Here is a 56,678-nt window from a genome sequence, read left to right on the forward strand (position 1 = left end):
TTTTCGCTGATTGTTCCCATGCTCTGCGTGGGAACACCCGCCCGTGACGCTCTGCGTCACCCTTCACACGCGGAACGCGGAGCGTCCCAAGATGCATTCCCACGCAGACGGTTCGACGCCTCGATGTGGGAACGATCCAAGCGCTCAGCTGCTTCTGTGCAGCTTGCGCATCAACTCCGCCTCAGCCTGGGTCAACCCGCAGGACTGAGTCAGCTCATCGACACTCGCGCCCATCCCCACCAGTTTCGCCGCCTGGGCGAATGACAGGCTCGACGGGTCGCGCTGTTCGAGCTGGGAAATCTTGTCCGGAATCGGACCGACGACCGCACGCAGCTCATGCAGGGCTTCGCCCATGCGCACGTTGCCGTTCTGGTAGTCGTCGACACGCTTGGCCAGGTCCTTGATGCGCTGATCACGCAGCGCATCGCCCTGGGCCTGCTGCGCAGCGATCACGCGCTGCGCCTTGATGTACGCCAGAAACATCGCCAGCGTGCCTGCCCAGAACAGGAACAGGACAATGACCGCTACCTCGAGAATCAATCAGATATTCTCCAGTTCCGACCATTCTTCTTCAGTCATCATCTTGTCCAGCTCGACCAGGATCAGCAACTCGTTGTTCTTGTTGCATACGCCCTGGATGAACTTGGCCGACTCTTCGTTACCGACGTTCGGTGCGGTCTCGATTTCCGACTGACGCAGGTAAACCACTTCAGCCACGCTGTCGACCATGATGCCGACCACTTGCTTGTCGGCTTCGATGATGACGATACGGGTGTTGTCGCTGATCTCGCCGCTCATCAGGCCGAAGCGCTGACGGGTGTCGATCACGGTCACCACATTGCCGCGCAGGTTGATGATGCCCAGCACATAGCTTGGCGCACCCGGAACCGGAGCGATCTCGGTGTAGCGCAGGACTTCCTGAACGCGCATCACGTTGATGCCGTAGGTTTCGTTGTCCAGCTTGAAAGTCACCCATTGCAGGATCGGATCTTCGGAACCCTTTGCCGCAGTAGCCTTGTCGTTCATACCCTAGCCCCTCGAAAAACCGCAATGGCGGTGTGTGTCTCGTGTGCCGGCATGGAATGCCGGACATGTCTGTTATGAAAGTGTCATGTCGTTTTGTGGGTCGGCTTACTGCCGGACATGTGCTTTGCCCCACCGCTGGCGATCAGCTCGGCCAGTGCGGAGACATCGAGCAAGGCGCACATGTGTTCGATCACCGTGCCCGCGAGCCATGGCCGCTGACCCCGGTGACTTCTCCATTTGATTTCATTCGGATCCAGACGCAGCGAGCGACTGACCTGATGCACCGCCAGGCCCCACTCGTAACCCTGTACCGAAATCACGTATTGCAGGCCTTGACGAAAGTCATCGCGATAGCGATCCGGCATGACCCAGCGCGCGGTGTCCAGCACCTTCAGGTTGCCGGCCTGGCTCGGCAGGATGCCGAGAAACCATTCGGGCTGGCCGAACAGCGGCGTCAGCTCATGACCGGTCAGCGAATAGATCGAGCCCAGGCACACCAGCGGCACCGCGAGGGTCAACCCGGCCACATCGAACAGCAGACATTCGAAGGCTTCCGAAGCCCAGGCCGGACGACCGTCGGTGTCCACCGGTGGCGGTGTATTGCTCGGTGGCAGATGCACTTCGACCAGCGGTGCAACCAATGCCTGTTCAACGACCGGTTCAACCGGCGCAACAACTGGCTGCACCGGCGGTTCGACCGGAGCCGGTTCGGGTTGTGCCTGAAGAAGCTGAGTTTGCAGCAGGGGCGCGAGGGTCGACACCACGCGAACCGGCTCGGGCTCCTTGATCAGAGGCGCCGCGGCTTTGGCCACCACAGCGGCGGGCGCTGCAACCGGCGCCGCAGGCCTTGCGGCTTGCTGCGCATCGCGGGCCTGCTCTTCAAGCACCGCCGCCTGGAACTCATCCAGCACCGCGGAGCTTTCAACCACCTCGACCGGCGCCTCGACTTCCTGCGGGAGCTCTTGCTCAACTTCCTGCAGCAAGCTGTCCAGATAGGACTGCACAGCCAGTTGCGGACGCGAAGTCAGTTTGATCGGCCGATTCATGCTCAGGCCACCTGCGCAACGAGCTGCTGCGCCAGCAGATGCTTGAGCAACGCGCGGTAAGCCAGCACGCCACGGCTCTTGCCGTCGAATTGCGAAGGCGTGACGCCGGCACGGCTGGCGTCGCGCAGACGGGTATCGACCGGGATGTAACCCTGCCAGATCTCGTCGGGGAATTTGTCACGCAGCACGCGCAAGGTACCCATCGATGCCTGGGTGCGGCGATCGAACAGGGTCGGCACGATGTTGAACGGCAACGCCTGTTTGCGCGAGCGGTTGATCATCGCCAGGGTGTTGACCATCCGTTCCAGGCCTTTGACGGCCAGGTGTTCGGTCTGCACCGGGATCACCAGTTGCTGACTGGCGGCCAGGGCATTGACCATCAGCACACCGAGCAATGGCGGGCTGTCGATGATCGCGTAATCGAAGTCCTGCCACAGTTGCGCCAGACTCTTGGCGATCACCAGGCCCAGACCACTTTGTCCCGGCGACTGGCGCTCGAGGGTGGCCAGCGCGGTGCTCGACGGCAGCAGGGAAATGCGTTCGTCACTGGTGGACAGCAGCAACTGGCCCGGCAGGCCTTGCGGCACACCGCCCTTGTGCAGGAACAGGTCATAGTTGCTGTGTTCCAGGCTGTCGGGGTCGTAACCGAAATAGCTGGTCATCGAGCCGTGCGGATCGAGATCGACCACGACCACGCGCTTGCCCGCCTCCGCCAGCAAACCGGCTAAAGCGATGGAAGTAGTGGTTTTACCAACACCACCCTTTTGATTGGCGACTGCCCAGACTCTCATTCGGATCGTTCCTCCCGGCCGAGATGCTCGGCCGAGACATGGCTCAGCGTATTAATGCGGGCGACGGAGAATTGACGGCACTCTCGCGTCCCGGCGTCTTGACCGGGGTCGGTGCAGTTTGTGTGCCAGCACGCTTCAACGCGGCGTCCGGTGTTGCATTGGCGGTCCCGGTGCCTGTCAGGCTGCGGCGTACATCGAGATTGCGCGACACCACCAGCACCACGCGACGATTCTTGGCCCGGCCCTCGGCCGTGGCGTTGTTGGCCACTGGCTGGAATTCGCCATAGCCCACCGAGGCCATGCGACCAGGGTTCACGCCCTGCATCGCCAGCATGCGCACGATGCTCGCCGAACGCGCCGAAGACAGCTCCCAGTTGGTCGGGTACTGAGCGGTGCGAATCGGCTGGTCGTCGGTGAAGCCTTCGACGTGGATCGGGTTATCGAACGGTTTGAGGATCGCCGCGACCTTGTCGATGATGTTGAACGCGATGTCGCTTGGCATGGCATCGCCGCTGCCGAACAACAGGCTGGAGTTGAGTTCGATCTCGACCCACAGCTCGTTGCCGCGCACGGTCATCTGGTTGCTCGCGATCAGGTCGCCGAACGCGGCGCTGATATCGTCGGCGATGCTTTTGAGCGGATCGCTGGCCCCGGCGATGCCGGCATCGACCTGCTCGCTGTCCTTGACCAGCGGCTTGGCCGGGGTCACGGTCTTGGGTCGCTCCTCACCGATCGGGATCGGCTTGAGCGCGCGGTCGGAGTCGGTGAAGACCCCGATCAGCGCTTCGGAAATGATCTTGTACTTGCCTTCGTTGATCGACGAGATGGAGTACATCACCACGAAGAAAGCGAACAACAGTGTGATGAAGTCTGCGTAAGACACGAGCCAGCGCTCGTGATTGACGTGTTCTTCATGCTGGCGACGACGGGCCATGAGGCTATTCCCTTAATCCATGAAGCCTTGCAGCTTCAACTCGATGGAGCGTGGGTTTTCACCTTCGGCGATCGACAGAATGCCTTCCAACAACATTTCGCGATAACGCGACTGCCGCAACGCGATTGACTTGAGCTTCGCAGCGATCGGCAGCAACACCAGGTTGGCACTGGCCACACCGTAGATGGTGGCGACGAATGCCACGGCGATGCCGTTGCCCAGTTGCGATGGATCGGCCAGGTTGCCCATCACATGGATCAGGCCCATGACCGCACCGATGATACCGATGGTCGGCGCGTAGCCGCCCATGCTTTCGAAGACCTTGGCCGCTTCGACGTCGCGGGCTTCCTGGGTGTAGAAATCCACTTCAAGGATGCTGCGGATGGCTTCCGGTTCGGCGCCGTCGACCAGCAGCTGCAGGCCTTTGCGCGAGTAGGCATCCGGCTCGGCATCCGCCACGCCTTCCAGGCCCAGCAGGCCTTCCTTGCGCGCGGTGAGGCTCCAGTTGACCACCCGATCGATACCGCCGGCCAGATCGACATGGGGCGGGAAAAAGATCCACGCCAGAATCTGCATGGCACGCTTGAACGCGCTCATCGGCGATTGCAGCAAGGCGGCACCGATGGTCCCGCCCAGCACGATCAGCGCCGCCGGACCGTTGGCCAGCGCGCCGAGGTGACCACCTTCAAGGAAGTTGCCGCCGATGATGGCGACGAACGCCATGATGATCCCGATAAGGCTCAGAACATCCATCAGATACACGCCTCGACGATGTGCCTGCCGATATCGTCCAGGCCGTACACCGCATCCGCGAGGTCAGCCTTGACGATGGCCATCGGCATGCCATAGATCACGCAGCTGGCTTCATCCTGGGCCCAGACGGTACTGCCACCCTGCTTGAGCAGGCGCGCGCCTTCACGGCCATCGGCGCCCATGCCGGTCAGCACAACCGCCAGAACTTTGTCACTGTAGGATTTGGCTGCGGAGCCGAACGTGATGTCCACGCAAGGCTTGTAGTTCAGACGCTCGTCACCCGGCAGGATCTTCACCGCGCCACGGCCATCGACCATCAGCTGTTTGCCACCCGGGGCCAGCAGTGCCAGGCCCGGACGCAGAATGTCGCCGTCCTCGGCTTCCTTGACGCTGATGCGGCAAAGCTTGTCCAGACGCTCGGCGAACGCCTTGGTGAAAGCCGCCGGCATGTGCTGGATCAGCACGATCGGCGCCGGGAAGTTGGCCGGCAACTGGGTCAGAACCCGTTGCAGGGCCACCGGGCCGCCAGTCGATGTGCCGATCGCGACGAGCTTGTAATTTTTGCGCTTCGGTGCGGGCGACGAAGCACTGGCGGCCGGAGCGCGAGCCGGTGCGGGCGCGGGTGCCGGACGGGTCGCAGCGCTGCTGTGACTGCCAAAGCCCGACGGCGCAGGAGCCGCCGGTGCCGGCGTCGGTGCGGCAGCAGGCGCCGGCGCACTGTAGGCACTGAAACGACGATTGCTGCGCGAAATGCTGTGAACCTTCTCGCACAGCAATTGCTTGACCTTCTCCGGGTTGCGGGAGATGTCTTCGAAATTCTTCGGCAGGAAATCCACCGCGCCGGCATCCAGCGCATCCAGGGTGACCCGGGCGCCTTCATGAGTCAGCGAGGAGAACATCAACACCGGAGTCGGGCAACGCTGCATGATATGTCGCACCGCCGTGATGCCATCCATCATCGGCATCTCGTAGTCCATGGTGATCACGTCCGGCTTGAGAGCCAGGGCCTGATCGATCGCCTCTTTGCCGTTGGTCGCCGTACCGACGACCTGGATGCTCGGATCCGCTGAAAGAATTTCCGAGACGCGGCGGCGGAAAAAACCCGAATCGTCCACCACCAGGACTTTGACTGCCATAAACACTCCATTAGGTGCAGCGGGACAGGCTCGCCCCGCTGCCCCGGATTCAAATACGCCGTGCGGCGTAACGCTTGAGCATGCTTGGAACATCGAGAATCAGCGCAATGCGGCCGTCACCGGTAATGGTGGCGCCGGACATGCCCGGAGTTCCCTGCAGCATCTTGCCCAATGGCTTGATGACCACTTCTTCCTGACCGACCAGTTGATCGACGACAAAGCCGATCCGCTGGGTGCCCACCGAAAGGATCACCACATGGCCTTCGCGCTGCTCTTCGTGAGCGGCCGAGCTGACCAGCCAGCGTTTGAGGTAGAACAATGGCAACGCCTTGTCCCGCACGATCACCACTTCCTGGCCGTCCACCACGTTGGTGGTCGACAGGTCGAGGTGGAAGATTTCGTTGACGTTCACCAGCGGGAACGCGAACGCCTGGTTGCCGAGCATGACCATCAGGGTCGGCATGATCGCCAGCGTCAGCGGCACCTTGATGACGATTTTCGAGCCCTGGCCCTTGGTCGAATAAATGTTGATCGAACCGTTGAGCTGGGAAATCTTGGTCTTCACCACGTCCATGCCGACACCGCGACCGGACACGTCGGAGATCTCGGTCTTGGTCGAGAAGCCCGGGGCGAAAATCAGGTTGTAGCACTCGGTATCGCTCAGACGGTCGGCTGCATCCTTGTCCATCACACCACGCTTCACGGCGATGGCGCGCAGGATGTTCGGATCCATGCCTTTACCGTCGTCGGAAATCGACAGCAGGATGTGGTCGCCTTCCTGTTCGGCCGCCAGAACGACCTTGCCGCCGCGAGGCTTGCCCGACGCTTCGCGTTCTTCCGGCGATTCGATGCCGTGGTCGACCGCGTTGCGCACCAGGTGGACCAGCGGGTCGGCCAGCGCCTCGACGAGGTTCTTGTCGAGGTCGGTCTCTTCGCCCACCAGCTCCAGGTTGATCTCTTTCTTGAGCTGACGGGCAAGGTCGCGAACCAGACGCGGGAAACGACCGAAGACTTTCTTGATCGGCTGCATCCGGGTCTTCATCACCGACGTCTGCAAGTCGGCGGTAACCACGTCGAGGTTCGACACGGCCTTCTGCATGGCCTCGTCGCCACTGTTCAGGCCCAGGCGCACCAGACGGTTACGCACCAGCACCAGCTCGCCGACCATGTTCATGATCTCGTCGAGACGCGCAGTGTCGACGCGAACGGTGGTTTCGGCTTCGCTCGCCGGTTTTTCCGGTGGCGGTGTCGCCGGGGCACGGGCCGGAGCCGGTGCGGCAGCGGCGGCCGGCTTCGGTGTTTCGGCTTTTGGTTCGGGCTTGCTTTGCGGCGCTTTCGCGGCAGGGTTCGCCGCAGCGGCCGGGGCCTTGGCAGCAGGCGCTGCCACCGCGGCGGCGTTGCCGGCAGTCACGGGCGCGCCGGTGGCAACGTCGGTGAACTTGCCTTTGCCGTGCAGCTCATCCAGCAGCGATTCGAATTCGTGATCGGTGATCAGATCGCTGCCCGCTGCAGCGGCTGCAGGCGCGGTCGATGCGGGAACCGATGCCATTGCCGACTCCAGCGCATCGACGGCAAAGTTGCCCTTGCCGTGCAGCTGATCGAGCAAGGCCTCGAATTCGTCGTCGGTAATGTCCGAGTCGTCGCCGGCTGCCGGAGCCGCCGGCGCGGCTGCAGCCGGTGCCACGGCGTCGGCTGCGAACTGGCCCTTGCCATGCAACTGGTCGAGCAGCGACTCGAATTCAGCGTCGGTGATTTCATCGCTGGCGGCTTCGTCGGAAGCCGGCGCAGCGGCAGCCGCCGGGGCCTCGGCTTCGGCCTTGACGGCGCTCAGCGAGTCCAGCAACTGTTCGAATTCGTTGTCGGTGATATCGCCCGAATCGCCAGAATCGCCTTCAACGACCAGCTCTTCGATCATCTCGGCTACCGGCGAGGCCGCAACCTCATCCGCCGATTGCGGTTCGGCCAGGCGCGCCAGCGCGGCCAGCAGTTCCGGGGTTGCAGCGGTGATCGGGCTGCGGTCGCGGACTTCGCCGAACATGCTGTTCACCGAGTCCAGCGCTTCGAGCACCACGTCCATCAGTTCTGCATCTACGCGACGCTCACCCTTGCGCAGGATGTCGAACACGTTTTCGGCGATGTGACAGCACTCCACCAGCTCGTTGAGCTGAAGGAAGCCGGCGCCCCCTTTTACAGTGTGGAAACCGCGAAAAATTGCGTTGAGCAGATCTGCGTCATCAGGGCGGCTTTCCAGCTCGACCAGTTGTTCGGACAGTTGCTCAAGAATCTCGCCGGCCTCAACCAGGAAATCCTGAAGGATCTCTTCATCGGCGCCGAAGCTCATTAATGGGGTGCTCCTACAGGTCTAAAACTCAAAATCCAAGGCTGGATAGCAAATCGTCCACATCGTCCTGACCGGACACAACGTCTTCTCGTTTATCGGCATGAATCTGCGGACCTTCACCCTGCGAGAGATGTTTTTGTGGATCTTTTTCAGCGAGCATCGCCGCACGGTCATGTTCGATGCCCGCAAAGCGATCCACCTGACTGGCCATGAGCACGAGTTTGAGCAGATTGCTTTCGACTTCGGTGACCAGTTGGGTCACACGCTTGATCACTTGACCTGTGAGATCCTGATAATCCTGGGCCAGCAGAATGTCGTTGAGGCTGCTCGACACCGCACGGTTGTCCGTGCTGCTGCGCGCCAGAAAACCGTCGACCCGACGTGCCAGTTCGCGGAACTCTTCAGCCCCGACTTCACGGCGCATGAAGCGTCCCCAGTCGGCACTCAACGCCTGGGCTTCGTCAGCCAGGCCATTGACCACCGGCGTTGCGCTTTCCACCAGATCCATGGTGCGGTTGGCTGCGGCTTCAGTCAGCTTGACCACATAGCCCAGGCGCTCGGTCGCATCAGTGATCTGCGACACCTCCTCGGCCTGCGGCATATGCGGGTCGATCTGGAAGTTGACGATTGCACTGTGCAGTTCGCGCGTGAGCTTGCCGACTTCCTGGTACAGGCCTCGGTCACGGGTCTGATTGAGCTCATGGATCAGTTGCACAGCGTCGCCGAACCGGCCTTTTTCAAGGCTTTCGACCAGTTCGACCGCATGTTTTTTCAGCGTCGACTCGAAGTCGCCCTGTGAAGATTCTTTATGCTCCATAGCTCCCCCGCGCGTCATCAGCCGATGCGTTCGAAAATCTTCTCGATTTTTTCTTTCAGCGCCTGAGCCGTGAAAGGTTTGACCACGTAGCCGTTGACCCCGGCCTGGGCGGCTTCAATGATCTGCTCGCGCTTGGCTTCAGCGGTCACCATCAGCACGGGCAGATGCTTGAGCTTTTCATCGGCGCGCACGTGGCGCAGCAGGTCGATACCGGTCATGCCGGGCATGTTCCAGTCGGTCACCAGAAAGTCGATGCTGCCGCTGTTGAGCACCGGAATGGCGGTGGTGCCATCGTCGGCTTCAACGGTGTTGGTGAACCCGAGGTCACGCAACAGGTTCTTGATGATCCGCCGCATCGTTGAGAAGTCATCAACGATGAGGATTTTCATGTCTTTGTTCAATTCGACCTCCAAGCAGTCTTAAACGCGCCCAGCACCTGGACGCGCCATTTCAATCAATCCGGCAAAGCACTCGATGACTGTCTGGAGCACAACAGAGCAAGACCGGTGCCGCTCACCACCGCACCAGCCTCGTTCGCAGTGTCCCCACACCGCCTTCAGCGCGCTCGCCACTCCCCCAAACGCCCCCGCAAACGGGCCGCGCACTGGCTGTGTAACTGGCTGACCCGCGATTCGCTGACGCCAAGGACTTCACCGATTTCCTTGAGGTTCAGTTCTTCGTCGTAGTACAGCGCCAACACCAGTCGCTCACGCTCCGGCAAATTGGCAATCGCGTCCGCCAGCGCCGCCTGGAAGCGCTCGTCTTCCAGGTCGCGCGACGGCTCAAGATGAGCACTGGCGCCATCCTCGTGCAGCCCTTCATGTTCGCCGTCCTGCAACAGGTCGTCGAAACTGAACAGTCGGCTGCCCAGGGTGTCATTCAAAATCCCGTAGTAATCGTCGAGACTCAACTGGAGTTCGGCCGCAACCTCGTGATCTTTAGCGTCACGGCCGGTTTTAGCCTCAATCGAGCGAATCGCGTCGCTGACCATGCGGGTATTGCGGTGAACCGAGCGCGGTGCCCAGTCCCCCTTGCGCACTTCATCGAGCATCGCGCCGCGGATACGGATGCCCGCGTACGTTTCGAAACTCGCACCTTTGCTGGCGTCGTATTTGGTCGAGACTTCGAGCAGACCGATCATCCCGGCCTGGATCAGGTCCTCGACCTGCACACTGGCCGGCAAGCGCGCCAGCAAGTGATAGGCGATGCGCTTGACCAATGGCGCGTAACGCTCGATCAGTTCGTACTGCGCGTCACGTGCCGACTTCTTGTAAAGATTCATACCGCTGGCGGTCATAGCACAGGTCCTGCCGTTTGCTGCACGAGGCGCTCGACGAAAAATTCGAGATGGCCGCGCGGGTTGGCGGGCAGCGGCCAGGTATCGACCTTTTGCGCGATCGCCTTGAACGCCAGTGCGCACTTGGAACGCGGGAAGGCTTCATAGACCGCACGCTGCTTCTGCACCGCCTTGCGCACGCTTTCGTCGTAAGGCACCGCACCGACGTATTGTAAGGCCACGTCAAGAAAGCGATCCGTGACCTTGGTCAACTTGGCGAACAGATTGCGACCTTCCTGCGGGCTCTGGGCCATGTTGGCCAGGACGCGGAAGCGGTTCATGCCGTAATCGCGGTTGAGCAGCTTGATCAGCGCGTAGGCGTCGGTGATCGAGGTCGGCTCGTCACACACCACCAGCAACACTTCCTGGGCTGCGCGAACAAAACTGACTACCGAGTCACCAATACCCGCAGCGGTGTCGATCACGAGCACATCGAGATTGTCGCCGATGTCGCTGAATGCCTGGATCAGACCGGCATGCTGGGCCGGGCTCAGGTGAACCATGCTCTGGGTGCCGGAAGCGGCCGGCACGATGCGGATGCCACCGGGGCCCTGCAAGAGCACGTCGCGCAGCTCGCAGCGACCCTCGATCACATCGGCCAGGGTACGTTTGGGCGTGAGGCCCAGCAGAACGTCGACGTTCGCCAGACCCAGGTCGGCGTCCAGCAGCATGACCCGACGGCCAAGTTCTGCCAGCGCCAGGGACAAGTTCACTGACACGTTAGTCTTGCCGACGCCACCCTTGCCGCCGGTCACCGCGATCACCTGTACGGGATGCATGCTGCCCATGTTATTTCTTTACCTTGTCTTGCATGGACGGAGGCCACATTACTGGCTGCGCGTTCACAACCGGAACAATGCATGGCAGACCATCTATGTAGGTACAAAAACTGTTCATTACCTCAGCCAACCTGCTTGGTCGGACTGTGGTAGATATCAGCGAACATGTCAGCCATGGCTTCTTCGCTGGGTTCTTCCTGCATTTGCACGCTGACGGCGCGGCTGACCAGTTGATGGCGGCGCGGCAGATGCAGGTCATCCGGAATCCGCGGGCCGTCGGTCAGATAGGCGACCGGCAGTTCATGACTGATTGCCAGACTCAGCACTTCGCCAAGGCTGGCCGTTTCATCCAGTTTAGTCAGGATGCACCCGGCGAGCCCGCAACGCTTGTAACTGTGATAAGCGGCGGTTAGAACCTGTTTCTGGCTGGTGGTTGCCAGCACCAGATAATTTTTTGAACGAATGCCACGACCGGCCAGGCTTTCCAGTTGCATGCGCAATGCCGGATCGCTGGCCTGCAGGCCGGCGGTATCGATCAGCACCACGCGTTTGCGCAGCAGCGGATCCAGCGCCTGCACCAGGGACTGGCCCGGGTCGACGTGAGTCACCGATACATTGAGGATGCGGCCCAGGGTTTTCAACTGTTCCTGAGCGCCGATGCGGAAACTGTCCATGCTCACCAGCGCGATGTTCTGCGCGCCGTACTTGAGTACGTAACGGGCTGCCAGTTTGGCCAGTGTGGTGGTCTTGCCCATGCCGGCCGGGCCGACCATGGCAATGATCCCGCCCTCTTCCAGCGGCTCGATTTCCGGCGTGACGATCATGCGCGCCAGGTGCGCCAGCAGCATGCGCCAGGCCTGACGAGGTTCTTCGATGTCGCTGGTCAGCGCCAGCAGGTCACGGGCCAGCGGACCGGACAGGCCGATGCGCTGCAGACGACGATACAGATTGGCCTGGGCCGGACGGCTGCCCTGCAGCTGATTCCAGGCCAGGGTGCCCAGTTGCACTTCCATCAGTTCGCGCAGGCTGTTGAGTTCGAAACGCATCGAATCCAGTGCACGCGGATCGACACCGGCAGCCACCGGCGCAGGTGCAGGCGCCGGACGTGCAGGGGCGGCGTAGGTGGGTTCGCTCAAGGGCTCGGCAGCCGTCAACGGCAGGCCGGCGGTCAATGGCAGCCCGGCGAACAGCTGGCGATTGGTGCTGCCGTCGGCTTCACCGCGCATGCTCAGCTCGGCCTGTGCGGTGACGATGCGCGACTGAGTCTTGCGCAGCTCGTCTTCGAGTTCCATGTTCGGAACCCGTGGCGCCAGCGCCGACAGTTTGTAATCCAGCGCCGCCGTCAGCTCGACACCGCCGGCAATGCGGCGGTTGCCAATGATGGCGGCATCGGCGCCCAGCTCATCACGAACCAGTTTCATGGCCTGACGCATATCGGCGGCGAAAAAACGCTTAACTTGCATAAACCACTACCTCAGCCGTTGGGCCCTACTGTCGCAACGATGGTCACTTGCTTGTTGTCCGGAATTTCCTGGTAGGCCAGCACATGCAGTCCGGGGACTGCCAGGCGGCCGAAGCGCGAGAGCATCGCGCGAACCGGGCCTGCTACCAACAGGATCACCGGCTGTCCTTGCATTTCCTGGCGCTGCGCCGCTTCGATCAGCGAACGCTGCAGCTTCTCGGCCATGCTCGGCTCCAGCAGAACGCCCTCTTCCGAGCCTTGTCCTGCCTTCTGCAAACTATTGAGCAATATTTGTTCCAACCTTGGCTCCAGCGTGATGACTGGCAGCTCGGACTCAGTCCCTACAATGCTTTGAACGATGGCACGGGATACGCCGACCCGCACGGCAGCCACCAGCGCGGCGGTATCTTGACTCTTGGCGGCGTTGTTGGCGATGGCTTCGGCGATGCTGCGGATGTCGCGCACCGGCACGTGTTCGGCCAACAGCGCCTGCAACACTTTGAGCAGTTGCGACAGCGACACCACACCCGGCACCAGCTCTTCGGCCAGTTTCGGCGAGCTCTTGGCCAGCAATTGCATGAGTTGCTGCACTTCCTCGTGGCCAATCAGCTCGCTGGAGTGCTTGTAAAGAATCTGGTTCAGGTGCGTGGCGACCACGGTACTGGCGTCCACCACGGTGTAGCCGAGCGATTGCGCCTGGGCACGCTGACTGACTTCGATCCAGACGGCCTCGAGACCGAAAGCCGGATCTTTGGCGGTAATGCCGTTGAGCGTGCCATAGACCTGTCCCGGGTTGATCGCCAGTTCGCGCTCCGGATAGATCTCGGCCTCGGCCAGAATCACCCCCATCAGGGTCAGGCGATAGGCGCTTGGCGCCAGATCGAGGTTGTCGCGGATGTGCACGGTCGGCATCAGGAAGCCCAGATCCTGCGAGAGTTTCTTGCGCACGCCCTTGATCCGCGCCAGCAACTGCCCGCCCTGGTTGCGATCCACCAGCGGAATCAGCCGATAACCGACTTCCAGGCCGATCATGTCGATCGGTGTCACATCATCCCAGCCCAGTTCCTTGGTTTCCATGGCGCGGGCCGGCGACGGCAGCAGTTCCTGCTGACGCTTGACCTCTTCCAGCGCCTGCACCTTGGCCACGTTCTGCTTTTTCCAGAACAGGTAAGCGCCACCGGCGGCCAGCGCGGCCATGGTCAGGAACGAGACATGCGGCATGCCCGGCACCAGCCCCATGATTGCCATCAGGCCGGCGGCAACCGCGAGGGCTTTCGGCGAGGCGAACATCTGGCGGTTGATCTGCTTGCCCATGTCTTCCGAACCGGAAGCACGGGTCACCATGATCGCGGCCGCTGTCGACAACAACAGTGATGGCAATTGCGCCACCAAACCGTCACCGATGGTCAGCAAGGCGTAAACCTTGCCCGCGTCGGCGAAGGACATGTTGTGCTGGAAGATACCGACCGCCATGCCGCCGATCAGGTTGATGAACAGAATCAGCAGACCGGCGATGGCGTCACCACGGACGAACTTGCTGGCACCGTCCATCGAACCGTAGAACTCTGCCTCCTGGGCGACCTCCTGGCGACGGGCCTTGGCCTGGGCCTGGTCGATCAGACCGGCGTTGAGGTCGGCGTCGATGGCCATTTGTTTGCCGGGCATCGCATCCAGGGTGAAACGCGCGCTCACCTCGGAAATACGTCCAGCACCCTTGGTCACGACGACGAAGTTGATGATCATCAAAATCGCGAAGACCACGATACCGACCACGTAGTTACCGCCGATCACCACCTCGCCGAAGGCCTGAATCACCTTACCGGCAGCGGCGTGGCCGTCCTGACCGTGGAGCATCACCACCCGGGTCGACGCCACGTTCAGCGCCAGCCGCAGCAAGGTCGCCACCAGCAGGATCGTCGGGAACACCGCAAAATCCAGCGGCCGCAAGGCGTACACGCAGACCAGCAGCACGACGATCGACAGGGCAATGTTGAAGGTGAAGAACACGTCGAGCAGGAACGGCGGCACCGGCAGCATCATCATCGCCAGCATGACCAGCAGCAACAGCGGCACACCCAGATTGCCTCGACTGAGTTCGGCAATGTTCGAGCGAGCACTGTTGATTAACTGAGAGCGATCCACCGGTTTTCCCCGTTCCTTTAAAGCAAACTTTTGACGCCCAGAGCGGACGCACGGCGGCTACTGCAAGAAGCCTTCCAACTTTTGCCGATGATTGAAACAGAGGGGTTTGAGTGTGGTTTTTCTGCTGGCCGGGATGTCGCTTTCGCGAGCAAGCTCGCTCCCACAATGGAACGCGGTCAACTGTGGGAGCGACGGTGCGACGATTCGACTTGCTCGCGAAGAGGCCCGAGAAATCAGCACACAGTGCTTTTAAACTCGGGTGTTTAAATGACACCTCCAGACACGCCTCGGAGGCTACGAATCCTTGCGCCGTTGCCTACAGCTACGCCAGAATCCGCCGGCTTGTGCGCCTTGGGGTCGGGTTCTATCGTGGATCGGTCGCTGACGAATCAGCGATCGGGTTTAGCGACTCGGTTCAATTTAAAGGTGCATCAGCGTTCCAGGCCTGGTTGTGGATCGGTATGTCTGCAATTTCGTCATGGTGGCTGTATGCGGGAGACCCTTGCGGTCTGCCGGGTGCCTTTGACCGGTTCGCTAACCTGCGTACAGCCGCCACCTTCCTGTTTAGCGACTGGATCTGGCGGCTCCACCCCAAAGGAGCTTCACCATGATCAAACCCACCCCCAACCCACCCGAAACCGACCCCGCCTCGCCCTACGAATCCCTCGACTCCAGAAAGCTTCACGAAGCCGCCGACCGCGCCCTCGATCACTATCTCTGCCCGCCCGGCTCCACGCCACCACCCCGCAAGACCCGCCGAATGTTTGCCGTTACCGCGGACTTCAAAAACGAAGAGCTGCTGGTCGAACTCTGCGAAACCCTCGCTTCGGCCAGAACCATCGCCAATGACTTCGCCCACCTCATGCCCGCCTCGCAGCGCAGGACGCTGATGGGCATCGGGCAATTGATCATGCTCGGGGAACTGGCTGCGAATCGGGTGCTGAATAATCTGGAATTGCCGGGCTAAAAAGGCAGGCAAAAACCTGTGGCGAGGGAGCTTGCTCCCGCTGGGCTGCGTAGCAGACCCAAAACCTGAGACTTCGATCTTTCAGAAATACCGCGAGCTCAGGTTTTACGACTGCTGCGCAGCCGAGCGGGAGCAAGCTCCCTCGCCACAGTGATTGCGGCAGTAGCCGAAATATCTTTGGGCAGGCATAAAAAACGCCATCCCGTTCAATCGGGGCGGCGTTTTTATCATCAGGCTCAGGAATCGCGCCGCAGATCCGGCGGGATCGGCAGGTCGTCCTTGAGCGGTTCCGGGAACTTGCCCTTGCCCGCGCGGTGCTGGCGGATCTGGTAGACGTACGCCAGCACCTGGGCGACCGCCAGATACAGGCCGCCGGGAATTTCTTCTTCCAGCTCGGTGGAGTAGTAGATCGAACGTGCCAGGGCCGGCGATTCCAGGAGCATCACCTCGTTGGCGGTGGCGATCTCGCGGATTTTCAGCGCCAGAAAGTCGGTACCCTTGGCCAGCAGCACCGGCGCCCCGCCCTTCTCCGAATCGTACTTGAGCGCCACGGCGTAGTGGGTCGGGTTGGTGATGACCACGTCGGCCTCGGGAATCGCCGCCATCATCCGCCGTTGCGACATCTCGCGCTGCACCTGACGGATCCGCTGCTTGACCTCCGGCCGGCCCTCCTGGTCCTTGTGCTCGTCGCGCACTTCCTGCTTGGTCATCTTGAGCTTCTTGATGCTCTCCCAGATCTGCACGGGAACATCGACGGCCGCGATGATGATCAACCCGCACGCCATCCACAGGGTGCTCCAGCCCACCACTTGCAGGCTGTGAATGATGGCCCGGTCCATTGGCTCATGGGCGATGCGCAACAGGTCGTCGACATCCCCGGACAACACCACCAGCGCCACGGCCAGAATGATCAGGAATTTGGCCAACGCCTTGAGCAGTTCGACCACCGACTTCATGGAGAACATGCGCTTGAGACCGGACAACGGGTTCATCCGGCTGAACTTGGGCGCCAGAGAACCCGCCGCGAACAACCAGCCGCCGAGGGCGATCGGCCCCAGAAACGCAGCCAGCAGCAACGTGATCATGATCGGCTGGATCGCCAGCAGCGCCGACAGCCCGGAGCTCATCAGGAACCTGCCCATGGCGCCCTGATCCATGACGACTTCCCGCGACAGCGTGAAGTTCACGCGCATCAGCTCCATCAGGTCCTGCGCCAGCATGCCGCCGAAAATCAGCAGCGCTCCGGAACCGGCCAGCATGATCGCCAGCGTGTTGAGTTCCTTTGAGCGGGCAATCTCGCCCTTTTCCCGGGAGTCCTTCTTGCGCTTCTCCGTGGGGTCTTCTGTCTTGTCCTGACCGCTCTCGCTCTCTGCCATGACTCAGCGCGCCTGTGCCAGTTCGCGTAACAACTGCAAGGCTTCGACGGCCAGCGGTTGATACTGGTTGAGAATATCCGCCAGACCGACCCAGACGATAAACAGGCCAAGCACCAGGGTCAGCGGGAAACCGATCGAGAAAATGTTCAGTTGCGGCGCCGCGCGCGTCATCACGCCGAACGCAATGTTGACCACCAGCAGCGCGGTGACCGCCGGCAGCACCAGCATCAATGCCGCGCCGAGCACCCAGCCGAGCTTGCCAGCCAGTTCCCAGTAATGCGCCGTCATCAGACCGGCACCGACCGGCAGCGTGGTAAAGCTTTCGGTGAGCACTTCGAACACCACCAGATGCCCGTTCATGCCGAGGAACAGCAGCGTCACCAGCATGGTGAAAAACTGCCCGATCACCGCCACCGACACGCCGTTGGTGGGGTCGATCATCGAGGCGAAACCCATGCCCATTTGAATCGCGACGATCTGCCCCGCGATCACGAAGGCCTGGAAGAACAATTGCAGGGAGAACCCGAGCACCGCCCCGACCAGAATCTGCTCGGCAATCATCAGCAGCCCGCTCAGGTCGAGGGGACTGACCGCCGGCATGGGCGGCAGGTTCGGCGAAATCACCACCGTGATCGCCAGGGCGAGGTACAGACGGATGCGCTTGGGGACCAGCGTGGTGCCGAAGACCGGCATCACCATCAGCATGGAGCCGATGCGAAACAGCGGCAGCATGAACGTCGCCACCCAGGTGCTGATCTGGGCGTCGGTCAACTGAAGCAGCGACTGCATGACCTAGCCGATGACCAGCGGAATGTTTTTGTACAACTGGATGATGTATTCCATGAAGGTCTGAATGATCCAGGGACCGGCGACGATCAGGGTCACCAGCATCACCAGCAGACGCGGCAGAAAGCTCAGGGTCTGTTCGTTGATCTGCGTCGCCGCCTGAAACATCGACACCAGCAGGCCCACCAGCAGACTCGGGACCACCAGGATCGCGACCATCATAGTGGTCAGCCACAAGGCTTCGCGAAAGATGTCGACCGCTACTTCCGGCGTCATGGTGAAACACCTCCGAAACTGCTGGCGAGCGTACCGATGATCAGCGCCCAGCCGTCAACCAGCACGAACAGCATGATCTTGAACGGCAAGGAAATGATCAGCGGCGACAGCATCATCATACCCATCGCCATCAGGACACTGGCCACGACCAGGTCGATGATCAGGAACGGAATGAAGATCATGAAGCCGATCTGGAACGCGGTTTTCAGTTCAGACGTGACGAACGCCGGCACCAGAATGGTCAGCGGTGCCTGATCGGGCGTGGCGATGTCGGTGCGCTTGGACAGACGCATGAACAGCTCCAGATCCGTGGAGCGAGTCTGCGCCAGCATGAAGTCCTTGATAGGCACCTGAGCCTTTTCCACCGCTTGCTGGGCGGTGAGTTTCTCCGCCAGATACGGCTGCAGCGCATCATTGTTCACCCGGTCGAACACCGGCGCCATGATGAACAGGGTCAGGAACAGCGCCATGCCGGTAAGGATCTGGTTCGACGGTGTCTGTTGCAGGCCGAGGGCCTGACGCAGGATCGAGAACACGATGATGATCCGGGTGAAGCTGGTCATCAGAATGACGGCGGCCGGGATGAAGCTCAGCGCCGTCATGATCAGCAGGATCTGCAGGCTGACCGAATACTCCTGCGCCCCGTTGGCATTGGTGCCCAGGGTCACTGCCGGGATCGACAACGGATCGGCGGCGAACGCCAGTGGCGCGGCCAACATCAGGGCCAGGGTCAAGACGATGCGCAACGCACCCATTACTTCGTATCCTTCTGATCCTTGCCGAGGATCTTCAACAGATGCTGGGCAAATTCCGGAGTCGCTTTCTCGGATGTGGCCGGGACGTCTACCGGCTCCTTGAGCACATGCAGCGCGGTGATGGTGCCCGGGCTCAACCCCAGCAGGATCTGCTCGCTGCCGACCTGAACCAGCAGCAGACGGTCACGAGGACCGAGCGCACGGGAACCGATCAGCTCGATCACCTGCCCCTTGCCCGCCGGCCCCGCGTTCTGCACCCGACGCAGCAGCCAGGCGAGGAAGAAGATCAGCCCCACCACCAGCAACAGGCCGAACACCAACTGCGTCAATTGCCCGGCGACGCCGCTGTTGACAGCCGGGGCTACCGCCGGAGCAGCCGGAGCGGCAGCTGTCGCCGCAGGTTCGGCGGCCATGACCATCAATGGCAGCGCCAGCACCGCGGCCAGCAAGGAGCACAGAACCTTTTTCACTCAGCGCAGCTTCTTGATGCGTTCGCTTGGGCTGATCACGTCGGTCAGGCGGATGCCGAACTTCTCGTTGACCACCACCACTTCACCGTGAGCGATGAGGGTGCCGTTGACCAGCACGTCCAGCGGCTCACCGGCCAGACGATCGAGCTCGATCACCGACCCCTGGTTCAGTTGCAACAGGTTGCGAATGTTGATGTCGGTGCTGCCCACTTCCATCGAGATCGACACCGGGATGTCGAGGATCACGTCCAGATTCGGACCGTCCAGACTCACGGGCTCGTTGCTCTTGGGCACGCTGCCGAATTCTTCCATCGGCACACGGTTGGAGCTCGACACGCCGGCGTCGGCGGCCAGCAGCGCGTCGATATCGGCCTGACCGCCCTCGCCGGTTTCTTCCAGGGCCGCAGCCCACTCGTCAGCCAGTGCCTGATCGTCCTGGGCGTTCATTTCGTCGTTCATCATTTGTCCTCGGCGGGCAACAATTCAGTTAAATGCGAAAGGGGTGTGGCGCCGCTTCAGCGGCGCTCGATCGGCTCGATGACCTGCAACGCGAGGTTGCCTTTGTGCGAGCCCATCTTGACCTTGAAGGCCGGCACGCCGTTGGCGCGCATGATCATGTCTTCCGGCATTTCGACCGGGATCACGTCACCCGGCTGCATGTGCAGGATGTCGCGCAGTTTCAACTGGCGGCGAGCCACGGTGGCGCCGATCGGCACGTCGACATCGAGCACGTCCTGACGCAGGGCGTTGACCCAGCGCTCGTCCTGGTCGTCGAGGTCCGACTGGAAACCGGCGTCGAGCATTTCACGCACCGGCTCGATCATCGAGTACGGCATGGTCACGTGCAGGTCGCCGCCACCGCCGTCGAGTTCGATGTGGAACGTGGAAACCACGATTGCTTCGCTCGGGCCGACGATGTTGGCCATGGCCGGGTTCACTTCCGAGTTGATGTACTCGAAGTTGACTTCCATGATCGCCTGCCAGGCTTCTTTCAGATCGACGAACGCCTGCTCCAGCACCATGCGTACCACACGCAGTTCGGTCGGGGTGAATTCACGCCCTTCGATCTTGGCGTGACGGCCGTCGCCGCCGAAGAAGTTGTCCACCAGTTTGAACACCAGCTTGGCGTCCAGGATGAACAGCGCGGTGCCGCGCAGGGGTTTGATCTTGACCAGGTTCAGACTGGTCGGCACGTACAGCGAGTGCACGTATTCGCCGAACTTCATCACCTGCACGCCACCGACGGCAACGTCCGCCGAGCGACGCAGCATGTTGAACATGCTGATGCGGGTATAACGGGCAAAACGCTCGTTGATCATCTCCAGAGTCGGCATGCGTCCACGGACGATGCGATCCTGGCTGGTCAGGTCGTAGCTTTTGACACTGCCGGGTTCGGCAGCGTTATCGGTCTGTACCAGACCATCGTCGACGCCATGCAACAGCGCGTCGATTTCATCCTGGGACAGCAGATCCTGCACGGCCATGTCGTGTTCCTACTGCAATACGAAATTAGTGAAAAGCAACTGTTCGATCACCACTTTGCCCAGCTCTTTCTGCGCCACTTCCTGGACGCTGGCCGTGGCTTTCTGGCGCAGCATTTCCTGGCCGACAGGCGTCGCCAGCGTGGCGAAGTCCTGGCCGGAGAAGAGCATCACCAGGTTGTTGCGGATCACCGGCATGTGCACTTTGAGCGCGTCCAGATCGGCCTGGTTGCGCGCCAGCATGGTGATGCTCACCTGCATGTAGCGCTGACGGCCGTTCTGGTTGTAGTTGGCCACGAAGGCCGGCGCCATCGGTTCGAAAATCGCCGGCTGTTTGCCGACCGGGGCGGTTTCCACGGCAGCCGCAGGCTTGCTCTGGGCGCTGTGCATGAAGAACCAGGTCGCCCCCACAGACGCGCCGATGGCCAGCAGCAACCCCAGCACGATCGCAATGATCATCTTGAGTTTGCCTTTGGTTGCGGGGTCTTTTACTGCTGCTGCTTCGCTCTTCGCCATGCCAATAATCCGTCACTAATCGGGTTTTCACAGTCGCACGGCAAGGCAAGAGCAAGTGTTATGCCAGAAGTGTCGGAGCGGTAGACTGGGGCAGCGCAAACAACTGTGGGAGCGAGCTTGCTCGCGAAAGCGATTTAACATTCAACACAGGTGTTGTTCGTCAAAAAGCCTTCGCGAGCAAGCTCGCTCCCACAGTTAATTTGCCTTGAATATCAGGCGTAATAGTCGACGGCGCTGGAGCCGATTACCTGAGCGGTTTGAGCCGCGGCTTCAGCCAGGGCCGCAGACGTCAACTCTTCTTCCGAGGAGTCCAGGCGACCACCAGCGGCACTGGTGCGCCCCGTCTGCCCCTGCTGCGCCTGTTCCTGGCCCTGACCCTGCCAGCCACGGTTCTGGTCGGAAACGTTGACGTCGACCTGGCCCATGCCCTGCTGGGTGAACATGTCACGCAGACGATGCATCTGACCGTCGAGCGCTTCGCGCACGCTCGGGTGAGCACTCATGAACGTCACCTGGGTCTGCTGGTCCGGCACCATGTTCACACGGATATCAAGACGTCCCAGTTCGGCCGGCTGCAACTGGATATCCGCCGCCTTCAGGTTGTTGCTCGACAGGTACATGACGCGGTTGACCACTTCCTCGGTCCAGCCGTTCTGATGCATGGCGATCGGCTGGTTCACCGGCACGGCGTTGGCGGTTTTCGGTGTAGCCGCCTGAGTCAGCGCCGCCAGGCGGTTGGCGAAATCATCCACGCGGGTATCGCTGGTGGCGGACTTCAAGTCTTTCAGCCCCTCGTCGATCAGGCCACTGAAGGCCTTTTCACCGCCCTGGCTGGTGCTGTCCTTGTCAGCCTGCACGTCCAGCATGCTGGCCATGCCGGCGGCGAACGTCTGCGCCGAAGTCAGATCGCCATCGGCCTGGACCTGAGCAGGGGTCGCCTTGGGTTGCGACTGACTGGAGGCGGAAATGTGACCACTCTGCTCCATCGCCATGCGCAGTACCGGCAGCGCATCGAGCGGATCGGCCTCGGGATCGAAATCACTGTCAATGGCTTGGGCCGGAGCGGTGGCCGCAGCCGGCAATGCCGCAACCGCCGGCGCCGGGGTCTCGGGCTTCACGGGCGCCTCGACCACGGGGGCCGCCACCACCGGCGGCGTGACCACCGGTTGCACGGCCTGCATCAGCGCAGGATCAAGCGTCGGATCCACCACAGGGGCGGTATCAGCCACCGGAGCGGCCGGGGTGTCCGAGGTATCGTCGCTGCCGGCGACCTTGTCATCCGCAGGCGTCGACGACGTGTTGTCGGCGGGCAAGGCTTTGCCGCTATCGGCAACCGTCGGCGCGGGCGCGGCAGACTGATCCTTGCCGGCATCCTTGTTGCCGACACTGCCGGCGTCCTTGTCACGTGCGGGTTTGGGCGAATTGTCGATCGTCACGGCAGGCTTGTTCTGCCCTTGATCGGCAAATACCTGAGCGAAGCTGGAAGCCTTGTCCCCGGGCCCTGCGGCCACCGCAGACGATTTGGCGGAGGCGGTTTGCGCCTTGGCCTGGGCGGCGGCCTGAAGAAGAATGTTAGGGGTTGCAGGCATGGCACGGTCTCCGCTGCACTGGGATCGTAGGTACAGATGAACGAGATGACTGCAAGTGCCGGGCCAGTTTTGTCCGGAACCGGACAAAAGCGCCGGACGGACCGCTCAATGGGCAGGTGAGCGCTGTCGCTCGGCTTCATAGACGGGGCGCACATCCGCGAATTCGTCGTGGATTTCGGCCACCAGTTTGAGGATTTCGGAGGGACTCTTGTCCTTGGCGTGCTGCTCCAGCTCCTGACAAAGCTCGGCCAGACGGGTCGCGCCCATATTGCTGCTGCTACCCTTGAAACTATGGGCCACCGACGATAACGCATCGGCATCGGCAGTTTTTTGCAATTCGCGCAGGCGAGCCTCGGAATCGGCCAGGAAGGTATCCAGCAGCTCCGGATAACCATCCTCCATGACTTCTTGCAGCGCGCTCAGCACGTCGCGATCAACACAGACTTCAGTCACTTGTTCACTCCTTGATCAAGAATCCATGGATTATGCCAGAGCCTCCCAGAAAAACTCCACGCGAGCGCTGCGGCCATCATCGGACCAGCTCGGGTTTCTGCCCAATTGCCGGACAAGATTGACACCACGCCCTGACAGACGGACATCGTCCAGTGGCCGCGCCATCACCCGCGCCACATCAAACCCCTTGCCGCTGTCTTCGACCCGCACGACCAGACAACCACCCTCGCCCTCCGGCCGGACCTGCAGATGCACGCGCACATAACCATCCTGCAAGGCATCCAGACGCCTGTTGCGCTGTTCATAATACCGCGCGAACCCCGAAGCATCGCGCTTGAGGCTGGAATCCAGCCCGAGCACGCCGTGCTCCAGCGCATTGGAGTAAAGCTCGGCCAGCACGCTGTACAACGCTCCGCTCTGGCTGCGCAGGCCGTGTACCTCCAGCAGCAATTGCAACAGATACGGCAACGGATTGAAGCGCTTGAGCGTGGCACCGCGAAATTCGAAACTCACCGACCAGTCCAGCGGACAGGACTGGCCGCTGTCGGAATACACCGGAGCCGGTGGATTGACTTGCGCCACGTCCAGCAGACTGACTTCGAGCATACTCACATCGTCCCGGGCTTCGCCGCGAAAATCCTGCAAGGCCTGCTCGATTTCGGCGAACAGTCGGTCCGGCTGGCGATTGTCGGCAAACACCCGCTGCAGGCGCTCGACGCCAAACAGCTGATCGTTGGCATCACACGTATCGATCACACCGTCGGACAGCAGAAAAACGCGGTCGCCCACCGCCATCGAGAACACATCGGTGCGATCGTCGAACGTCTGAGGACTCAGCACCCCCAGCGGCAGGTGCCGCGCCGCCAGCGGCACCCGCTCCCCCGTGGCGATACGATGCAGATAACCATCGGGCATGCCACCGTTCCAGATTTCCACGCTGCGGCGCTGAAAACTCAGGCACAGCAACGTGGCACAACAGAACATGTCCACCGGCAGTATACGTTTGAGCTTGGCGTTCATTTCCCGCAGCGTTTCGGCCAGACCGTAGCCCTTGGCAGTCATGCCGTAGAACACTTCCGCCAGCGGCATGGCACCCACGGCCGCCGGCAGGCCGTGACCGGTGAAATCCCCGAGCAACACATGCATGTCGCCCGCAGGCGTATAGGCCGCCAGTAACAGGTCGCCATTGAACAGCGCGTACGGCGATTGCAGGTAACGGATGTTCGGCGCACTGAGACAACCGGAATGCGCGACCTTGTCGAACACGGCCTTGGCAACCCGCTGCTCGTTAAGCAGGTAATCGTGATGTCGGGCGATCAGGTCACGCTGCTGCAAAACCGTGGCCTGCAGACGCCGCAAACGGTCCATCGCCTTGATTTTGGCGGACAGGATCACCTGGTTGTAAGGCTTCGCCAGAAAGTCGTCGCCACCAGCCTCCAGACAGCGCGCCAGGGCCTCGCTTTCGGTCAGCGACGTGAGAAAGATGATCGGCACCAGGTTTTCACCCGCCAGCACCTTGATCTGCCGCGCCGCCTCGAAACCATCCATGACCGGCATCATGGCGTCCATCAGCACCAGGTGCGGCTGCTGGCCGGCAAACACCTCGACCGCCTCGGCACCGTTGGCGGCAGTCAGAACGGCATGCCCCTGACGGCGGACAATGGTCGACAACAGCAGCCGGTCAGCGGCGCTGTCTTCGGCAATCAGGATCGTCAGCGGCTCCTGCGGCTGCATGGCCGTCAACTGATGTCGAACAGTTTGTCGAAATTGGAAATGGCGAGGATCTTGCGCACATCCGAATTGCTGTTGACCACGCGCACGTCCGAATCGTCGCCACCCGCGTGATCACGCAATAGAAGCAGCATGCCCAGGGCCGAGCTGTCGAGGTAAGTGGCGTCCTTCAGATCCACCACGATGGAATCGGGTTTCCTGTCGAGCCGCTCGTAAGACTCGCGAAACTCCTGATGGCGACCGAAATCGAACCGCCCCTTGATCGAGATCGTCAGTTTTTGGCCATCGGGGGAGACTTCTGTAACGACTGACATGTACTGGCTTCCTTGTCATTGACGGACGTGTACAAGGTTTAGCACTTGCAGGGGCCACGAGCAAGGCGGGAAAACGCCGGCAGATGTCAGAGATTCGCCCGTCAATAAACGTCGCGACGCGGCAGACGCTGTGACAGCTCATCCAGCAGCTTTTGCTCGCGCTTGTCTTCAGCCCTTTGAGCTTCGTCACGGTAGCGCTGTACGAGTTTGCGCAAGCCTTCGACCCGGGCGAACGCCTGTTGCCAGGCCTCGCGGGCCTTGTCCAGGTTGTTCTGATGCCACTGCAGGCTTTGTCGTTGCTGGTCGACCGCCGTATCGAGCTGGGTCAGAAAGCCCTGAAACCCGAGCAGCCACTGCCCGGTCACGCCGGTGCTACCACGCACGATCCATTGCTCGGAATAATCCAGACGAAAGGCATGCAGGTCGGCGAGTTTGCTCTCGGCCACCTTCACCTGTCCCTGGAAATATCCGAGGCGCTGCACGGCGGTTTTCTCGGCCTTCTCGGCCATTTCCACCACTGGTGCCAGACGCGCGGCGCGGCTCAGGGCCATGGCCGGTTACCCGCCGGTCGCAGGGGCGAGGATGGTTTCGAGGTACGCCTCGCTTTCGCCCAGGCTGATGCTTTCGTTCAGACCCTGGCGCAGGTATCTGACCAGCTGCGGTTGCAGACTGATGGCAAGATCAGTTTCGCGATCCCCACCGGCGACATAAGCGCCGACGCTGATCAGGTCGCGACTCTGCTGATAACGGGACCACAACTGCTTGAAGAACTGTGCCCGGGTCATATGAGCCGGCGGCACCACGGCCGGCATCACCCGGCTGATCGAGGCTTCGATGTCGATGGCCGGGTAGTGACCTTCTTCGGCCAAGCGCCGGGACAACACGATGTGGCCGTCCAGCACGCCCCGCGCCGAGTCGGCGATCGGGTCCTGCTGGTCATCACCCTCGGACAGTACGGTATAAAACGCTGTGATCGAGCCCCCGCCCTTCTCCGCGTTACCGGCGCGCTCTACCAGTTTCGGCAGTTTGGCGAACACGGATGGCGGATAACCCTTGGTCGCCGGCGGTTCGCCGATGGCCAGGGCGATTTCCCGCTGGGCCTGGGCGAAACGGGTCAGGGAATCCATCAGCAACAGGACATTTTTGCCCTTGTCGCGGAAATACTCGGCGATGCGCGTGCAGTACATTGCCGCGCGCAGACGCATCAGTGGCGCGTCGTCCGCCGGCGATGCGACCACCACGGAACGCTTGAGGCCTTCTTCACCGAGGATATGCTCGATGAACTCTTTGACTTCTCGTCCCCGCTCACCGATCAGACCGACGACGATGATGTCGGCCTCGGTGAAGCGGGTCATCATGCCCAGCAGGACGGATTTGCCGACACCGGTACCGGCGAACAGCCCCAGACGCTGGCCGCGACCGACCGTCAACAAACCGTTTATGCAACGGATACCGACATCCAGCGGAACGCTGATCGGGTCTCGGTTGAGCGGGTTGATGGTCGGGCCGTCCATCGGCACCCAGTCTTCGGCTTTCATGCCGCCCTTGCCGTCCAGCGCACGCCCGGCGCCATCCAGCACGCGACCGAGCATGCTCATGCCCATCGGCAGACGACCGGTATCGGCCAACGGCACCACACGGGCACCCGGCGCAATACCGGCAACGCTACCGACCGGCATCAGGAACACCTTGCTGCCGGAGAAGCCCATGACTTCGGCTTCAACCTGAGAAGGATGGTAGGTGTCGTCGTTGATCACCATGCAGCGCGTGCCCATGGCGGCGCGCAGACCTTCGGCTTCGAGGGTCAGGCCGACCATGCGCAGCAGGCGCCCCTCAAGAATGGGCGCGCCGGCGATTTCGGTGGCCTCGGCGTAGGTGCTCAGGCGCTTGGCGAAACTGGTGCGTTCAAGGCGCATCGGGGGCGTCCGCGAGCGGCTCGTCAGTGACCGGGGCCGGTTTCGGCGTTTCCGGCAAATCCAGGCTCAGATCCGGTTCAGCCGGGTGCAGGGCCTGTTCGTGCAACTGATCGAACAGCTTGGCCATGACCTGACCGACACGGGTTTCAATGCTGGCATCGATCCGACTGTGGTCGGTCTCGACCCGGCAACCGCCCGGCAACAGCGATTCATCCTCGACGATCCGCCAGGTTTCCTCATGGCGCTCGCGCAGGGCTTTGACCTGCTCGAAATCCTGCGGATTGACGTACAGCCGCACATTGCCCACGCCCAGCGGCAACAGCTTGAGGGCGTCGCGCATGACGTGTTCGATCTGCGTCGAGTCGATGGCCAGCTCGCGCTGGATCACCTGACGGGCGATGTGCTGCACCAGGTCGACCAGCGACTTCTCGATCTGGGTATCCTGCTCGGCGATGGGCTCGAAAAGGTTCGCCATCAATTGCTCAAGGCTGTTGACCTTGGCCGTCAGAACCACTTCGGCTTCCTGGCGCACCTTGAGGGTAGCGCTGTGGAAACCTTCCTTTTCGCCGATGGCAAAGCCCTCGTTGTAGGCCTCCTGACGGATGCTTTCGAGTTCTTCGAGGGTCAGTGGCTGGACTTCCTCCAGCGGCACTTCTTCCATCTCCGGCGGTTCGGGTTCCGGTTCAGGCTCGGGTTCAGGCGCCGGCGGATCGAAGCTGGGCAAGGCCCAGGTATCGAAGCCACGAACGTCCCGGGCACGGATCAGGTCCGTCACTTCGTCGTCGTTCTTGACCATGGCGTCAGATCATTTCCTCGCCGCCCTTGCCACCGAGCACGATTTCTCCGGCTTCGGCCATACGGCGAGCGATGGTGAGGATTTCCTTCTGCGCCGTTTCCACGTCGCTGACGCGCACCGGACCCTTGGCCTCGAGGTCGTCGCGCAGCAGTTCGGCAGCACGCTTGGACATGTTTTTGAAAATCTTCTCCTTGACGCTTTCGTCCGACCCCTTGAGGGCCAGCACCAGCACATCGGAGGACACTTCGCGCAGCAGCGCCTGGATTCCGCGGTCGTCGACATCGGCCAGGTTGTTGAACACGAACATGAGGTCTTCGATCTGACCGGACAGGTCTTCGTCGACTTCGCGGATCGAATCCATGAGCTGGCCTTCGATCGAGCTGTCGAGGAAGTTCATGATGTCCGCCGCCCGCTTGATGCCACCCAGGGTGGTACGCGAGGCATTCGAGTTGCCGGAGAACTGCTTCTCGAGGATCTGGTTCAATTCTTTCAGTGCAGCCGGCTGAACGGTGTTCAACGACGAGACGCGCAGGATGATGTCCAGACGCACCTTGTGGTCGAAGTTGCCCAGCACTTCACCGGCCTGATCCGGATCGAGGTACGCCACCACGATCGCCTGGATCTGCGGGTGTTCGTAACGGATCACGTCGGCTACGGCGCGCGGCTCCATCCATTTCAGGCTGTCGAGGCCGCTGGTGTTGCCACCCAGCAGAATGCGGTCGATCAGGCCGTTGGCCTTGTCTTCACCCAGGGCCTGGGTGAGCATTTTGCGCACGTAGTCGTCGGAGCCGACGCCCAGGCTGGTCTGGTCGCCGACGATGTCGACGAACTCGCTCATGACCTGTTCGACCTGCTCACGGTGGACGTTGCCCATCTGGGCCATGGCCACACCGACCCGCTGAACCTCTTTCGGGCCCATGTGGCGCAGCACTTGTGCAGCATCGGTCGACCCCAGGGACAGCAGCAGGATCGCGGCTTTATCGACCCGGGACAGTTTGGCGACGGCGGCTCGGTTATCACTCATCTGCGTTAATCCACTCTTTCACGACCTGGGCCACACGACCCGGGTCTTCTGCCACCAGACTCTTGATTGCGTTCAACTGAGCGTCATAGCCTTCGCTCGGGCTCGGCAGCAGGATGCTGGTCGGGCCGCCGAGGCTGACGCGATCGTTGGACAGTTCACCGTCCAGACCGCCCATGCCACCCAGTTCCACGTCACTGCCCAGGCCGGCCAGTTCCTTGCCTTTGCCGCCACCGGTGATGTTGTTGAGCACCGGACGCAGCACGCCGAACACCAGCACCAGGATGAACAACACACCCAGCACCTGTTTGACGATGTCCCAGAACCATGGCTGGGAGTAGAACGGAATGTCGGCGATCACTTCGCCGCGCTCGGCGGAGAACGGCATGTTGATCACGCTGACGCTGTCGCCACGGCTGGCGTCGAAACCGACCGCGTCCTGCACCAGGCGAGTGAAGCGCGCCAATTCGTCGGCGTCCATGGCGCACGGGTGGTTTCGCCGTTGGCCGGGTTGATCTTGACCTGATCGTCCACCACCACCGACACCGACAGACGATTCAGGCGACCCTGCTGCTGTTTGGTGTGGCTGATGGAACGGTCGAGCTCGAAGTTCTTGGTGGATTGTTGACGCTTGTCTGCCGGATACGGCGCGAGCATCGGCTGGCCGGTGGCCGGGTCCATGATCTGCTGACCGTTGGCGTCAACCAATGGCTGGCCTGGCTGCACCATGCCGGTCGACGCCTGGGCGCCACCGGTGGTCTGCGGTGCCGAAGCCGGCGACGGCGGCTGGTTGCTCAGGGCCCCCGGCACGCCTTGCGGACCATTGCTGGCGGTACGTTGTTCGTTGACCGACTGCTCGCTGCGCAGCGCCGGCTGATCCGGGTTGAACTGCTCGGCGGTAGATTCGACGGCACTGAAATCGATGTCGGCCGACACTTCAGCCTTGTAGCGATCATTGCCCAGAACCGGTTGCAGGATATTGTGCACGCGCTGGGTCAGCATGCTTTCCATGCGGCGGCTGTAATCGAACTGCTTGCCGGCCATGGTCATTTCGGCGTTTTCCGCCTGATCCGACAACAGGTTGCCCTTCTGGTCGACGACGGTGATCTGCGACTTGCTCAACTCGGGTACGGACGTGGCCACGAGGTTGATGATGGCAACGACCTGGCCTGGCTCCAGCGAACGACCGGAGTACAACTCGACCAGAACCGAAGCGCTTGGCTTGCGCTCGTCACGCACGAACACCGAACTTTTCGGGATCGCCAGGTGAACGCGGGCGCCCTTGACGTTGTTCAGGCTGGAAATGGTGCGGGCCAGTTCGCCTTCGAGGCCGCGACGATAGCGAGTCGCTTCCATGAACTGGCTGGTGCCCAGACCCTGTTCCTTGTCGAGGATTTCGAAACCGATGTTGCCGTCGCTGGGAGTGACACCAGCAGCAGCGAGTTTCAGTCGCGCACGGGACAGGTCATCGGCCTTGACCAGCAAGGCGCCGGAATTCGGTTCGACGGTGTAGGGAATGTCGGCGGAGGCCAGGGTATCCATGACCTGCTTGGCGTCCATGCCGGCCAGACTGCCGTACAGAGGCCGGTAGTCGGGCTGTTGCGACCACAGCACCACGGCAAAGCCAATCGCCACGCTCGCGGCCAGGCCGACCAACAGGCCTACCTGACGCAGCATGGTCATCTCGGAGAGGTTTTCCAGAAAGGACAGGCCGAACAGCGGCGGTTTGCCGTCTATCGGGGTGGCCTTGGCCGGAACGTTATCGGCGACTGCTTCTGCCATGACTCAATCTCGTCCTTAAACCGGCATCTGCATGATGTCTTGATACGCCTGAACCAGCTTGTTGCGCACCTGGGTCAGAGCCTGGAACGACACGCTGGCCTTCTGCGAGGCAATCATCACGTCCGTCAGATCGACGCCGCTCTTGCCGATTTCGAACGCGTTGGCCAATTGGCTCGAGGCCTGCTGGGTATCGTTCACTTTGTTGATGGCCTGACCGAGCATGTCGGAAAAGCTGCTGCCTGCCACTTCAGGGACAGCGGCAGTCGATTTCGGCTTCGACATGGCGTCCATTTGCATGGCCTTCATGTCCATCATCAACCGATTAAATTCAATACCTTGGCTCATGGTCTACTCTCTTGGGCGGCCCGCAATTTTTTGACACTCACTCGGCGGGTACTCAGGTGTTAGCAACAACGGTGCCAGCTCACAGGCAACGCTTGGAGAAATGCATTTTCAAACGTTTGCGACGGTCGTCACGTCGCAAACAGATAACCTTCGACGTCCATCCCGGCATCACGCATCTGTGCCAGTTTGTAGCGTAACGTTCGGGGGCTGATTCCGAGCTTTTCGGCGGCCTCCTTGCGTCGACCGCGTTCGGTACGCAGGGTGTCGATGATCATCTGGAACTCACGGCGACGCAGGTCGTCGCCCAGGGCACCTGCCGAATCCGCTTCAATCTCGACTTCGCGAATGACAGGCGCCACCGGCACTGCCGCCGGCAATGGAGCGAACAGCGCAGGCCCGGAGAGACAGAAATCCTGCGGCTGGATCAGGCCTCCCTGCTGGAGAATCAAGGCCCGCTGGATAGCGTTGTCCAGCTCACGAACGTTACCCGGCCATGGGTAATCGATCAGACACGTCTGCGCCTCGGGCGAGAACCTCGCCATCGCATGCTTCATTTTATTGACGTGCTTGCTCAGAAGGCGCTCGGCCAGCGGCAGGATATCGGCGGTGCGCTCGCGCAGCGGACGCCACGCCAGCGGAAATACCGACAGACGATAGTAAAGATCTTCCCGGAACCGCCCCGCCGCCACTTCGCCCGCCAGGTCACGGTTGGTGGTGGCAACGACACGAATGTCGAGAGTGATCGGCTTGCGCGCGCCGACCCGCTCCACTTCACGCTCCTGCAATACCCGCAGCAGCTTGGCCTGCAGGCCCAGAGGCATTTCGGAAATTTCGTCGAGCAGAATGGTGCCGCCGTCCGCCTGCTCGAATTTGCCGGGCTGCGCCGCGATGGCGCCGGTGAAGGAGCCCTTTTCATGGCCGAACAGGGTTGCTTCGAGCATGTTGTCAGGGATCGCCGCGCAGTTGATCGCAATGAACGGCTGACCGGCACGATGAGATTGCTGGTGGATGTAGCGCGCCAACACCTCTTTACCGGTGCCGGACTCACCGGAAATCAGTACGGTGGAATCGCTGCGGGCAACCCGCGCCGCCAGATCCAGCAACTGAACACTGGCCGGCTCGACGGCTACCGGCCCTTCCGTGTCGGCAGCACCGAGATTGCCCAAAGCGTGGCGAACCACCAGATCCAGCAGCGCTTTCGGCTCGAAAGGCTTGACCAGATAGTCCGCCGCGCCCTGACGCATGGCATCCACCGCTCGCTCGACCGCGCCGTGAGCCGTCATCAGCAGCACCGGCAGTTGCGGCTGACGGGCACGCAACAGGCCGAGCAACTGATGACCGTCCATGCCCGGCATGTTGACGTCGCTGACCACCAGGCTGAATGCCTCGCACTCCACAGCCTTCAGCGCCTCTTCGGCCGAACCCACAGCGTGATAGTCGTGACCCGCCAGCAGCAATGTATCGGCCAGCGCCTCGCGCAATGAACGGTCATCCTCGACCAGCAGAACCTTGATGCCCATGACCTTCACTCAGCTCCCTGTACAGCGGAAAACATCGGCAGGACGACCTGCGCGCACGTGCCGCGCCCCACTCGTGAGCGCAGCTGCAATTCTCCTTGATGCGCCCGGGCCACAGCCTTGACCACGGTCAGGCCCAGGCCAGTGCCGGTGACCTTGGTGGTGAAAAATGGCTCGCCCAGTCGCGCCAGTACCGCCGGCTCGATGCCGCCGCCGTTATCACTCACACACAGACGCAGGCTGTTGCCACGGGTGTAGCAATGCACCTTCAGACGCACGTCGCCGCCACTGGCCTGAATGGCGTTTTCGATCAGGTTGAGCAGTGCGCCGACGAGCGTGTCTCGGTTGCACAGCAACTCGCCCGCATGACTGTCGCATTGCCAGCGAATGGGCAGATCCTGCACATGAGCCAGCGCCGCAGCCTGCAAAGACTGCATCAGCTCATTGGGCGTGAGGCGATCGGTCAACGGCAGCTCGCCGCGAGCGAAAACCAGCATGTCGCGCACCTGGTGCTCCAGCTCATGCAAACGCTCTTTGAGACGCCCGGCAAAACGTTGCTGTGTGGCGACCGGCAGCGCTTGCTCAGTCAAATGACTGGCATAAAGCAGCGCAGCGGAAAGTGGCGTGCGAATCTGATGAGCCAGCGAAGCGACCATGCGCCCCAGCGACGAGAGTCGCTCATGGCGAGCGAGCTGATCCTGCAAATGACGGGTTTCAGTCAGGTCGTTGAGCAGCACGAGCTGCCCTGGCTCGGCATCCAGCGAGCGGGTGGCAATCGACAGGCGTCGACCGTTTTTAAGAGAGATTTCATGACCGTCATCTTCACGGGGCGCGAAGCAGCGGGTAATGACATGACGCCACAGCTCGCCCTCGAGCGGCAAGCCGAGCAATTCGATAGCGGCGGGATTGGCCTCGCACACGATCCCGTGCCCGTCGATGACGATCACACCACCCGGCAACAGGTCGAGGAGGTTTTGCAAACGGTTGGCCAACCGCTCCTTTTCCGCCAACTCCTGCATGCGCTGAGCGCTGACGACGGCCAGCTCACCCTTGAGTTCGGTGACCCGCGCCTCAAGCATGCTGTAGGAATCGGTGAGTTGACTGGACATCTGATTGAACAGCGCAAACGCCTGTTCAAGCCCCTGCCGGCTGGCCTGCTCTACGGACGGCAGTGGCCCCGAGGATTCGGGAACAGAAGACATCTGGGAGGCTTGGGGCATTGTGCTCTCTCGCTTGGCTGACCGTCAGTGAAACGGAACGTTGCGAGGGACGTAGCAATACCCGTGCCTAAAAAAAACTGCTTATAAATGAAGCAGTTGAAAAACAGGCGTCAATCATCCGCCTGTTCATCACCTTCACGCCGGCTCATGCCGTACTTGCGCATCTTCTCCACAAGCGTCGTGCGCCGGATGCGCAGGCGCTCGGCAGCCCGAGCCACGATACCGTTGGCATCATCCAGCGCCTGCTGGATCAGCCCCTGCTCCAGACCACCGAGGTAGTCCTTCAGATCCAGACCTTCCGGCGGCAGCATGGCGTTGGCGGTGAAGTCAGGCGTATGACCGTTGATTGCCACACGCTCTTCCAGATCGCTACGCAGACTGTCGACCATCTGCTCGTCTTCGTCGTCGACGTAGCGGAACTTCTTCGGCAGCTCGACCACGCCGATCACCCCGTATGGATGCATGATCGCCATGCGCTCCACCAGGTTGGCCAGCTCCCGGACGTTGCCCGGCCAGCCGTGACGGCACAGGGACATGATGGCGGCGGAATTGAAACGGATGGAGCCGCGCTTCTCGTGTTCCATCCGCGAAATCAGCTCGTTCATCAGCAGCGGAATGTCTTCGACACGCTCGCGCAAAGGCGCCATCTCGATCGGGAACACGTTCAGGCGATAGTAGAGATCTTCGCGGAAAGTGCCGATCTCGATCATGCTTTCGAGATTCTTGTGGGTTGCGGCAATGATGCGCACATCGACGCTCTGGGTCTTGTTGCTCCCCACGCGCTCAAAGGTCCGCTCCTGCAGCACGCGCAGCAGCTTGACCTGCATCGGCAGCGGCATGTCGCCGATTTCGTCGAGGAACAAGGTGCCGCCGTTGGCCAGCTCGAAACGGCCGGCACGGCTGGTGATGGCGCCGGTGAAGGCCCCCTTCTCGTGGCCGAACAGTTCGCTCTCCAGCAGCTCTGCCGGAATGGCACCACAATTGACCGGCACGAATGGCGCGTCACGGCGCTTGGAATGGTAATGCAGGTTACGCGCAACCACTTCCTTGCCGGTGCCGGACTCGCCGAGGATCAACACACTGGCGTCGGTGTCGGCCACCTGCTGCATCATCTGCCGCACATGCTGGATCGCCCGGCTGGTGCCGACGAGGCTGCGGAACAGGTTGGGTTCGCGATGACGACCGCGCTCACGGGCCTGGTCATACATTTCGCGATAGACCTGGGCACGATGCAGGGAATCCAGCAGCTTGCTGTAGCTCGGCGGCATTTCGAGCGTCGAAAGCACCCGACGGCGCTGGTCTTCGGGCAGGTCCACCGAAGAATTATCGCCCATCAGCAAAACCGGAAGGAACTCATCCCAGGTCGAGAGTGTCTTTAACAGGCCCAAAAGCGCACCAGGAGCATTAACCGTCCCGATCAGTACGCAAATGACCTCACGACTAGACGACAAAGAGCCGACTGCCTGCTGCCAGTCATGGCTTCCGCAGGGTAAATTTTCTTCGCCAAGAAAATTTAAAATCACCGCCAGGTCGCGGCGGCGGACGCTATCGTCATCGATCAGCAGAATTTTGGTTTCACGCCACATGCAATAGCAACTTCCCTAGTCAACTCAATGCCCGAAACGAGGGGCAAGCGAGACGCTTGCAGGACACTTCGTGCCTGTAGACGCCTGAAATCTGAAAACAGCCACTAGTTAAGTCAAAAAACCGTGCACAGTCAAATTTATGGCGCACATGTCTGGATTAACTGAGGGTTAATTAACCAAACAGATGGTAAACCTTTGCCGCGTTTTTCGCCTGTGTGATCTGCGACATCTCGTCGACTATCGCCTGGCGTTCTCCCATGGCAACCTCGAGCAACTGCTTGTACACATGCAGCAACTCCTCAAGATTGTCACGCAGCGCCACTTCATCCAAAGAAGCCTCACTCATGACATCTTCCATGCAGGAACGGCAATCAAGATCCAGTTGACCGATTGCCTCCCAGTTACGCTCGGCCAGAGCATCGACCAGCGCCACACGGGTTTCTTCGATTCGCTGCAATACAAGACTCATGGTGATCTCCTTAAAACTGAGGAGCGGGAACAGGCGCGATAGCGTCCCAGCCTTCCTTTACCGTGGTCAGCAGGCCGGCGACTTCGTCCAGGATACGCGGGTCGCTGCTGATGTTCGCCTCGGCAAGACGCTTCATCATGTAGATATACAGCCCGTCCAGATCGGCCAGCGTATCGGCCGAGTTTTCCAGATCCAGACCTTCGCGCAGGCCGCTTACAATGCCAATGGCCTTGCTGATCGACGTGCACTTGGCAGGAATGTCCTTGCGCTCGATCGCGCCCTTGGCCTGAGCGATACGATCCAGGCCACCTTCCATCAGCATCTGCACCAGACGGTGAGGGCTCGCTTCTGAAGTCTGAGCTTGAGCGCCAACTTTCTGGTACTGCCGAAGGGCTAACATCGGATTCATGTTCTACCTCATTTGCCACAATGACTCGTATGACCAGTGTATCGCCTGCGAGTCGAAAAACTTTAGACCACAAGACAAAAACCCGGCACACGCTCGAAAGCGTAGCCGGGTTTTTGTCGCTCTTGCATGTTACTTCGCAGATTGCTGCGCGTTGAGCGAGGCGAAGAACGACGTGATGTTGCTCGCCGTGGCCTTCATCTGCCCTACCAGCAAGTCCATGGCGTTGTACTTGGCGGTCAACGTCTTGGTCAGGTTGGCCACCCGGACGTCCAGCGCTTTTTGCTGATCGGAGATATCGCGGCTGTTGTTGTTCAGGATGGTGAGTCGCTGATCCAGCAGCCCCTGGGTCTTGCCATCAGCCGAAGCCTTGAGGTAAGGGTCTACCGACTTGCTCACCCGCGCCAGCAGACCGTTGGTGTCATTGGTGCCGTTGAACAGCTGTTGCACCTGACCAGTCGCACCCGGTACAGCCATGGCCTTGTTGAAGGCATTAGTGTCGAGCTTCAGGTTACCGGTGATGGAGTCGGTCATCACACCGACCTGCGACAGGTAGGACATCGCGCCGCCAGCGCCAGCACCGGTGAATTCGGCACGAATGCCGGCAATCAGCGAACGCGGCAGGGCATCACCCGTGAATGCCGCCTGCACGGTCAGCTTGCCATCTTCATCCGGAGTCGCCTTGGACAAGGTGTCCACGGTGCTCTTGAGCGTGTTGTAGGCGTCGATGAACGTCTGAATCGACGTTTGCAGACCTTTGGTATTGGTGTCGACGGTAACCGTGGTTGGCGTCGAGTTGGCAGACACCAGATTAAGGGTCATGCCACTGATCGCACCGGTAACGGTGTTGCTCTTGCTGGTCACTGCCAGACCGTCGATGGTCAGCGATGCGTCCTTGGCGAGACCACCGACCGAGCCCGAGTCGCTGGCCGCCGGCGTGTCGGACATGACCTTGGTGCCATCGATTTCCAGACCGGCGATACCGCTGACCGACAGATCGGAGCCTGCACCCGTTTTGCTCGAACTGATCACCAGACGAGAAGCGCCACTGGCGTCGGTCACGATGTTGGCAGAAATGCCGTTGCTGCCCTGAGCCGTGTTGATGGCGTCACGAGTGCTCTGCAAGGTGGCGTTGGCCGGAATGGTGACATTGTAATCAGTGCCATTCTGACTGATTTTCAGGGTACCACTCGGAATGGCACTGGAGGCGCCGCCGGCGAAGGCTGCACTTGCTACTTTCGACCCCGAGGCCAAATTCTTGACGACAACGCTGTAGGAACCGGAGACAGCCGTATTGTCGGAAGTCACGGTCAGCGTTGCAGGTGTGCTCGATGTGGCCGTATACCCGGCGAACGCAGGAGTGGTCTTGCTGTTCAGGGTGGCCAGGGCAGATTGGAACGTGGTCAGCGCGCTCTTGAGCGTGCCCACACCGGAAATTTTCAGCGTGTTGTTTTTCGTCTGGGTATCGATCTGCGTCTGCTTCGCCGATTTGTCGGCGTTGACCAGCGCAGTAACGATCGCACCGATGTCCAGGCCGGAACCCAGGCCGGTACCCGGTAGAATTGGACTTGCCATGTGCATCTCCCTTTGATTTGTTGCCAGTCTTTTGACCCTGGTCGGCGTCTAAAGAACTTCAAACACGTTTCATGCCAGCTATCAGACTTTGGCGTCGAACAACACATGACTTGCGTTGGCGAGACTGTCTGCCAGCTTGAGCGCCTCAGCGGAAGGAATCTGTCTTACGACCTCACCTGTCTCGCTGGCGATCACTTTGACGATGACCTTGCCAGAATGCTCATCGATCGAAAACTCCAGGTTGCGCTTGATCGATTGAACAAACTTCTCGATCTCCTGCACCGCCAGCTTCAACTTGTTTTCATCCGTCTCCTGGCTTTTTTTCGCCTCGGAAACAGTTTCAACGGTCGAAGGCTTGGTCTCCGACGGCTTGTCGGCAACCGGACTGGCCTGCTTGGGAGCCGGATAAGACACGTTAAGCTTTACGCTCATGTCCATGCCCATCACCTCTTAACGTGAAAAGGCGAGAGAGCACGCAAGCGCACTCCCCCGCCAAAACTCATTCCGAAATTACTGAAGCAGCTTCAGTACAGCGGAAGGCAGTTGGTTGGCTTGAGCCAGAACAGAGGTCGAAGCCTGTTGCAGGGTTTGCTGCTTGGTCAGGTTAGCAGTCTCTGCGGCGAAGTCGGTATCTTGTACGCGACCTTGTGCAGCAGTGGTGTTTTCGTTGATGTTCTGCAGGTTCTGGATGGTGCTGGTCAGACGGTTCTGCGAAGCACCCAGGTTTGCACGGGTTGCACCGATGGTCGCGATAGCGGCGTCGATTGCAGTGATCGCGTTGTCGATGTTCTGCGAAGCAGAACCAGCGCCAGTACCGGAAGTACCGGTCAGAACTACGGTACCGCTGCCTACGGACAGGCTGGCGGCGTCGAACTTGGAGCTCAGTACCAGGTCGATGTGGTTAGCCGAACCGGTGTTGGCGCCGACTTGCAGAGTTACAGTACCAGCCGAACCGTCCAGCAGGAACTTGCCGTTCAGGTTGGTGGACTGAGCGATACGAGTCAGTTCGTCAGACATCTGAGCGAATTCGGCGTTGGTCGCGGTCTGGTCAGCAGTACCGTTGGTTCCGTTACGGGCTTTAACAGCCAGTTCACGCATACGCTGCAGGATGTCGGTCGAAGCTTGCAGAGCGCCTTCAGCGGTCTGGGCAACGGAGATACCGTCGTTGGCGTTCTGGATAGCCTGGGTGTTACCGCGGATCTGCGAAGACATGCGGTTGGAGATCTGCAGGCCAGCGGCGTCGTCTTTGGCGCTGTTGATTTTCAGGCCGGAAGACAGGCGCTGCATCGAAGTCGACAGAGCGTCGGAAGCGCGGTTCAGGTTTTTCTGAACGTTCAGCGACGTGGTGTTGGTGTTTACAGTTAAAGCCATGACGAATTCCTCGTTGGTTGGGTACTGCGGCTTCCGGCCCTGGCAACCGCCGGGTATGGCCTAGAGAACCTTCGTAATAGTTATCGTCGGGATTGCAGGTTGCTTGAGGGCTTTTTTGAAAATTTTTGCCATCACCCTGCCACTCCCTAGAAAACAAAGACTTAGCCGCGTTTTACCCACGAAAAAATGACGTCATAAAACTATCCACGGCGCAAACCTGCGAGCCAGCGCTGTCGGTGATTCCTTATGCCGAAGAACTTTCCAGCAGATGGATCAATTCGTACTCCATGAAATCGGCGAGACCCAGCCAGTCCTGGCGCTCCTGGCAATCGAGCATCTGCGTGAGCAAATGCGTCCAGGCTTGCTGCGCATCCGCGGCTGCAGGCACCAGCAAATGCTGTACACCTTCAAACACCTCCACCATGTCCAGCGCCGCCTCCACATCACGCCCCAGCCGGAACAGCACGGCGCAACGCCGGCATTCATCGACACAGCCTTGCAGTGCGCTCATTGCACAAACTCCTGATTGAAACGCGTCCCGGCAATCAACGCCCCCGAGCGACTGCTGTTGTAGAACGCCACCTGCGGCTGGCTGGCGATGTAACGCTCCAGCACGCACAGATAACCGCGGAAATTGAGCTGCGTACTGACACGCTGGCCGAAGCCATCCAGCACCCAGTGCCGCGCCTGGTTCACCGAAGGCCCCAGGTCGCCGTCATTCCAGCCGGCGTGGGTCTTGTTCATCGGGAACGCGAAGTCGGCGCCGAACAGGGTGATCCGCCCTGCCCCCATCTTCACCGCCAGATCCACCGCCGGGTGAATCACACTGCCGCCAACATGCAGCAGTGCCCGAGGGTATTGCTCACGCAACGCCGCATAGACCGGACTGAGCGAATAACCGCCGTAGCGCTTGCCCTTCCATGCCCGTAAAACGTCGGGATCGCTCATGGGCAAGTACACCAGCGCAATGCCGTCGGACGCCTCGCAAGGCAGATGCCGGAAGCTGATGCGCTGGTCGATGCTCACCACGAAATCCGGCACGATGCCGTGCTCGCGCAGCGGCCGATAGGCGGTGTCGACACAAATGAACAGCGGACGGTCGCTTTGCTGGCGAATCGCAGCCAGACGCTCGAAATGCTGCTCGAGGGTCGGCCCGGTACCGAGCACATAGATTTCCCGTCCGGCGCAGGTGCCGAACAATTGCGCCACATCATCGTCAGCGAGCAGCACGGGCAAACAGTCACGCAAACGCTGCTGAATGAACGGCAACTGCGGATCGAACTCCCGATTGTTGAAACTCAGGTGCACTTCACTGACCAGTCGATCACGAATCTTCGCGTTGAAGTCGTCGGCCAGCAGCATTTCGGCGGGCAATGCAAAGAACGGCGTGCAAATATCCGGCAGGTCGCCGGCGTACAGCAGTTCGACTCGAGCGTCCTGCAGCCATTGGCGCTGATCGAGCAGTTGCAGCACCAGGGCAAACAGCGCGCCGTTGAGGATGTGCACGTAGAGTCGCTCGAGCCCGTTGCGCTCCAGCAGCACGGAAGGCAGATCCCCGAGGCCGGTGCCATAGACATGTAATTGCGGCTTGCCCGCCGGCAGGCTCTCGGCCTGAATCCGGGCTTCGCGGACGCGATCATGACGGCTGGTGAGCTGGATGCCGTTGATGCTCAGTGTCGTCCCCAGGCCTTCTGTCAGTCCGGCCTCGATTGCCGAACTGTCTTCGCTCTGCAATCGCGCGAACAGTGCCGGCCAGCGTTTCTGGATGACTTCAGCGTTGCCCTGGAAAAACTCGCTCATGGCGCCTCGCGCTCCCTTCAGGCAAAAAAATAGCGTTCAAGGTTAACCCTGGAACGCTATTTTTGTATCTGTCGTTTTCGATGGATTCAAGGACGATAGATAATCGCCGAGCCCCACGACAGACCGACACCGAAACCGCTGAGCGCCACCCGGTTCCAGCTGGAGTCCAGCGCGTGCTTTTCCAGCAGCAGCGGAATGCTCGACGACACGGTGTTGCCGGTCTCGACCATGTCCTTGATGAATTTCTCCGGCTCGCCTTCGAAACGCCGCGCAACGGCATCAACGATCGCGGCACTGCCCTGGTGAATACAGAACGCATCGATGTCATCGGCGCCGAGGCCGGAATCGTCGAGCAATTCATGCAAGTGCGCCGGGACTTTCAACAGGGCAAAGTTGAACACCTGACGACCGTTCATGAAGAACACCCCATCGGTGACTTTCAGATGCGGTGCACCGGAACCGTCAGTGCCGAACTTGGCCTTGCCCAGCGCCCAGATCGGATCTTCGCCCATCCAGGTGGCGGTGGCGGCGTCGCCAAACAGCATGGTGGTGTTGCGATCTTCCGGATCGACGATCTTCGAATACGGGTCAGCGGTGATCAGCAGGCCGTTCTTGAGGCCGGCCGCTTCCATGAAACCTTTGATCGCATAGATGCCATAGACGTAGCCGGAGCAGCCGAGGGAAATGTCGAACGCCGCAACATGGGTCGGCAGACCGAGCTTGTCCTGGACGATGGCTGCGGTGTGCGGCAGGCCTTCTTCGTCACCGTTCTGGGTGACGACGATCAGCGCGTCGATGGATTCACGTTTCAGTTCAGGGTTGCTGGCAAACAGCGCATTGGCCGCTTCAACGCACAGATCGGAGGTTTCCTGTTCCGCGTCTTTGCGTGGGAGGAAGGCCGAACCGATCTTGCCGAGGATGAATTCTTCATCCTTCTCGAATTTTGCACCTTGTGCGTAATTGTCCACGCCGGCTACAGGAACGTAGCTCGCAATGCTTTTTATGCCAATCATTACGGCTTCCCAATAAAAAACAGCCCAATACCACCGCTCGCAAGGATTCGAGGGGCGCCGACAAACAGAAAACGGCCGCCACGACGGGCAGCCACGGGGAGCGCAAAGGGCTGACACTGAAACCGATAACGGGCCAGGCGCCATCTCCCCGATCAATACAATACAGTGAAGATGCGCGTTATGACTCGCAGGTCACGCTATTTGGCCAAATCGGTGCAGATCGGATTACTCGACCAGGGACCAGTCCAGCGGCGTACCACGCTTGATCGGTGACCGCGCGCGGCGGCCGAGGACAGCATCGGCATGCTTGGGCGGCAGACCGAGACCGGGACGAATGGCGCGCAGGTTGGCCGCCGTGAAAGGCTCTCCGGCTGCCATATCGGCCGTGACATAGAGTGAGCGGCGGTAGACCAGAGACTTCTGCTCGGCTTCGGTCACCCCGTAATGCACCTGGCCCATGGCCTGCCAGGCACGCTCGGTTTCGACCACCAGACTGGCCAGCTCCGCAGGCTCCAGGGAGAAACTGGCATCCACGCCGCCCGCCGAGCGGTCGAGGGTAAAGTGTTTTTCCACCACCGTCGCCCCCAGTGCCACGGCCGCTACCGACACGCCGACCCCCATCGAATGATCCGACAGACCGACCTGACAACCGAACAATTCACGCAAATGCGGGATAGTGCGCACATTGCTGTTGAGCGGCGTCGCCGGGTAGGTGCTGGTGCATTTGAGCAACACCAGATCCTTGCACCCGGCCTCACGGGCAGCGCGCACGGTTTCGTCGAGTTCGGCGATGCTGGCCATGCCGGTGGAAATGATCAGCGGTTTGCCAGTGGCCGCGACACGACGAATCAGCGGCAGATCGGTGTTTTCGAAACTGGCGATCTTATAGGCCGGGACATCAAGGTTTTCAAGAAAGTCCACGGCGCTGTCATCGAACGGCGTCGAAAACGCGAGCATGCCCAATTCCTTGGCCCGGGCGAAGATCGGCGCGTGCCATTCCCACGGGGTGTGGGCCTTTTCGTAGAGATCGTAAAGCGACGTGCCGGCCCACAGGCTGTGCGGATCCTTGATGAAAAATTCACCTTCCGAAAGATCCAGGGTCATGGTGTCGGCGGTGTAGGTTTGCAGCTTCAAGGCGTGGGCACCGGACCTGGCCGCCGCTTCGACAATCTGCAGGGCGACGTCCAGCGACTGGTTATGGTTGCCGCTCATTTCGGCAATGATGAACGGTGGTGCATCGGCACCGACAAGGCGGTCGCCAATCCTGAAACTGTTCATGAGCGGGGTTCCTTCAATTCCCTGGTGAACGCGCAGGCATTTTGGGTGAAACCTGCGTCACGAAATACATTGAGCGAGGCCAGATTGGCCGGCAAGACCTGCGCGGTGATCGCAGTCATCTGCGGCCAGTGTGCAGTGACGAACGCCTCGCCCCGCGCCAGCAGCGCCCTGCCCCAGCCGAGACCGAAACGCCCCTCCAGCACATACAGCGAAACTTCAGCGTCGAAGCCGCGCAGATCGTAGCGCAACACCCCGACCGGGCCGTCATCGGCCTCGGCAATCAACAGCAAGCGTTGAGGATTGCGCAAACTCGCGTCGAGCCAGTTCAGATGCTGCGACCACCCGATCACGCCACTCTCCAGTGACCAGCGACGCACCGCCTCGGCATTGCGCCCGTCGAACAGCAACTGCGCATCGTCCGGCGTCGCCTTGCGCAGCCTGAGTACGGCGCCGGCCAATGCCGCCGCCACCCGCAATGCACCGCGTCCGTCGACCAATTGGCGCGAGCGCTCGGCCAGGCTTTGGCGCAGGTAGAAATTGTCGACGACAAACCCGATGGCATCACGCAGTTGCGCGACGCTGACCTGCTCGCGGGCGCCCATGAAGACATGGGCACCGGCCGCTGCCATGACTTCGCCGTTGTTCTGCTGGTTATTCGACACGGCGATGCAAATCGTCGGCAGGCCCAAGGCCGCGCGCTCCCAACTGGTGCCACCGCCGGCGCCGATGAACAGGTCGGCTTCGGTCATGCGCCGATGAAAGTCACTGACGAAACTGTGCAGCCGCCAGTTCGGCCGATTCTCGGCCAGTGCCTGCATCTCGGCCCATGCCGGGTTGTCGGCACCGGCGACGAAGTCCACTTCCAGCCCGGAAAAATCCGCCAGCGCCAGCATCGCGTGATGGGTCTGTCGGGCGGCATCGAAACCACCGAAGTTCACCAACACCCGCCGCGCCACGGGTTTGATCTCGATGGCCGGGCCACTGAACTCTTCGCGCAGCATGGCGAATCGCGGCCCAAGCAAGGTACGGCAACCGGCCGGCAGCAGCGGTTGATAGTTTTCACTGAGCCCGGAAAGATTCTGATTGAGCAGCAGATCCACGCTGTAGCGCCGGGTCGCCAGATCATCCACGGCAGCGATGCGCGAGCCGAAACGGCGCGCAGCGGTCTGCCAGTGGTGATCGAGACCGTAATGGTCGGCGATGATCCAGTCGAATGCGGCCTGTCCTTCCAGCTGCGTCGCCAGTGCATCGATATCCGCCTGCCACGGCAGCATCGACTCGATGGCCTGATGTGGATCTTCGTCGATATAGCGACCAGGCAGCGCAAAGGTCTCGAAGCCCTCGGCCTGCAACGTCTCCAGCCGATTACCGGGCAACCGGCGACAGGCGAACGCGACATGGCTGCCCTGTGCGCGCAGCACTCGCGCCAGCGTCAGACAACGGGCGATATGGCCACTGCCGATGGTCGGCGAGGCGTCGGCGCGAATCAGCACTCTCATTGCAGCTCCCCGCCGGCCTTGAGCGCGGCGTAGAGGTATTCGGCGCGTTTCCAGTCTTCTGCGGTGTCGATGTCCTGCACCAGATGCCGGGGCAGGATCACCGGCAGGCTGGCCGGTGAATACAGAATCTCGCCACGCAGCCACGCCTGGCTGCGGCCCCAATAGAACTGGCCGGCATCCTGAAAGGCAGGTGGCAGATCCTGCGAACGGGTATCGCGAAATTCGGGGTACAGCGCCATCAACGCGCCCTGCCCGTCAAGGGTCAAGGCACGCTGCACCGGAAAACCGAAATCGGTGACGGAAAAAGCAAAGGACTTGTCCGGATGCTGCGCCAGCAACTCAAAGCCCTGACGCAGAAACCGCGCCTGCAACAGTGGCGCCGTGGCGTACACACAGCAGGCGTAATCAAAGTGCGGCAGTTGCTGCAAGGCATGCACGATCACCTGCGCAGTGCCGGTGAAATCATCGGCCAGCTGCGCCGGACGCATGAACGGCACGTGAGCACCATGAGCCCGCGCCAGCTCGGCGATCTCTGCGTCGTCGGTGCTGACCACCACTTGCTCGAACAACCCCGAATCCAGCGCCGTGCGAATCGAACGGACAATCATCGGCACACCGTCGAACGGCTTGAGATTCTTGCGCGGTATGCGTTTGCTACCGCCGCGGGCCGGGATGATTGCGACGTTGCTCAAGGGCGTTTTTCCAACAGGAACCAGGTGACGTCATCCAGCGGGAATTGCGGATCGCGGTGATAACCGAAACCGTAATCCAGCAGTTGCAGATGCGGATAGCGATCAAGCATTTCCCCGGCGAAATCGCGCTTGAACAGCTTGCCGCTGTTACCGCGATAGGACACTTCCACCGGTGACGGATTGTAATACTCGGCGATCAGGATGTAGCGCCGGCTCAGCTCGTACAACTGCGCATAGGCGGTCGGCAACAGCTCCGGTGCCAGATGAATCAGCACGCCTTTGCTGAGTGTCAGGTCGAAGGTTCGTTCGCGGGGGAAATCGAACAACGAGCCGTGCCAGATTGTTGCGATATCCAGCGCACGCGCCTGAGCGCAGGCGCTGGCGTTGATCTCGACGCCAGACAGTTCGCAGTGCGGCAACAGCTGTCGCAACGCCTGCAAGTTGTTGCCGGCGTTGGTGCCCAGTTCCAGCAGGCTGTCGATCCGCCCGGCCCGTGTCAGGGCCTTGGCGAACAACGCCAGATTGGCCGCCACCAACGGTTGTCCGATGTTGCGCTCGACGTACTGGTTGCCGAATTCGCCCTGCCAGAAGTATTCCTGTTCGCTCAGATCACGCATTGCCGTTTTCCATCCACCGCGACAGCGGCACTTATTCAGTCAACCGACGCAGTTGCTCGACCACGTAATCCTGCTGCTGATCACTCAGCAGCGGAAACAGCGGCAGGCTGATCGCTTCGGCGTAATAACGCTCGGCCTCGGGAAAGTCTCCCTCGGCAAAACCCTGTTCACGATAGTAAGGCTGCAGATGCACCGGAATGTAATGCAGATTCACACCGACCCCGGCCGCACGCAAACCTTCGAACACCTGACGGTGGCTGAGGCTGATGCGCTCGGTCTGCAAGCGCACCACATAAAGATGCCAGGCCGATTCTGCGTCCGCCTGGATCCCCGGAAGGGTGAGCGGCAAATACGCCAGGAGGCGGTCATAACGTGCGGCCAACTCGCGGCGACGGGCGATGAATTCGTCCAGTTTGCTCAACTGTGACAGACCCAGCGCGGCTTGCAGATCGGTGATCCGGTAGTTGAAGCCCAGCTCGATCTGCTGGTAATACCACGGTCCGTGGCTGGATTCGGTCATTTGCTGCGGATCGCGGGTCATGCCGTGGCTGCGAAGGCGTTGCAGATGCTCGGCCAGCTCCGGGCGATTGGTCAGCACCATACCGCCTTCGCCGCTGGTGACGATCTTCACCGGGTGGAAACTGAATACCGTCATTGCCGCAAATTCGCCACAGCCCACAGGACGCCCGGCGTAACTGGCGCCGACCGCGTGGGAGGCATCTTCGATCACGGTGAAGTTGTAGCGCTCGGCCAATCCGGCAATGCGCCGCATGTCGCAGCTCTGCCCGGAGAACGCCACCGCCACCAGCACTTTGGGCAAGGTGCCGTCGCGTTCGGCGGTGTCGAGTTTGCTGGCCAGCCGCTCGGCATCGAGGTTCCAGGTCAGCGGATCGATGTCGACGAAATCAACGTCGGCGCCGCAGTAACGGCCGCAGTTGGCCGACGCTAAAAAGGTGTTCGGCGTGGTCCACAAACGGTCGCCCGGACCGAGCCCCGCCGCCAGGCAGGCAATGTGCAACGCAGCGGTGGCGTTGCACACCGCGACCGCGAAATCCGCCTGGCAACGCTCGGCCATGGCTTGCTCGAAGCGCTCGATGGTCGGCCCCTGGGTCAACCAGTCGGACTGCAACACCTCGACGACCGCGTCGATATCCGCCTGATCGAGGCTTTGCCGACCATACGGAATCATATCGACAGCTTCGCGTGCAGGTCGGCGATCTGCCCGACCGAGAGGAAATGCGGGTTGGTGTCGGAGCGATACTCAAAGTCCTCGCCCACCGGCCGCCCCTGCTCGCCGAGTCTGTCGACGGCAAAATCGACATCGACACTGGTGAAACGGATCGAAGGCTGAATCGTGTAGTGATCTTCGAACTCCAGGGTCATCCGCGCATCGTCCAGCGGCACCATCAGTTCGTGCAGCTTTTCCCCCGGACGGATGCCGACGTTCTTGTGTGGCAGATGCCCGGCCATGCCCCGGGCCAGATCGACAATGCGGATCGACGGGATCTTCGGCACGAACACTTCACCCCCATGCATCCGCGCAAAACTGTCGAGGACGAATTGCACGCCGTGATCGAGGGTGATCCAGAAACGGGTCATGCGCTCGTCGGTGATCGGCAGTTCTTTCGCGCCACCGGCGATCAGCTGGCTGAAGAACGGCACCACCGAACCACGCGAGCCGGCCACGTTGCCATAGCGCACCACGGCAAACCGCGTCTGTTGCTCACCGGCAATGTTGTTGGCCGCGACGAACAATTTGTCCGACAGCAACTTGGTGGCGCCGTACAGGTTGATCGGGCTCGCGGCCTTGTCGGTGGACAGCGCGACGACTTTCTTCACACCGTTGTCGATGGCGGCGGTGATGATGTTCTCCGCGCCATTGACGTTGGTGCGGATGCACTCGGTGGGGTTGTACTCCGCCGCCGGCACCTGCTTGAGCGCCGCCGCATGCACCACGTAATCGATGCCGCGCATGGCCTGGCGCAGACGCTCGCCGTCGCGCACATCGCCGAGGAAGTAACGCATGCACGGCGCGTTGAACGTCTGCTGCATTTCGTACTGTTTAAGCTCATCCCGGGAGAACACCACCACGCGTTTGGGCTGGTATTGCTCGAGCAGGCGCGCAATGAATTTGCGCCCGAACGAGCCTGTACCACCGGAGATGAAAATCGATTTGCCGTTGAACATGTCTTGAGTCCCGTTCCCTGCGCGAAGGCTTAGGCAAGCAGTTGCGCCCAGTCCAGCGAAGCGCTTTCGTTGAGGGTGTAGCCTTTGCCGGTCAGGCTCAGGTTCGCGTTGTAGGCCTGGTCCCCGGCGAAGGCTGCGGCCCATTTTTCCCGCAGCGCCTCAAGCGCCTTCGGCGCCTGCGGCAGTTGGCCCGGATGCAGCACCTGCACCGACGGCGTCCACACGGTGAGGTAGCCGGCCTGCCCCGCTTTCAGGCACAGGTCGACGTCGCTGAAACCGTCCGCGAAGGTGGCGTCGTCCAGACCGTCCAGGCCTTCGAACAGCGCCTTGCGCACCATCAGGCAAACGCCCGACACCGCCGAATAGCCGTGCTCCACCGACAGGCGATACAGGTATCCGTCAGCATCATGTTTTTCGCCGATGAAGGCTGAACCGACCCCGCCGTTCAGGCCCAGGATCAGGCCGGCCTGGCTGACCTTGCCGTCGCGGTCGACCAGTTTCGCCCCGACCACGCCGACTTCCGGACGCAGCGCGTGGTTGAGCATCGAATCGAGCCAGTTCGGGTTGACCACTTCCGCGTCGGCAGCGAGCAGTACCAGATATTCGCCCTGGGCCTGGCGGCTGGCGGCATTGATCAGCGCCGGTTCGTTCAACGGCTGTTCGGCGCGCAGCACCTGAACCTTCGGGTGCTGATAGGCGCCCAGCCAGTCATTGACTTCGGCCGACTGCTGCGCCGTCGCGGCCACCAGGATCTCGTAGTGGTGATAGCGGGTGCGCAGCAGCACGCCTTCCAGGCAGCGCTGCAAGGCAGACAGGTCGTTGCCGGCCGGCACGATCACCGACACCAGCGGGCGCTCGCTGTGGTGGTAATCGATCTGATAGATCCCCGGCGTCGAGGACGTGACCTTGGCCTTGTAGCCGCGAGTGCCCAGGTGACGCAGCAGGGCCAGGCGTTCGTGAGGGTTTTCCTCCAGCTGTGGCGCGCGGGCGATCAGCAGCGGTTCGTCGAGGTGCGCCAGGCTGTTGAGGCCGTCCTGTTCGAGGATGCGCAGCAGCACGTCGAATTCCAGCGCCTTGCTGAAGTCCGCCCGGTAACCGCCGACCGCGACCAGCGACTCACGGCGGATCAGCCAGTGACGCGCCATCATGCCCGGCAGGCTCAGCAGCAAGTCCAGGTTGAAGCCCGGACGGAACACATCCACCAGCGCGCCTTTGTCCTGGCGTTGAATCTCGTCGGTGGACACCGCGCTGCAACCGTCGGCGGCCATCAGTTCGAGGCTGGCGCGCAGCAGGCCGGCGGCGGTGAACTCGTCGCCCGCTTCGGCCAGCAGCACCCAGTCGCACGGCGACTGGCGGGCGCTCTGGTTGAGCTTCTCGACCAGATTGCCCGGCGTGACGCGGACAAAGTGCAGGGTGTTCTGCGCCGTAGTGGCGACCGGCGGCTCACCGGTGGTGAACACGACAATCCGGAATGCCTTGCACTGGCCTTCAAGCAGGCTGTCGAGGGTGACTTGCACCTTGTCGATGTCGTTGTCCAGGTCCAGCAGGAAAACGCCGAACTGCGGGCCACCGCCGTTGACCGCCAGATGTTCGGCAATCGCTCCGAGCTGTGCAGCCTCCGGCCGGCGCGAACCCAGCCATTTGAGCAGTTTGCCGGACTGCATCTTCTCGAACGTCGGACAGTGATCTTCCAGGGTCAAGGCCTCCAGGCGCGCCAGCCAGTCGCGTGTCTTCTGCGCCTCTTCGTCTTCGCCCGCCTGCTCCAGTTGCGCCAGCAGGCGCTTGAGCACTTCGCGGTTGAAGGCGTTGAGGTCGTGAGCCTGCCACAGACGGTCAAGCACGCTCTCGGCGGTGTCGTTGTTGCGCGCCTGCAGCAAGTGAGCCTGACGGGTCCACACACCTTCCAGGCCGTTCAGCTGGACGCGGCCGGCCGGCATGGCGTGGAGCATGAATTCGATCTGCTCCAGGCGATCGAAGAAGGCCTGGTTGTAGAACGGCATTTCCACGTACTGCAGCGGTCCGAACCGACGGTCCGGACGCTTGAGCGCCTGGTGCCACGTGGACTGGATAATCAGCTCGGCGGTCAGTGCACGGCCCGATTGCAGGCTGTCGACCATCGCTTCGAAACTCTGCAGGGCGAAGGCCTTGCCTTGCTCTGCATCCAGTCCCTGAATGCCGGTGGGCAACGACGCCAGGAACTCGGCGAACGCCTCGCGCTCGGCCACCGACCTGGCGTCCATGTAGGTCAGCGAGTGGTACACCTCGGTGCTGTGCTCGGAGTTGCCGTAGTTGATTTCGCGCACCACGTAAGGGATCGGCAGGATCCGCGCCTTGGCGCAGGCCAGCATGTAGTACACATGGCCGATCTCCTGCCACTGGAAACTGGTGCCTTCCGGCATCGCCGCATGCCAGGACTTCATCAGCTCGGTACGGGTCACCGCGTAGAACGGCGGGATGTACTGGCTCATGTAATCGATGACGCGATCCTGGGCCCGCTCGGAGGCATAGTCCTCGCAGACTTTCTTGTCGCGGCGGTAGTAGCTCACGTCACCGGCCAGGGTCAGGTACATCAGGCAGTAGCCGTGGCACATGCCGTAGTCGGGATGGTCTTGCAGGAAGCCCACGGACTCGGCCAGCGAATCGTGCAGGATGAAGTCATCGTCCGCCGCCAGCACGGTGTACGGCGTGGTCACGCGCTCCACGCCATAGGCCAGCTTGGCCTGCATGCCCCAATAGGCGAACTGCGGCACGTGGTGATAGTCGACGGCGGAAAAGTCGCCTTCAGGCAATTCCGGACTCGAGTCCAGCACCATGATCCTGCAAGGCAAGGCGCTGTAATACTTCACCGCCCGGCGCAGGAACGCCGGACGATTATGGGTAAACAGCACCACGGTCAACAGCTCATTGAGCACCGGCGCCTGTTCCGAACCGTACTTGCCTTGCATAACCTCTCCCCACTACCGGCGAATCGCCAAATCTACGCTTTGATGATGTTTCGATTAACGCACGCGACGCAGGTAACCGTCCGGCGCCACGGTGATCAGCAGCTTGTTCTGCAACTGAACGTCGATTTCGAAATCCTTGTTCTCTTCCAGGTATTTCCAGACGGCGGTCTTCGGGTTGTCGCCCGGGCCCCATGGACGATCCGGGAAGAAATCGGCCGGCATGTCTTCAACCACGGTGTCCATCACCACGCAGTAGCTGTCGACCGAAACCAGTGGCGCATAGAGGCGCAGCTCTTCGAGCACGTGGTCGTGGGTGTGGTTGGAATCGAGCACCAGAATGACTTTCTTGCCTTCAGCGGCAGCACGCACCTGAGCGGCGATGGCCGGGTCGATGCTCGAGCCCTCGATCATCTTGATGCGTTTGCTCATCGGGTGGCTTTCGATGGCTTCGCGGTTGTGCGGGCGAATGTCGAGGTCGACGCCCAGCACTTCGCCGTGGCCTTGCAGCTCCAGCAGCGAGGCGTAGTAGATGATCGAACCGCCGTGGGCGATGCCGCACTCGATGACCAGATCCGGCTTCACCTGCCAGATGATTTCCTGCATCGCCATCATGTCTTGCGGCAACTGGATGATCGGACGGCCCATCCACGAGAAGTGGTAGCTGTACTTGTGTTTGGCGGACTCATTGAAGAAGTCACGGGCCAGGCCGGTGAGTTTCTGATCGTCACCCTGCTGGGCGATCTGCTCGCGGCACTCGGCTTCGAAGGCTTTGTTGATGCTGTTGTCGGTCATTTTCAAAATCTCAAGGGTCACTGGAACGAAGCGCTGTCGACGGCGTGATAGACGTAACGTCCACCGGTCATCCGCTTGATCTCTTCGAGGTAATTGGAATTCATCACAAACAGGTTGGCGCCCTCGGGCAAGGCGTCCATCGCCTCCTGGGGCGAGGACACCCGGGCGCCGCTCAGGGGCAGGTAGCGCCCCTGTTTGGCCGGGTTGATATCGACCACGCGATCCACCGCCACGCCCGCCCGTTGCAGGAACAGCGAATAGATCACGCCTTTGGAAGACGCCCCCCAGATCGCCGAACCCTTTCCGGGTGCGGCCTGGATGATCTGCACCGCACGGTCGAGGCTGGCGGTGAAATCGTCCGGCAATGCCAGGCGTGGCACCGGTTGTTCCGGGTTCAGGCGCAATGTGGCAAGGTCGGCGACGATGTACAGGTATTGGCCGCCGAACAGGTGGCCGGCCTCGTGCACGGTGCCGAACATCCGGCGCAGGTCGTCGAGGCGGAAATAATTGACGTGCTCGTAGAACAGGTCGAACCAGGCGCGGTGTTCGAGGATCCAGTCGAAGCACGGCACTTCGATGTAGATCTGCCCGCCGCCCTGATTGGCTTCGGCGATCACCGCCAGAAAGCCCAGCGGATCCTGAATGTGCTCCAGTACATGGCGCAGCACGATGGCGTCCGCTTCCAGACCCAGGCCACGGGTGAACGGGGCCTTGATCACGTCGGCGTTGTCGCCTTCGTAAGCCGGGTCGATACCGGTGATGCGGTAGCCCAGGCCCTTGAGCAGCTCAAGGAAGTAGCCCTTGCCGCAGCCGACCTCGATCAGTTCCTGACCCTTGAAGTGCTTGGCGATGATGCCCTCGACGTCGTGCAGGTGCTTCTGGAACTGGCCGGAATGGGCCTGCTCGTTCTGGTAGTCGGCGTCGTAGCTGAGCTTGTCGGCGTCGAACGCTGCGTTGAAGATCAGACCGCTGCGCTCATCCTGCACCAGCAACATGTCGGCACTAGCCGACGCCTTCGCCGATTCGGGATCGGCAAAGGTGCGGTTCTGCAGCACCGGCAGGTCGGTGACCCGATACAACTCGTGCCTCATTGCGACTCTCCCAATAACTGTTGCAGACGCTCGGTCACCGCCCAGAACGCCAGCGGTTCGTGGGTCGGATACGGATAATGACCAAGGTTCAGGCCGATGGACGCGCCGCGCTCGCGCACACGCTGTTCGACCAGCGCACGCACTGAAACCGGCTGGCCGCTGGCGCAGTTGAGCGTGCCGTCGAAATCGCGCTTGTGCAGGATCGCGGCGAGATGCGCGGCGGCGGTTTCAATCGCCAGAAAATCCCGTAACTGTTCACCGGCCGACATGTTGAACGTCGGCTCACCCGCATCGATCGCCCGGTCCAGCGCCGCCAGCAGGCTGTTGGGGTTCTGTCCGGTGCCATGCAGATAGAACAGCCGCACCCATTGCAGGGTGAACGGATGCTCCTGCTGCAGATTTTGCAGAAACAGGTGCAGGGTGTGCTTGGCCAGCCCGTAGGGATTGGCTGGCTGCGCATCGTTCATTTCGCTCAGCGGGCCGCTCTGCATGCCGTATTCAAAGCAGGTGCCGGTCACCAGTACCTGCTTCACTCCCGCCTTGACCGCATCCTTGATGAAGCGGTAATCGGCCATCAGGTTGTGCTCGAAATGAAACAGTGCCCGATAGTTCGGCAGCCCCGGCCATGCCAGGTGTACAAGTGCATCGACCCCCTCGGTCAGCGCGTCGATGTCCAGGTCGGCGGCGTGAATATCCGCGCTGACGAACTCGACGTCATTGATCCACGGCATGCTGGCGGCAGTCTGCTCACTGCGCGCCACTGCCCGCACCGTGCAGCCATGCCCCAGCAACGCCGCGACCAGATGACGACCGACGAAGCCCGTGGCTCCGGTGACCAGAACCTTCACAGCACACTCAACTCAGGCACGGCGATCACGAAGCGGCCGTCCCACTGGCGTACCTGAGCCAGTTGCTGACTGACTTCGTGTAACAGGTTCCAGGGCAGCACCAGCACGTAATCCGGTTTTTCGATATCGATCTGCACTGGCGCCACGATCGGGATGCGACTGCCCGGCAGACATTTGCCCTGCTTGTGCGGGTTGGCATCGGCGACCCAGGCCAGCAGATCCGGTTTGACCCCGGCGTAGTTGAGCAAGGTGTTGCCCTTGGCGGCAGCGCCATAACCGACTACACGCTTGCCATCGGCCTTGGCCTGCAACAGAAAACGCAGCAGATCATGTTTGATGCGTTCGGCGGCCGGTGCCAGCGTGGCGTAGTACTCGGGAGTTTTCACACCCGCGTCGAGTTCGGCCTGCAACTGCTGTTGCACCGCGGGTTGCACAGCGCGGCGTTCGCCGTCCTTGCGCTGCACGAACACCCGCAGCGATCCGCCATGGGTGGTCAGCTGGCTGACGTCGAACACTTCCAGACCGTTGCGCTCGCACAGCGTCTGCACGGCAGTCAGGGACAGGTAGGAATAGTGTTCGTGGTACAGCGTGTCGAACTGCGCGCCGGCCATCAGCGCCAGCAATTGCGGGAATTCGAACGTGGCGACGCCGGTCGGCTTGAGCAGCGTGGCGAAACCACCGAGGAAGTCATTGATGTCCGGCACATGGGCCAGCACGTTGTTGGCGGCCATCAGGTCGGCGGACCAGCCTTCGCTTTTCAGCTGTGCGGCGGTGTCGCGGCCGAAGAACAGCTCACGAATTTCCAGGCCTTTTTCCCGTGCCGCCTGCGCGGTGCTGCGGGTCGGTTCCACGCCCATACACGGGATGCCGCGAGCGGCCACGTATTGCAGCAGGTAGCCGTCGTTGGCGGCGACCTCGACGACCCGGCTGTCAGCGGTCAGGCCGAAGCGCTCGGTCATCTCGGCCACATAACGCTCGGCGTGGGCCAGCCAGGTGCTGGAGAACGAGCTGAAGTAGGCGTACTCGGCGTCGAACAGGCTGTCGGCGCGGGTGTAATCCTCGGTCTGCACCAGCCAGCATTGCTGGCACACGGCGACCTTCAGCGGCACCCATTGCTCGGCCTGCTCCAGCCGATCGGCATGCACGTAGGCGTTGGACGGTGGCGAGGTGCCGAGGTCGATCAGCGGCAGGCTCAGCGGTGCGGCGCACCCACGGCAATTCATAGACGCACTCCAGCAAAGTGTTGATCGAGCGCGGGATGGCTGGAATCACGCGCTGACAAATTATTGACAGGCAACGGCCAGGCAATCGCCAGCCGTGGATCGTTCACCGACAGACCGCCCTCGTGCTCAGGCGCGTAATCGGCGCTGTGCAGGTAAAGCAGTTCGGCATCGTCGGTGAGGGTCTGGAAACCGTGGGCGAAACCGGCGGGGATCAACAGGCTGCGACCGTCGCCGGCCTTCAGGTGCTCGGCGTGCCAGTGCAGGAAGGTTTCGGAATCCGGGCGCAGGTCCACCGCCACGTCCCACACTTCACCGCGCAGGCAGGTGATCAGTTTGGCTTCCGGCGCGTTGGCGTTCTGGTAATGCAGACCGCGCACGCTGCCCTTCTCGCGGGTGCAGGAGTGGTTGATCTGGCGGATGTGAAATTCACTGCCAAACGCCTTCAGGCTGCCCTCGCAGAACAGCCGGGCGAAGTGCCCGCGCTGATCTTCGAAACGCTTGTGCCGCACATTGAACAGCCCCGCCAGCGGCAAGGCTTGCAAGGAAAATTCACTCACAGTGCGCCCCGGTACAGGTTCAGTTGCCCCAGGGTCACGGTGCGCATGTCGTCACCGTTCTGCCACGCCAGATGCCAGTCGAGGGTCTGGGTCAGGCATTGCTGCAACGTCCAGCGCGGTTGCCAGCCCAGCACCTGACGGGCGCGGCTGCTGTCCAGGCGCAGCAGGCCGGCTTCGTGCAGCTCGCTCGGTTCGATGCGCAGACCCCGGGCCTGTGGCCAGCGATTGGCAAGCAGTTCAACCACTTCGCCGACGCTGCACATGTCCGCTTCGCCCGGGCCGAAGTTCCACGCCCCGGCGTATTCCGGACCTTCTTCGTAGAGCCCGGCGGCCAGTTGCAGGTAGCCGGCCAGTGGCTCCAGCGCGTGTTGCCAGGGACGCACGGCTTGCGGGTAGCGCAGGGTCACCGGCTCGTCTGCGGACCAGGCTTTCAGTACATCGGGAATCAGCCGTTCAGGAGCGAAATCACCGCCGCCCAGCACGTTGCCGGCGCGGGCGGTGGCCAGCGCCAGGCCGTGTTCGGCGTACTTGTCCGCCGGAAAAAAGGATGCCGCGTAAGATTGCGCCAGCAACTCGCAGCACGCCTTGCTGCTGCTGTAAGGGTCGTGGCCACCGAGGGCTTCGTCTTCGCGGTACGGCCACAGCCATTCCTTGTTGGCGTAGACCTTGTCGGTGGTCACCAGCACGCAGGCCCGCACGCAACCGACCTGACGGATCGCTTCGAGCAGATTGAGGGTGCCCATGACGTTGCTGGAATAGGTACCGAGCGGATCGCGATAGCCTTCGCGCACCAGCGGCTGGGCCGCCAGGTGCAGGACGATCTCCGGCTCGGTGTCGGCGATGATTTCCAGCAAG

General features: G+C 61.3%; 56 protein-coding genes and 1 pseudogene (1 of these 57 running past the window's edge). 1 reads left to right on the forward strand and 56 read right to left on the reverse strand.

Annotated features, from left to right (window positions below):
* Positions 1-144: 144 nt before the first annotated feature.
* From BBF94_RS20225 to flhA, 14 genes are all read right to left on the reverse strand, one after another.
* The gene (locus BBF94_RS20225) at positions 145-540 is read right to left on the reverse strand and encodes a DUF2802 domain-containing protein (protein ID WP_065260748.1); all 396 of its coding nucleotides are present in this window, start codon (positions 538-540) and stop codon (positions 145-147) included.
* Complete coding sequence (locus BBF94_RS20230; protein WP_065260749.1) at positions 541-1,026, reverse strand: chemotaxis protein CheW; 486 nt, start codon at positions 1,024-1,026, stop codon at positions 541-543. It abuts the gene before it with no gap.
* An 83-nt stretch (positions 1,027-1,109) separates the two neighbouring features.
* Positions 1,110-2,072 carry a CheW domain-containing protein gene (locus BBF94_RS20235; RefSeq protein ID WP_065260750.1) on the reverse strand — a complete coding sequence of 321 codons (963 nt, stop codon included), beginning with the start codon at positions 2,070-2,072 and terminating at the stop codon, positions 1,110-1,112.
* Positions 2,073-2,074: 2 nt separating this feature from the next.
* Positions 2,075-2,863 carry a ParA family protein gene (locus BBF94_RS20240; RefSeq protein ID WP_065260751.1) on the reverse strand — a complete coding sequence of 263 codons (789 nt, stop codon included), beginning with the start codon at positions 2,861-2,863 and terminating at the stop codon, positions 2,075-2,077.
* A 43-nt stretch (positions 2,864-2,906) separates the two neighbouring features.
* Positions 2,907-3,797: a flagellar motor protein MotD gene (motD, locus tag BBF94_RS20245; RefSeq protein WP_065260752.1), complete on the reverse strand. Its 891-nt coding sequence runs from the start codon at positions 3,795-3,797 to the stop codon at positions 2,907-2,909.
* 12 nt (positions 3,798-3,809) lie between these two features.
* Positions 3,810-4,550, reverse strand: a complete 741-nt coding sequence (locus BBF94_RS20250; RefSeq protein ID WP_065260753.1) for a flagellar motor protein — start codon at positions 4,548-4,550, stop codon at positions 3,810-3,812.
* Positions 4,550-5,686: a protein-glutamate methylesterase/protein-glutamine glutaminase gene (locus BBF94_RS20255; protein ID WP_065260754.1), complete on the reverse strand. Its 1,137-nt coding sequence runs from the start codon at positions 5,684-5,686 to the stop codon at positions 4,550-4,552. The genes BBF94_RS20250 and BBF94_RS20255 overlap by 1 nt, the downstream gene beginning before the upstream one ends.
* A 49-nt stretch (positions 5,687-5,735) precedes the next feature.
* Entirely contained in the window at positions 5,736-8,027 is a 2,292-nt protein-coding gene (locus BBF94_RS20260) for a chemotaxis protein CheA (protein WP_065260755.1), read from the reverse strand.
* A 28-nt stretch (positions 8,028-8,055) separates the two neighbouring features.
* A complete protein-coding gene (locus tag BBF94_RS20265; RefSeq protein WP_065260756.1) occupies positions 8,056-8,844 on the reverse strand; it encodes a protein phosphatase CheZ in 789 nt (262 codons plus the stop codon).
* A gap of 17 nt (positions 8,845-8,861) precedes the next feature.
* The gene (locus tag BBF94_RS20270) at positions 8,862-9,233 is read right to left on the reverse strand and encodes a chemotaxis response regulator CheY (RefSeq protein WP_003183998.1); all 372 of its coding nucleotides are present in this window, start codon (positions 9,231-9,233) and stop codon (positions 8,862-8,864) included.
* Between the two features lie 167 nt (positions 9,234-9,400).
* Positions 9,401-10,141 (reverse strand): RNA polymerase sigma factor FliA, encoded by a 741-nt coding sequence (fliA, locus tag BBF94_RS20275; RefSeq protein ID WP_007951959.1) that lies wholly within the window; start codon positions 10,139-10,141, stop codon positions 9,401-9,403.
* On the reverse strand, positions 10,138-10,968 hold the full coding sequence (fleN, locus tag BBF94_RS20280; RefSeq protein WP_003222917.1) for a flagellar synthesis regulator FleN: 831 nt from the start codon (positions 10,966-10,968) through the stop codon (positions 10,138-10,140). Before fleN ends, fliA begins: the two co-directional genes overlap by 4 nt.
* Before the next feature lie 113 nt (positions 10,969-11,081).
* Entirely contained in the window at positions 11,082-12,422 is a 1,341-nt protein-coding gene (gene flhF, locus BBF94_RS20285; RefSeq protein ID WP_065260757.1) for a flagellar biosynthesis protein FlhF, read from the reverse strand.
* A gap of 11 nt (positions 12,423-12,433) precedes the next feature.
* Positions 12,434-14,563, reverse strand: a complete 2,130-nt coding sequence (flhA, locus tag BBF94_RS20290; protein ID WP_065260758.1) for a flagellar biosynthesis protein FlhA — start codon at positions 14,561-14,563, stop codon at positions 12,434-12,436.
* 607 nt (positions 14,564-15,170) lie between these two features.
* On the opposite strand from flhA, the gene BBF94_RS20295 reads away from it, so the two are divergent.
* Positions 15,171-15,530: a DUF6124 family protein gene (locus BBF94_RS20295; RefSeq protein WP_065260759.1), complete on the forward strand. Its 360-nt coding sequence runs from the start codon at positions 15,171-15,173 to the stop codon at positions 15,528-15,530.
* Positions 15,531-15,766: 236 nt separating this feature from the next.
* Here the strand turns inward: BBF94_RS20295 and flhB are convergent, their stop codons facing one another.
* From flhB to rfbG, 42 genes and pseudogenes are all read right to left on the reverse strand, one after another.
* The gene (gene flhB / locus BBF94_RS20300; protein ID WP_065260760.1) at positions 15,767-16,906 is read right to left on the reverse strand and encodes a flagellar biosynthesis protein FlhB; all 1,140 of its coding nucleotides are present in this window, start codon (positions 16,904-16,906) and stop codon (positions 15,767-15,769) included.
* Between the two features lie 3 nt (positions 16,907-16,909).
* Positions 16,910-17,695, reverse strand: coding sequence for a flagellar biosynthetic protein FliR (fliR, locus tag BBF94_RS20305; protein WP_065260761.1), 786 nt, complete (start codon positions 17,693-17,695; stop codon positions 16,910-16,912).
* A gap of 3 nt (positions 17,696-17,698) precedes the next feature.
* The gene (gene fliQ / locus BBF94_RS20310; RefSeq protein ID WP_065260762.1) at positions 17,699-17,968 is read right to left on the reverse strand and encodes a flagellar biosynthesis protein FliQ; all 270 of its coding nucleotides are present in this window, start codon (positions 17,966-17,968) and stop codon (positions 17,699-17,701) included.
* Positions 17,965-18,723 carry a flagellar type III secretion system pore protein FliP gene (fliP, locus tag BBF94_RS20315; protein WP_065260763.1) on the reverse strand — a complete coding sequence of 253 codons (759 nt, stop codon included), beginning with the start codon at positions 18,721-18,723 and terminating at the stop codon, positions 17,965-17,967. The genes fliQ and fliP overlap by 4 nt, the downstream gene beginning before the upstream one ends.
* Positions 18,723-19,142, reverse strand: a complete 420-nt coding sequence (gene fliO, locus BBF94_RS20320) for a flagellar biosynthetic protein FliO (protein ID WP_065260826.1) — start codon at positions 19,140-19,142, stop codon at positions 18,723-18,725. Before fliO ends, fliP begins: the two co-directional genes overlap by 1 nt.
* A gap of 51 nt (positions 19,143-19,193) precedes the next feature.
* Positions 19,194-19,655, reverse strand: coding sequence for a flagellar motor switch protein FliN (fliN, locus tag BBF94_RS20325; protein WP_176704483.1), 462 nt, complete (start codon positions 19,653-19,655; stop codon positions 19,194-19,196).
* A gap of 53 nt (positions 19,656-19,708) precedes the next feature.
* A complete protein-coding gene (gene fliM / locus BBF94_RS20330; protein ID WP_003222890.1) occupies positions 19,709-20,677 on the reverse strand; it encodes a flagellar motor switch protein FliM in 969 nt (322 codons plus the stop codon).
* A 9-nt stretch (positions 20,678-20,686) separates the two neighbouring features.
* Entirely contained in the window at positions 20,687-21,190 is a 504-nt protein-coding gene (fliL, locus tag BBF94_RS20335) for a flagellar basal body-associated protein FliL (protein ID WP_065260765.1), read from the reverse strand.
* A gap of 212 nt (positions 21,191-21,402) precedes the next feature.
* Complete coding sequence (locus BBF94_RS20340) at positions 21,403-22,779, reverse strand: flagellar hook-length control protein FliK (RefSeq protein WP_065260766.1); 1,377 nt, start codon at positions 22,777-22,779, stop codon at positions 21,403-21,405.
* A 105-nt stretch (positions 22,780-22,884) separates the two neighbouring features.
* Positions 22,885-23,232, reverse strand: a complete 348-nt coding sequence (locus tag BBF94_RS20345; protein WP_065260767.1) for an Hpt domain-containing protein — start codon at positions 23,230-23,232, stop codon at positions 22,885-22,887.
* 30 nt (positions 23,233-23,262) lie between these two features.
* Positions 23,263-24,966, reverse strand: coding sequence for an ATP-binding SpoIIE family protein phosphatase (locus tag BBF94_RS20350; RefSeq protein ID WP_065260768.1), 1,704 nt, complete (start codon positions 24,964-24,966; stop codon positions 23,263-23,265).
* 5 nt (positions 24,967-24,971) lie between these two features.
* A complete protein-coding gene (locus BBF94_RS20355) occupies positions 24,972-25,277 on the reverse strand; it encodes an STAS domain-containing protein (RefSeq protein ID WP_065260769.1) in 306 nt (101 codons plus the stop codon).
* Positions 25,278-25,378: 101 nt separating this feature from the next.
* Positions 25,379-25,828 carry a flagellar export protein FliJ gene (fliJ, locus tag BBF94_RS20360; protein ID WP_065260770.1) on the reverse strand — a complete coding sequence of 150 codons (450 nt, stop codon included), beginning with the start codon at positions 25,826-25,828 and terminating at the stop codon, positions 25,379-25,381.
* Positions 25,829-25,834: 6 nt separating this feature from the next.
* Positions 25,835-27,193 carry a flagellar protein export ATPase FliI gene (gene fliI / locus BBF94_RS20365; protein WP_065260771.1) on the reverse strand — a complete coding sequence of 453 codons (1,359 nt, stop codon included), beginning with the start codon at positions 27,191-27,193 and terminating at the stop codon, positions 25,835-25,837.
* Positions 27,183-27,989, reverse strand: a complete 807-nt coding sequence (gene fliH / locus BBF94_RS20370; RefSeq protein WP_065260772.1) for a flagellar assembly protein FliH — start codon at positions 27,987-27,989, stop codon at positions 27,183-27,185. Before fliH ends, fliI begins: the two co-directional genes overlap by 11 nt.
* Positions 27,990-27,993: 4 nt before the next feature.
* Complete coding sequence (gene fliG / locus BBF94_RS20375) at positions 27,994-29,013, reverse strand: flagellar motor switch protein FliG (RefSeq protein WP_065260773.1); 1,020 nt, start codon at positions 29,011-29,013, stop codon at positions 27,994-27,996.
* A pseudogene (gene fliF / locus BBF94_RS20380) lies at positions 29,006-30,792 on the reverse strand (flagellar basal-body MS-ring/collar protein FliF). Before fliF ends, fliG begins: the two are co-directional and overlap by 8 nt.
* Before the next feature lie 15 nt (positions 30,793-30,807).
* Positions 30,808-31,137: a flagellar hook-basal body complex protein FliE gene (fliE, locus tag BBF94_RS20385; protein WP_065260774.1), complete on the reverse strand. Its 330-nt coding sequence runs from the start codon at positions 31,135-31,137 to the stop codon at positions 30,808-30,810.
* A 128-nt stretch (positions 31,138-31,265) separates the two neighbouring features.
* Complete coding sequence (locus tag BBF94_RS20390) at positions 31,266-32,657, reverse strand: sigma-54-dependent transcriptional regulator (protein ID WP_065260827.1); 1,392 nt, start codon at positions 32,655-32,657, stop codon at positions 31,266-31,268.
* 5 nt (positions 32,658-32,662) lie between these two features.
* Positions 32,663-33,856, reverse strand: coding sequence for a sensor histidine kinase (locus BBF94_RS20395; RefSeq protein ID WP_176704485.1), 1,194 nt, complete (start codon positions 33,854-33,856; stop codon positions 32,663-32,665).
* 128 nt (positions 33,857-33,984) lie between these two features.
* A complete protein-coding gene (locus BBF94_RS20400; protein ID WP_003222863.1) occupies positions 33,985-35,460 on the reverse strand; it encodes a sigma-54 dependent transcriptional regulator in 1,476 nt (491 codons plus the stop codon).
* A gap of 172 nt (positions 35,461-35,632) precedes the next feature.
* A complete protein-coding gene (locus BBF94_RS20405; protein ID WP_065260776.1) occupies positions 35,633-35,929 on the reverse strand; it encodes a flagellar assembly protein FliT in 297 nt (98 codons plus the stop codon).
* A 10-nt stretch (positions 35,930-35,939) separates the two neighbouring features.
* Positions 35,940-36,338: a flagellar export chaperone FliS gene (gene fliS / locus BBF94_RS20410; protein ID WP_065260777.1), complete on the reverse strand. Its 399-nt coding sequence runs from the start codon at positions 36,336-36,338 to the stop codon at positions 35,940-35,942.
* 129 nt (positions 36,339-36,467) lie between these two features.
* Positions 36,468-37,910, reverse strand: coding sequence for a flagellar filament capping protein FliD (gene fliD / locus BBF94_RS20415; RefSeq protein WP_065260778.1), 1,443 nt, complete (start codon positions 37,908-37,910; stop codon positions 36,468-36,470).
* Positions 37,911-37,991: 81 nt separating this feature from the next.
* The gene (locus BBF94_RS20420; protein ID WP_065260779.1) at positions 37,992-38,348 is read right to left on the reverse strand and encodes a flagellar protein FlaG; all 357 of its coding nucleotides are present in this window, start codon (positions 38,346-38,348) and stop codon (positions 37,992-37,994) included.
* A gap of 72 nt (positions 38,349-38,420) precedes the next feature.
* Positions 38,421-39,281 carry a flagellin domain-containing protein gene (locus BBF94_RS20425; protein WP_065260780.1) on the reverse strand — a complete coding sequence of 287 codons (861 nt, stop codon included), beginning with the start codon at positions 39,279-39,281 and terminating at the stop codon, positions 38,421-38,423.
* A 244-nt stretch (positions 39,282-39,525) separates the two neighbouring features.
* On the reverse strand, positions 39,526-39,792 hold the full coding sequence (locus BBF94_RS20430; protein WP_065260781.1) for a hypothetical protein: 267 nt from the start codon (positions 39,790-39,792) through the stop codon (positions 39,526-39,528).
* Positions 39,789-41,081: a motility associated factor glycosyltransferase family protein gene (locus tag BBF94_RS20435; protein WP_065260782.1), complete on the reverse strand. Its 1,293-nt coding sequence runs from the start codon at positions 41,079-41,081 to the stop codon at positions 39,789-39,791. The genes BBF94_RS20430 and BBF94_RS20435 overlap by 4 nt, the downstream gene beginning before the upstream one ends.
* Before the next feature lie 86 nt (positions 41,082-41,167).
* Complete coding sequence (locus BBF94_RS20440; protein WP_065260783.1) at positions 41,168-42,094, reverse strand: ketoacyl-ACP synthase III; 927 nt, start codon at positions 42,092-42,094, stop codon at positions 41,168-41,170.
* Positions 42,095-42,319: 225 nt separating this feature from the next.
* Positions 42,320-43,372, reverse strand: coding sequence for a pseudaminic acid synthase (pseI, locus tag BBF94_RS20445; RefSeq protein ID WP_065260784.1), 1,053 nt, complete (start codon positions 43,370-43,372; stop codon positions 42,320-42,322).
* Complete coding sequence (pseG, locus tag BBF94_RS20450) at positions 43,369-44,871, reverse strand: UDP-2,4-diacetamido-2,4,6-trideoxy-beta-L-altropyranose hydrolase (protein ID WP_065260785.1); 1,503 nt, start codon at positions 44,869-44,871, stop codon at positions 43,369-43,371. Before pseG ends, pseI begins: the two co-directional genes overlap by 4 nt.
* Positions 44,868-45,563 (reverse strand): pseudaminic acid cytidylyltransferase, encoded by a 696-nt coding sequence (pseF, locus tag BBF94_RS20455; protein WP_065260786.1) that lies wholly within the window; start codon positions 45,561-45,563, stop codon positions 44,868-44,870. The genes pseG and pseF overlap by 4 nt, the downstream gene beginning before the upstream one ends.
* Positions 45,560-46,180 carry a pseudaminic acid biosynthesis-associated methylase gene (locus BBF94_RS20460; RefSeq protein WP_065260787.1) on the reverse strand — a complete coding sequence of 207 codons (621 nt, stop codon included), beginning with the start codon at positions 46,178-46,180 and terminating at the stop codon, positions 45,560-45,562. Before BBF94_RS20460 ends, pseF begins: the two co-directional genes overlap by 4 nt.
* Positions 46,181-46,211: 31 nt before the next feature.
* The gene (gene pseC / locus BBF94_RS20465; protein ID WP_065260788.1) at positions 46,212-47,369 is read right to left on the reverse strand and encodes a UDP-4-amino-4,6-dideoxy-N-acetyl-beta-L-altrosamine transaminase; all 1,158 of its coding nucleotides are present in this window, start codon (positions 47,367-47,369) and stop codon (positions 46,212-46,214) included.
* Positions 47,366-48,367, reverse strand: a complete 1,002-nt coding sequence (gene pseB, locus BBF94_RS20470) for a UDP-N-acetylglucosamine 4,6-dehydratase (inverting) (protein ID WP_065260789.1) — start codon at positions 48,365-48,367, stop codon at positions 47,366-47,368. The genes pseC and pseB overlap by 4 nt, the downstream gene beginning before the upstream one ends.
* Positions 48,368-48,396: 29 nt before the next feature.
* Entirely contained in the window at positions 48,397-51,312 is a 2,916-nt protein-coding gene (locus BBF94_RS20475; RefSeq protein WP_065260790.1) for a glycosyltransferase family 2 protein, read from the reverse strand.
* 54 nt (positions 51,313-51,366) lie between these two features.
* Positions 51,367-52,104, reverse strand: a complete 738-nt coding sequence (locus BBF94_RS20480) for a cephalosporin hydroxylase family protein (protein ID WP_065260791.1) — start codon at positions 52,102-52,104, stop codon at positions 51,367-51,369.
* Positions 52,105-52,121: 17 nt separating this feature from the next.
* A complete protein-coding gene (locus BBF94_RS20485; protein WP_065260792.1) occupies positions 52,122-53,195 on the reverse strand; it encodes a class I SAM-dependent methyltransferase in 1,074 nt (357 codons plus the stop codon).
* A complete protein-coding gene (locus BBF94_RS20490) occupies positions 53,192-54,043 on the reverse strand; it encodes an NAD-dependent epimerase/dehydratase family protein (RefSeq protein ID WP_065260793.1) in 852 nt (283 codons plus the stop codon). The genes BBF94_RS20485 and BBF94_RS20490 overlap by 4 nt, the downstream gene beginning before the upstream one ends.
* Positions 54,040-55,266 (reverse strand): class I SAM-dependent methyltransferase, encoded by a 1,227-nt coding sequence (locus BBF94_RS20495; RefSeq protein ID WP_065260794.1) that lies wholly within the window; start codon positions 55,264-55,266, stop codon positions 54,040-54,042. The genes BBF94_RS20490 and BBF94_RS20495 overlap by 4 nt, the downstream gene beginning before the upstream one ends.
* Positions 55,263-55,823, reverse strand: coding sequence for a dTDP-4-dehydrorhamnose 3,5-epimerase (gene rfbC / locus BBF94_RS20500; RefSeq protein WP_065260795.1), 561 nt, complete (start codon positions 55,821-55,823; stop codon positions 55,263-55,265). Before rfbC ends, BBF94_RS20495 begins: the two co-directional genes overlap by 4 nt.
* Positions 55,820-56,678 carry the 3' portion of a CDP-glucose 4,6-dehydratase gene (gene rfbG / locus BBF94_RS20505; RefSeq protein ID WP_065260796.1) on the reverse strand. The gene runs 224 nt beyond the window's last position, so the window shows 859 of its 1,083 coding nt (coding positions 225-1,083); its start codon lies off the right edge, out of view — the gene reads right to left on this strand; the stop codon is at positions 55,820-55,822. The genes rfbC and rfbG overlap by 4 nt, the downstream gene beginning before the upstream one ends.

It is taken from the genome of Pseudomonas bananamidigenes, assembly GCF_001679645.1.
Classification (GTDB): domain Bacteria; phylum Pseudomonadota; class Gammaproteobacteria; order Pseudomonadales; family Pseudomonadaceae; genus Aquipseudomonas; species Aquipseudomonas bananamidigenes.

What these genes read in the sequence shown, in the direction of transcription:
- BBF94_RS20260 (WP_065260755.1), bottom strand. Translation starts at nt 8,027, where the DNA reads ATGAGCTTCGGCGCCGATGAAGAGATCCTTCAGGATTTCCTGGTTGAG.
- BBF94_RS20255 (WP_065260754.1), bottom strand. Translation starts at nt 5,686, where the DNA reads ATGGCAGTCAAAGTCCTGGTGGTGGACGATTCGGGTTTTTTCCGCCGC.
- fliI (WP_065260771.1), bottom strand. Translation starts at nt 27,193, where the DNA reads ATGCGCCTTGAACGCACCAGTTTCGCCAAGCGCCTGAGCACCTACGCC.
- BBF94_RS20425 (WP_065260780.1), bottom strand. Translation starts at nt 39,281, where the DNA reads ATGGCTTTAACTGTAAACACCAACACCACGTCGCTGAACGTTCAGAAA.
- BBF94_RS20420 (WP_065260779.1), bottom strand. Translation starts at nt 38,348, where the DNA reads ATGGACATGAGCGTAAAGCTTAACGTGTCTTATCCGGCTCCCAAGCAG.
- pseG (WP_065260785.1), bottom strand. Translation starts at nt 44,871, where the DNA reads ATGAGAGTGCTGATTCGCGCCGACGCCTCGCCGACCATCGGCAGTGGC.
- fliL (WP_065260765.1), bottom strand. Translation starts at nt 21,190, where the DNA reads ATGGCGAAGAGCGAAGCAGCAGCAGTAAAAGACCCCGCAACCAAAGGC.
- fliG (WP_065260773.1), bottom strand. Translation starts at nt 29,013, where the DNA reads ATGAGTGATAACCGAGCCGCCGTCGCCAAACTGTCCCGGGTCGATAAA.
- fliM (WP_003222890.1), bottom strand. Translation starts at nt 20,677, where the DNA reads ATGGCCGTGCAGGATCTGCTGTCCCAGGATGAAATCGACGCGCTGTTG.
- fliA (WP_007951959.1), bottom strand. Translation starts at nt 10,141, where the DNA reads ATGACCGCCAGCGGTATGAATCTTTACAAGAAGTCGGCACGTGACGCG.
- BBF94_RS20270 (WP_003183998.1), bottom strand. Translation starts at nt 9,233, where the DNA reads ATGAAAATCCTCATCGTTGATGACTTCTCAACGATGCGGCGGATCATC.
- BBF94_RS20230 (WP_065260749.1), bottom strand. Translation starts at nt 1,026, where the DNA reads ATGAACGACAAGGCTACTGCGGCAAAGGGTTCCGAAGATCCGATCCTG.
- pseC (WP_065260788.1), bottom strand. Translation starts at nt 47,369, where the DNA reads ATGATTCCGTATGGTCGGCAAAGCCTCGATCAGGCGGATATCGACGCG.
- BBF94_RS20480 (WP_065260791.1), bottom strand. Translation starts at nt 52,104, where the DNA reads ATGACCGACAACAGCATCAACAAAGCCTTCGAAGCCGAGTGCCGCGAG.
- motD (WP_065260752.1), bottom strand. Translation starts at nt 3,797, where the DNA reads ATGGCCCGTCGTCGCCAGCATGAAGAACACGTCAATCACGAGCGCTGG.
- BBF94_RS20430 (WP_065260781.1), bottom strand. Translation starts at nt 39,792, where the DNA reads ATGAGCGCACTGCAAGGCTGTGTCGATGAATGCCGGCGTTGCGCCGTG.
- pseB (WP_065260789.1), bottom strand. Translation starts at nt 48,367, where the DNA reads ATGTTCAACGGCAAATCGATTTTCATCTCCGGTGGTACAGGCTCGTTC.
- BBF94_RS20495 (WP_065260794.1), bottom strand. Translation starts at nt 55,266, where the DNA reads ATGAATTGCCGTGGGTGCGCCGCACCGCTGAGCCTGCCGCTGATCGAC.
- BBF94_RS20405 (WP_065260776.1), bottom strand. Translation starts at nt 35,929, where the DNA reads ATGAGTCTTGTATTGCAGCGAATCGAAGAAACCCGTGTGGCGCTGGTC.
- BBF94_RS20400 (WP_003222863.1), bottom strand. Translation starts at nt 35,460, where the DNA reads ATGTGGCGTGAAACCAAAATTCTGCTGATCGATGACGATAGCGTCCGC.
- BBF94_RS20265 (WP_065260756.1), bottom strand. Translation starts at nt 8,844, where the DNA reads ATGGAGCATAAAGAATCTTCACAGGGCGACTTCGAGTCGACGCTGAAA.
- pseI (WP_065260784.1), bottom strand. Translation starts at nt 43,372, where the DNA reads ATGAACAGTTTCAGGATTGGCGACCGCCTTGTCGGTGCCGATGCACCA.
- fliS (WP_065260777.1), bottom strand. Translation starts at nt 36,338, where the DNA reads ATGAATCCGATGTTAGCCCTTCGGCAGTACCAGAAAGTTGGCGCTCAA.
- BBF94_RS20340 (WP_065260766.1), bottom strand. Translation starts at nt 22,779, where the DNA reads ATGCCTGCAACCCCTAACATTCTTCTTCAGGCCGCCGCCCAGGCCAAG.
- fliH (WP_065260772.1), bottom strand. Translation starts at nt 27,989, where the DNA reads ATGGTCAAGAACGACGACGAAGTGACGGACCTGATCCGTGCCCGGGAC.
- fliN (WP_176704483.1), bottom strand. Translation starts at nt 19,655, where the DNA reads ATGATGAACGACGAAATGAACGCCCAGGACGATCAGGCACTGGCTGAC.
- fleN (WP_003222917.1), bottom strand. Translation starts at nt 10,968, where the DNA reads ATGGGCAGCATGCATCCCGTACAGGTGATCGCGGTGACCGGCGGCAAG.
- fliO (WP_065260826.1), bottom strand. Translation starts at nt 19,142, where the DNA reads ATGGTCATGGCCGCCGAACCTGCGGCGACAGCTGCCGCTCCGGCTGCT.
- flhB (WP_065260760.1), bottom strand. Translation starts at nt 16,906, where the DNA reads ATGGCAGAGAGCGAGAGCGGTCAGGACAAGACAGAAGACCCCACGGAG.
- BBF94_RS20390 (WP_065260827.1), bottom strand. Translation starts at nt 32,657, where the DNA reads ATGGGCATCAAGGTTCTGCTGGTCGAGGATGACCGTTCATTGCGCGAG.
- BBF94_RS20440 (WP_065260783.1), bottom strand. Translation starts at nt 42,094, where the DNA reads ATGATTGGCATAAAAAGCATTGCGAGCTACGTTCCTGTAGCCGGCGTG.
- BBF94_RS20475 (WP_065260790.1), bottom strand. Translation starts at nt 51,312, where the DNA reads ATGCAAGGCAAGTACGGTTCGGAACAGGCGCCGGTGCTCAATGAGCTG.
- flhF (WP_065260757.1), bottom strand. Translation starts at nt 12,422, where the DNA reads ATGCAAGTTAAGCGTTTTTTCGCCGCCGATATGCGTCAGGCCATGAAA.
- BBF94_RS20485 (WP_065260792.1), bottom strand. Translation starts at nt 53,195, where the DNA reads ATGAGGCACGAGTTGTATCGGGTCACCGACCTGCCGGTGCTGCAGAAC.
- BBF94_RS20435 (WP_065260782.1), bottom strand. Translation starts at nt 41,081, where the DNA reads ATGAGCGAGTTTTTCCAGGGCAACGCTGAAGTCATCCAGAAACGCTGG.
- BBF94_RS20395 (WP_176704485.1), bottom strand. Translation starts at nt 33,856, where the DNA reads ATGTCTTCTGTTCCCGAATCCTCGGGGCCACTGCCGTCCGTAGAGCAG.
- fliR (WP_065260761.1), bottom strand. Translation starts at nt 17,695, where the DNA reads ATGCAGTCGCTGCTTCAGTTGACCGACGCCCAGATCAGCACCTGGGTG.
- BBF94_RS20240 (WP_065260751.1), bottom strand. Translation starts at nt 2,863, where the DNA reads ATGAGAGTCTGGGCAGTCGCCAATCAAAAGGGTGGTGTTGGTAAAACC.
- fliE (WP_065260774.1), bottom strand. Translation starts at nt 31,137, where the DNA reads ATGAGCCAAGGTATTGAATTTAATCGGTTGATGATGGACATGAAGGCC.
- BBF94_RS20235 (WP_065260750.1), bottom strand. Translation starts at nt 2,072, where the DNA reads ATGAATCGGCCGATCAAACTGACTTCGCGTCCGCAACTGGCTGTGCAG.
- BBF94_RS20250 (WP_065260753.1), bottom strand. Translation starts at nt 4,550, where the DNA reads ATGGATGTTCTGAGCCTTATCGGGATCATCATGGCGTTCGTCGCCATC.
- fliD (WP_065260778.1), bottom strand. Translation starts at nt 37,910, where the DNA reads ATGGCAAGTCCAATTCTACCGGGTACCGGCCTGGGTTCCGGCCTGGAC.
- BBF94_RS20355 (WP_065260769.1), bottom strand. Translation starts at nt 25,277, where the DNA reads ATGTCAGTCGTTACAGAAGTCTCCCCCGATGGCCAAAAACTGACGATC.
- fliP (WP_065260763.1), bottom strand. Translation starts at nt 18,723, where the DNA reads ATGGGTGCGTTGCGCATCGTCTTGACCCTGGCCCTGATGTTGGCCGCG.
- fliJ (WP_065260770.1), bottom strand. Translation starts at nt 25,828, where the DNA reads ATGGCCCTGAGCCGCGCCGCGCGTCTGGCACCAGTGGTGGAAATGGCC.
- BBF94_RS20460 (WP_065260787.1), bottom strand. Translation starts at nt 46,180, where the DNA reads ATGCGTGATCTGAGCGAACAGGAATACTTCTGGCAGGGCGAATTCGGC.
- BBF94_RS20350 (WP_065260768.1), bottom strand. Translation starts at nt 24,966, where the DNA reads ATGCAGCCGCAGGAGCCGCTGACGATCCTGATTGCCGAAGACAGCGCC.
- BBF94_RS20295 (WP_065260759.1), top strand. Translation starts at nt 15,171, where the DNA reads ATGATCAAACCCACCCCCAACCCACCCGAAACCGACCCCGCCTCGCCC.
- fliQ (WP_065260762.1), bottom strand. Translation starts at nt 17,968, where the DNA reads ATGACGCCGGAAGTAGCGGTCGACATCTTTCGCGAAGCCTTGTGGCTG.